This window comes from Haloferula helveola (assembly GCF_037076345.1).
GTDB classification, from domain to species: Bacteria; Verrucomicrobiota; Verrucomicrobiia; order Verrucomicrobiales; family Akkermansiaceae; genus Haloferula; species Haloferula helveola.
The window spans coordinates 2998558-3054972 of the sequence record NZ_AP024702.1 but is presented as its reverse complement, the minus strand read 5'-3'; the positions used below and the strand labels follow the sequence as shown (position 1 = coordinate 3054972).

Here is a 56415-nt window from a genome sequence, read left to right as displayed (position 1 = left end):
CATTTGAGCACCCACGCCCACACGAAGCAAAGATGGGCGAGGCAGAGGAAAACCAACGCGCGAACCCTCCACACCGGAGCGGCGGCCAGCATGAAAGTGACGATCATCCCCACCCAAGCGAGCCATCCGGGAATTGAAAGCCACGGACTGAATCGAAGTGCCCTGACGACCAGCGGGTTGGCATCCGTGGCAGCCTGAAGGTCGCCCTGCCAATACGCAGCCGGCTGCCCGAGGAGGGTCGCGATCACGTCCGCCAACGCCAGCACGGACGGAAGCACCGCCCGCCGCACCGCTTCACGAAGTCGTGCGGCATTGATACGATCCTCGAGCATGCGCGTTCCCAGGTATCAACTTCCAAAAATCGGCGTTCTGCGCCCGTCCTCCCGTCCGGATCCCAAAACCCATTTCGCGGCCTTTCGCGAGTTTCGCGGTTGCCCGCTCTAAACGATTTTCAACCGCGCGAGGTCCTGGGTATCGATGAGACCCACCGGCTTGCCGGCGGAGTCGAGCACGACGACATCGTCAATCCGGTGCGCACCGATCGTCTTCACCGCCTCGGCGGCCAGCGCATCCCCGGAAACGCTGATCGGATTACGGGTCATCAGGTCGGCCACCGGTTTGCCGCCGACGCCCGCATCCTGCTGGTAACTGCGGGCGAAGTCGCCGTGAGTGAAAATGCCGGCCAGCGCGCCGTCGGGTTTCAGCACCACACACGCGCCGGAGCGGGCGTCGGTCATCGCGACCAGAGCATCGTGCACCGTGGCGCCCTCAGCCACCGTCGCCAACCCGTCACCGGCACGCATGATGTCGGACACCCGCGTCAGCAGGGCGCGGCCGAGCGCTCCGCCGGGATGGAAGCGCGCGAATTCCTCCTCGGTGAAGCCGCGGGCCTCGAGCAAGACCATCGCCAGCGCGTCGCCCATCACCAGCATCGCGGTCGAGGACGAGGTCGGAGCCAGATTGAGCGGACAGGCCTCGCGCTCGACGGAGGTGTCGAGGGTCACCGTGGAATGTTGCGACAAGGTCGAGTCAGGCCGACCGCACATCGCGATCAACTTGACGTCGAAACGCTTGATGTGCGGCAGCAAGTCGAGGAGCTCGGCGGTCTCACCGGAGTAGGAGAGCGCGATGACCGCGTCACCATCGGAAAGGATCCCGAGGTCGCCGTGGAGTGCATTCTGGGAGTTCAGCACCACCGCGGTCGAACCGGTCGAGTTCAGCGTGGCGGCGATCTTGTGGCCGATGTTGCCGGACTTGCCGATGCCGACAACGACGATCTTCCCCCGGCGGTCGAGCACGTCCTTGAGCATGCCGACGGCCTCCGCGAAGGATTCGCCGAGACGCGCGGCGATCTGCTGGAGGGCGGTCGCCTCCATTTCGATCACCCGCCTGCCGTGGCTCACATGGTCCATGCCGGGGATCATTCCGGCTCCTCCCCGCCGGGGCAAGCTCCGGTCCGCCTACGGCGTCACGACCGCATGCTCGACGGTCTCACCTTCGCCGATTCTGGCTCCCGGCCAGACGACCGCGTCACGCAGTGCTGCTCCGGCACCCACAACCGCCCCGGGACCGACCACGGAAGCTTCGATGAGGGCCGTCTCCGAAACCTCCGCCGCCGGATGCACCGGCTCGGTCAATCCTAGCTCGCGGTGTGCTGCCAAATAGCTCTCCTGATCCCCCAGATCGAACCACACCCCGTCGTCCAGCACGACTCCGCCGAGGCGGCCTTCCTTTGCGAGCTCAAGAAAGGCGGGGATCACCGAGATCTTCTCGCCGGGAGGGATCCGATCGAGCAGTTGCGGCGAAAAGACGTAGATCCCGCTGAAAACGTGGGTGCCGGGAGTGCGGCCGAGCATTTCGCGGATATCGACGACCTGTCCGCCCTCGATCGCGATGTGCTTGGCCACGCCCTCCGAACGGAGTGCCAGGGTCACGACATTCTCCGATGCCTCGTGAGCGGAGATCAGCCGGTCCAGCGGCAGCGAGGCGTAGATGTCGCCATTGTGAACCAGCACATCGTCGTCGCCGACCCAGGCCGAGATGTTCCGGATCCCGCCCCCGGTTTCGAGCAGGTCCGGCTCGTGGAAAAGCGTCACGGGAAGCCCGTTCCAACGGGCCGACTCGGCAGCGACGGCATTCTCACCCGTCCACGGTGAGCCTCCCTCATACTCCCAATCTCCGCCAAGTTGGCGCCAGCATTCCGGCAGGTGGTGGGTGTTGATCGCGAACTCCTCGATCCCTGCCGCAGCGCAGGCATCCATCGCCCATTCGACCAGCGGCCGGTGGAACAGCGGAACCAGCGGTTTCGGGAGCCGGTCGGTGAGCGGACGCAGCCGCGTTCCGAGGCCGGCGCCGAGCAGGAATGCTTTGCGGATCACGCCGCTGGTTGTCGTTGATCCGGCCGTGGGGACAAGGCATTTTGCGCCGCCCGTATGCCATGTTTCCCGACAAAACCCCTGATTTTCCGCGTATTCAGCGGCCCACAGCGATGACTCGACGCATTCTGATCCCGATCGCCCTTTCCGGCACCGCCCTGGCCATTCCCGAAGGCTTTGAAATCCATGACTTCGCCGGCCCGCCGAACGCCGATTACCCGGCCGCGATCACCGTCGCTCCGAATGGCGACGTCTACGTTTCCTCCGACCAGAACGGCTCGCTGGGCAAGCAGAAGGACATGGGCCGGATCATCCGCTGCCGGGACACCGACGGCGACGGCAAGGCCGACGATTTCGTCCACTTCGTCCCGACCATCGACAGCCCCCGCGGCGGCCACATCGTCGGCGATACCCTTTACCTGATCCACCCGCCCTACCTCAGCAGCTTCCGGGATACCGACGGCGACGGCGTCGCGGATGAGAAGAAGCTGCTCGTCACCGGCTTCGGTGGCGGCATCGAGCACCCCCGCGGTGCCGACCACACGACCAACGGCGTGCGGATGGGCATCGACGGCTGGCTCTACGTGTCGGTCGGCGACTTCGGCATGGCCGACGCAAAGGGCGCCGACGGCAAGCGCTACACGCTCTTCGGCGGCGGCGTCGCACGCGTCCGTCCCGATGGCTCGGAACTCGAGCCGTACGCGCTGATGACCCGCAACATCTGCGACACCGCGATCTCCCCCACCCTCGATCTTTTCAGCCGCGACAACACCAACGACGGCAAGGGTTGGAACACCCGTTTCCACCACTACACCGCGCTCGGTGACCACGGTTATCCGCGGCTCTACAAGAACTTCGCGGACGAGGCCATCCAGCCGCTCGCCGACTACGGTGGCGGATCCGGAACCGGCGGCCTGTGGGTCGACGAGCCCGGCCTCCCCGGTGAGTTCGGCAACATGCTCTACTCCTGTGACTGGACGACCGGCAACGTCTACTACCACAAATCCAAGCGCGAGGGCGCGAGCTTCAGTATCGAGCAGGAGGTCTTCCACAAGACGCCGCGCGCGACGGACATCGACGTCGACGGCTTCTCGCGTCTCTACATCGCCGACTGGCGCGGCGGGAAATTCAACTTCGCCGGCAAGGGCAAGCCGGTCGGCATGATCCAGCAGGTCACCGCGACCGGCGACGGCGGCGCGAAATACGAGGACGTGACCAAGGCGGACGACGCCAAGCTCGTCACGCTGCTTGCATCCGCTTCCGGCGTGCAGCGCTTCGAGGCCCAGCGCGAGATCCTCCGCCGCGGCAAGAAGCCGGCCTTCGCCGAAGGCGTGTTCGGCATCGCCAAGGATACCAAGCAGAGCGTCGAGGCACGGGTCGCCGCGGTCTTCACCCTCAAGCAACTCTACGGCACCGAAAGCACCCGCTACATTGCCGAGCTGGTGGCCGACGACGACTTGCGCGAGTTCGCGCTGCGCGCCATGACCGACCGTCTCACGGAGCTCGAAGGAGTTCCGGTGGATGCCTACACCAAGGCCCTGACCGACCCGAATGCACGGGTCGTCCTGCAGGCCCTCGTCGGACTCCAACGCCTCGGTGCCAAGGATGCGGCGCCGGCCATTCTACAAGCTTCGACCGATTGGAGCGAGCAAGGCAGCTCTCCCCGTCTTGCTCACACCGCGGTCGCCACTCTGACATCCCTCGCGAACGTGCCGGCCCTGATCGCCGGCGCCGAGGATACCGCCCAACGCAAGATCGCGCTCGGCGCGCTGCAGCACATCCACTCGACCGAGGCGGTCGACTCGCTGCTCGCCCTGATCGGTCGCACCGGCGACGCCGAACTTCGCTTCGCCGGTCTCTCGGCTCTGGCGCGGCTGCATTACGACGAGAAGCCGTGGGACCTGAAGATGTGGTGGGGCACCCGCCCGGACGACCGCGGACCGTACTACGAAACCGTCGATTGGGAACGGACGCCGAAAATCCGTACCGCTCTGGAGCGCGGCTACACCATGGTCCCCGAGGCCCTGCGCAGCACCTACCTCGACACCCTCGCCAAGAACCGCATTCCGGTCTCCGAACTCAAGCTCGAGGGTCTGGATCCGGTGATGGCCGCGCTCGGCGCATCGAAGCCGACCGACGCGCAAATCGGACTACTGATCAACGCCGCCAAGAATCCGAAGCTCCCCTTCCCCCGCCGCGTGGAATGCTACAAGGCACTGAACCGCGGCCCTGCGCAGAGCGTGACCGTTTCGCGTCTCGCGGTGCTCGCCGAGTGGAGCCAGGAAAAAGGCCTGCCGGACGAGGTCGGGCAGCACATCGATGACTTCGTCAACGAGACCGAGCGCGGTGCCGAGGTCAACAAGCTCCGACAGCTCGCCGCCAAGCAGAGCGACGCCGTCAGCCGCATCGCGTGGAAGTCGCTGCTCACGGTGCTGAACAGCCCGTTGGCCAAAGACAAGTGGAAGGAAGAGGTGAAGAAGCACATCGACAAGAACCCGCGTGAAGTCGGCTTCTTCCTCGCGCTGGCCGACCTCAAGCTTCCGGGCTTCGAGAAGCAGATCGAAGTCGGACTTTCCTTCGACAACGACGAGCTGATCGCGGCCGCCAAGGCGGCCAAGGAGGCGACCGCGTCCGCCGCAAGCGCCGGCAAGAAGGTCGCCGAGCTGTCTCCGGAAGAAGTCACCAAGGCGGCGATGTCCGGCCACGGCGACGTCGAAACAGGCAAGCGTCTGTTCACCGCCCAAGGCTGCATCGCCTGTCATGCTGTCGACCCGCAGGCCGAGCAGAAAGGTCCTTATCTCGGCTCCGCCGGTTCGAAGTTCACCCGCGACTATCTGATCGAGTCGATACTCGATCCCAACAAGGTCGTCTCGCAGGGTTTCCAGACCAGCATGATCACGATGAAGGACGGCGCGACCCACATGGGCTTCGTGACCGCCGAGGCCGACGGGATTGTCGAGATCCGCAACATCGCCGGCCAGGTGACCAAGCTGAAGCGCGCCGACATCGCCAAGGATGATCACCTTCCGCAGTCGATGATGCCGCCCGGTCTGGCCGGCAATCTCTCGCTCGAGGAGTTCATTTCGATGATCGACTACCTCGGCTCGCTCCAAACCAAGGGCGGCTGACCCGTTCGACCCATGAAGCCCGTTATTCTCGCAGCCGCCGGTCTGGCGGCTGTCGCACCCTTGCTCGCTGCCGAGTGGTCGGTCCCGGCCGGAGGCAATACGTTCCGCACCGCACCCGCACCGGGCCCCGGCGTTTCGCGCGACGGCTCCGTCCGCTGGTCGGACAAGGAAGGCGTCTTCTCGATCTACGTCCACCTCGACCGGCCTGCCGCACTTGAGCTCTCCCTGAAGGCGAAGTCGCCCGACGGCAGCTCGAAGATCCGGACAGCGGTGCGCGATCAGTCCTTCGAAACCACCCTGACCGCCGACGGTTCCGACGAACACCCGCTCGGCAAGGTCGAGGTTCCGAAGGCAGGCTACCTGCGCATCGACCTGCAGGGAATCGAGCGGACCGGCTCAGGCTTCGCGATCGTGCGCGAACTCGGAATCTCGTCCGACACCGAGGGCCTCCAGCTCGACTTCGTGAAGTCGAACGAAGGCAACATGTTCTACTGGGGACGCCGTGGACCGTCGGTCCACCTCGGCTACCAGTTGCCGCGCGACAGGAAGATCCGTCACGCCTACAGCGAGATCACCGTGCCCGAGGGCGAGGACCCGATCGGTTCCTACTTCATGGCGAACGGATTCGGTCAGGGCTACTTCGGCATGCAGGTGAAAAGCCCGACCGAGCGCTGGGTCCTGTTCTCGGTGTGGAGTCCGTTCAAGACGAACAACCCGAAGGAGATTCCCGAAGAAGACCGCGTCATCACGCTCGGCACCGGTGAAGGCGTGCGGGCGCAGGACTTCGGACACGAAGGCTCGGGAGGACAGAGTTTCCTCACCTACCCGTGGAAGGCGGGCGTCACCTACCGCTTCCTCACGGAAGTCATTCCGGACGGCAAGGGCAACACCACCTACACCTCGTGGTTCGGCGACAAGGCGGCCGACGAGTGGCGGCTGATCGCCAGTTTCCGTCGGCCGAAAACCGACACCCACTACACCGGTTTCCATTCCTTCCTCGAGAACTTCGCGCCCGACTACGGAGCCATCGGGCGCAAGGCGCTGCACGGCAACCAGTGGGCACGCGATACCGAAGGCGAATGGCACGAACTCACCCGGGCACGCTTCACCGCCGACGGCACCGCCCGCGGCGGCCACCGGCTTGACTACGCCGGCGGCACGGAGGACGGCGTTTTCTTCATGCGCAACGGCGGCTTCTTCGACGAGCGCGTGAAGTTCGACCAGTGGTTCGAGCGCGAGTCCGCCCCCGAACTGAAGCCCGAGATCGACTTAGACAAGCTGCCGCAGCCGTAGCGCCCGGTTGACGGTGCATTCATGTGCCGCAGGCGGACCGCGCGAGCCCACTCGCGCCCCGGAGTTCCGGGTCCACATGCCACCGCAGCGGCCGCTCGAACTGAAACCGAAGCGATTCATCCGCAACGCCATCGCGCTGTTGGCTCAGGGGCGCGAGTGGGCTCGCGCGGTCCGCCTGCGGCAGCTCACGGAATCAGAACCCGGCCGGCCGCGATCCCGGTGTCGGCGCTGTCGGCCGAGGTCCTCTTGAGCTCACGCAGCACATCCGCTTCCTTCGAGGTAATCGGATAGGGTCCGGCGAACTCGATCGTGTTCGGCTGGCCGCGCCACGAACGGCAGGCATACGCCTTCTCAGGACCGAGGTAGTAGAGGATCAAATACTGGCGGTCGTCGGTTGAGGTCTCGGCGATGAAATCCGGACGTCCCTTGTTGGAAAGGAACTTCGAAAGGTCCGGGTGAGAGCCCGCCTGGAATGCCAAACGACGGTAGCCGAGCGTCGGTGGCGTTTCCCGAACCAGCATGATGCGGTCCTGGGCCGCACGCTCCGACCAATGCATCCGCTCGGCACACGAGGCCAGCAGCAGCGAGAACGCCAGAGCGGAAATCAGTCGCATCATCACGGCATGGATACGGCGGGAGCGGGTCGCCTCTTCCGGTCGCGCTCAATCACCGACATCAGCCGCCGGACATTCGGGCGGTTGGCTTCGGACTCGATGAAGAACGCCGTCTCGAGCGGCACCAGATATTCGACCGCGGAATTGATGCCGACCAGCAAGCCGTTGGCATCGACCACCGGGCCACCGCTGTCGCCGGGCTCGAGCGGAATGTCATGCTTGAAGCGGTGATTGCCGGAGAATCCGGCATCGGGAGGAATCGGCGTGATCAATTTTCCCGCCGGACTGCTGAAACCCGTGGCGATGCCCGCATGCATAACCGGCGTGCCTTGCGGCAGCCACTGCGAGGTCGGCGTCCAGCGGTAGTGGTCGGGCGTCGCTACATCCGCTTGCAGCACCGCCACGTCGCCGCCCGATCCCCGCCAGACAATCCGTGCCGGGTAGGCACGGAGCCGGCCGTCGCGGCGCAACAGGACGAAAACCTGGCGCCCGGTCGACGAGGCCAGCACGTGGTCGGCAGTGAGGAAGTAGCCGTCGGCCGTGATCGGAACCGCGGATCCCCCGTCGGCATCCTTCGGTGCCTTCTGCCTCGAAAAGCGGTCGCCGATCCAGTCGTCGATGTCCATCCGGTCGGAAACGACAACCGCGGCGAAACGGCGGGCGGCCGACTGATAGATCGACTTTCCGGGTGGGGTCGCACCGACGATCGGAGGCGGCGGCTGGGGAGCGCAGCTCATCATCACCACCCCGCACCCGACGGCGGGCAAGAACTTCAACAAGCGGCGCATCCGTGGAAATACTACGCAGAGCAATGCCGCTGGCTCACGCGATTTCTTCGGTTTCGTCCATCAATGCGGCGAGCGCCGCGCGGTCGCTCGGCGGCATCACCAGTTCGGTCACCGCCCCGATGTCGTGCCATTGCTCGCCTTCTTCGGCGGCGGTGTCAGCAGCGGCAGCATGCACATGCATGGTGACCCGGTAGCGCGTGATGCCGTACTTCCGGCGATGCAGCAAGTCGCCGCGCTCTTCCCTTTCGGGCAGCCGCCACATGCCGGAGCGCCGTCCGCCCTCCAGCTTCCGGAGCAGGATCTCGCCCTTCCTAACAGCGAAGACCACGTGCTCGTCGACGTCCGTCAGCTTCACCCTCTTCGCCTTCAGCGGGAGGTCCGCCGGCTCCGCGCAGTTGCAATATGCCGCCACCGGACAACCCAGGCAGTCGGGGACACCCGGACGGCAGAAAGTCTGCCCGAGCTCCATCAACGCCGAGTTGTGAACCCGCGGACTCCGGTCATCCAACAGATCCTCCGCCCACGACCAGAGCTGGCGTTGCCCGGCGGTGCCGTCGATCGGCTCGCGGAAGTCCATCAGGCGGGACAGCACCCGCGCGATGTTGCCATCGACGATCGGAGCCGGGCGATCGAAGGCGAACGAGCTAACCGCGCCGGCGGTGTAGCGGCCGACCCCCGGCAACGCGAGAATCGCCCCATAGTCCTCCGGAAACTCGCCGCCATGCTCACCTTCCACGGCCCGCGCGGCTTCCCGCAGCATCCGGGCACGACGGTAGTAGCCCAGCCCCTCCCAGGCCTTCAGCAGCGAGTCGTCATCGGCTTCCGCGAGCGCGGCGGTATTCGGAAAGCGCTCAAGGAAGCGATCGTAGAACCCGCGGCCGAGCACGGTCGCGATCTGCGTTTGCTGGAGCATCACCTCCGACACCAGAATCGCGTAAGGGTCGCGTGTCCGCCGCCACGGGTAGTCCCGCCCATGCGTCTCGAACCAATCGCTCAACGCTTCCCGGAACCTCTCCGGCTCCTTCAGCGGGTCGTGACGGCGCTTTGGCTTCAGCACGCCCCCACCCTGCACCGGATGCGACTCCGCACCATCCCTTTCGACGTTCGATGTTGGACGTTCGATGTTCGGTGTTCAGCATCGCGACATGCCCGCCAACTCCCACACCGCCGCCCTGACCGCCGAACAGGCGGAAAAGCTCCGCGGCGTGCTGGAGCGCGACGGGTTCGAGTTCGCCGAGAAGCCGTACACGATTTTCGCCGCCAAGAAGGGCAAGCTCAACGTGTCGGTCTACGAGAAGGGCCCGAAGGTCCTCGTGCAGGGCAAGGAGACCGAGGATTTCGTCCGTTTCACGCTGGAGCCCGAGATCCTCGGCGAGGCCCGGCTCGGCTACGAGGAAGTCCACAACCCGGAGATGTTCGAGCCGCACTTCGGAATCGATGAGAGCGGCAAGGGCGACTACTTCGGACCGCTCGTCATCGCCGGCGCCTACGTCGACGCCTCGATCTCCCGCGCGCTGCTCGATGCCGGCATCATGGACTCGAAGCGGATTTCCAGCGCCAAGCGCATCCGCGCGCTCTCCGAAACCATCCGCAACACCCCGGGCATCGCGACCGCGGTCATCTCGATCGGTCCGGAACGCTACAACGAACTCCACACCTCGTTCGGCAACGTCAACCGGCTGCTGGCGTGGGGCCACGCCCGGACGATCGGACGCTTGCTCGAGCAACGCCCGAAGTGCCCGCGGGCGCTGTCCGACCAGTTCGCCCAACCCCAGGTGCTGCAGCGCGCGCTCAAGCAGCTGAAGCTCGAAATCCAACTCGACCAACGGACCAAAGCGGAGTCCGACGTGGCGGTCGCCGCGGCATCCATTCTGGCCCGCGAAAGGTTCGTCGATTGGATGGAGAAAACTTCGGCCGCGGGGGGCATCACGCTGCCCTTGGGCGCGTCCGATGCCGTCATCGACGCCGGGAAGCAGCTCGTTGAGCGTCATGGACCTGCGATTCTCGAGCGCACCGCCAAACGCCATTTTCGCACGACGGAACGAATCCTCGAAGGATTCGACCCGGATGGCACGGAATCCGCATGATTTTCTCCGATTTTTCGCGGGACAAATGACCCCAGCTGTGGTGTCCAATCCTCCCGCCGAGTCAAACCCGGCCACCCGTCACCCATGGCAACCGTTACCAAGCGAGAGCTCGTCGTTAAAATCAGCAACGAAACCGGCCTGACCCAGCAGCAGGTCTTCGACGTCATCCAGAAAACTCTGGATTCCATCACTGATGCTCTCGCCAACGGTGACACCGTGGTCATGCGCAACTTCGGCGCGTTCCAGGTGAAGGAGACCAAGGCCAAGATCGGCCGCAATCCGAAGAATCCCGGCAAGGATGTCCCCATCCCCGCCCGCGCCGTGGTCAAGTTCAAGCCGGGCAAGGAGATGAAGGAACAGGTCGCCGGCACCCTGCCGATGATCAGGGAACGCGAGACGGACTGAGCCGCTCGACGCTCCCGATGGACCGCGCGAGCCCACTCGCGCCCCGTCGGTCCGGCAAACGCGCGACTACCCGCCTACGGAGTCAGCTGCCACGGTCGGCAGCTCCGACTTCCACCGCGCCGGCCTAACGATCCCGAGGCTCCGGGGCGCGAGTAGGCTCGCGCGGTCCACATGCCTCCCACCTCACCTCTTGATCCTTAGCTTTTCCTAAGTATCATCCCGGCGTGCGCCACCTCGCCACGCTGCTGCTTTCGGCCCTCGCCCTGCTGATGGCCTCATGCGCCCATCCGCGCGGCGGCTACAAGGGCTACATGACCCGCACCTACACCGTGCGCGGTCAGACCTACCACCCGATGAGCGTCGATCAGGCGCTCCACCACAGCGAGGTCGGCACCGCGTCGTGGTACGACGAGTCATCCTTCTTCGGCCTCAAGCGCGGCAACACGTCGATCGGCGAGAAGGTGATGCCATGGCACAACATCGCCGCCCACAAGACCCTGCCCCTGCCCTGCGTCGTCAAGGTCACCAACCTCGACAACGGCAAGTCGGTGAAGTGCCGGGTCAACGACCGCGGCCCCTTCATCGGCAACCGCATCATCGACCTCTCCCCGCGGGCGGCGAAGAAGATCGACTTCCGCGACCAAGGACTGGCCACCGTCGAGGTCGAGGTGCTCTCCGTCGGCGACGGCAAATACAAGCGGAAGAAGCGCCGGAAGTGGTTCTTCGGGCTGTTCTGACGGCACATCGCCTGAATTCCCAGAGGCACCTCAATCATTGGGATAACCCCACTCTGGAACGGGCAGGCGCTTCCGCGGAAGCAGGACGATGCTTCCGCATTCCCGACAGCTGTGCCCGGGGCGAACGGCCCCGTGACCGAGGGAAATGGTCGGCTTCTTCTCTCCAGTCGAAGTGAAGAAGAGATGGGAAAACCCGCCACCCCAGAAAAGCCAATCCCAAGTGCTCTTCCGCAGACGGAACTGTCCGGTCGTCATTTCGTTTCCGCAGTTCGGGCACACGATCGGTTTCATGGATCGAACCTAGGCATGAACGGCTTGAACCAACATTACGGTCCGAGCCGAAATTTGGAGTCCTCTTGGCCTGATCTCAACGGTCAGAACTCTTCGTGACCCGCCGATCTCTTTTCCTGGCCGGGTCGCAGGATGGCCGGCAGAAGGGCGCAGGTCGCGAAGAACGCTGCCACGATACCGTAGGCCACCGGGTGGAGCTCCCGCCCACCACTCCAGTTGCCCATGCCGAAGAAGTGCGCCAGACCGTAGCCGCCAACGAATGCCTCTCCAAGCAACGCGAGCGTACAAATCACCCGAATCCAGATCCACCTGGAGCACACCAAACCGATCAGCGGTAGCAATAGGACGGCCACCGTCAGCAGTAGGAGAATCAGGTCGATGAACATGGATGAAGCGGGAACGGATCAGCCTGCTCCGTCCGGAACTCCGGCGGGTCGAAAGGTGGAAACCCAGCATTTTCCGGATTCCATCTTCCCATTCCCCGAAGTTGGCCACGTTTTGTAAAGTTCGCTTCTGAGTCCGTCATCCCACGCCCCCGGATTCGACAAAACGGCGGATGGGTGCTACAGCCCGCGCCCCATGCTCAAGGAAGCCGTTCAGGAAGTGCGCGTTTTTGCCCCCGCCACCGTTGCCAACGTGGCCTGCGGGTACGACGTGCTCGGGTTCGCCATCGACTCGCCCGGAGACGAGGTGGTCGTGCGCCATTGTGACAAACCCGGCCTGCACATCACCGCCATCACCGGTGACGACGGCAAGCTGCCGAAGGCACCGGAAAAGAACACCGCCGGCGTCGCCGCCCTCGATCTGCTCCGCCACCTCGGGATGACCGATCGCGGGATCGAAATGGAGATCCACAAGAAGATGCCCTTCGGCTCCGGACTCGGCTCGTCCGCCGCTTCGGCCGTGGCCGGCGCCTACGCGGTCAACAAGCTGATCGGCGAGCCGCTTTCCAAGCAGCAGCTCCTGCCCTTCGCCATGGCCGGTGAGGCATCCGCCGACGGCGCCTGGCACGCCGACAACGTCGCGCCCTGCCTGCTCGGCGGCATCGTTTTCATCCGCAGCAACGACGAACTCGACGTCGCCCAGCTGCCACCACCGGCCGACCTGTGGGCGGCGGTCGTCCATCCGGACATCGAGATTCTCACCAAGGTCGCCCGCGAGATCCTGCCGAAGGACATCCCGCTGGTGAACGCGACCCAGCAGATCGGCAACCTCGGTGGCCTGCTGTGCGGCCTCATCCAGTCCGACTACGGACTGATCTCGCGCTCGATCCACGACGTCATCGCCGAGCCGCGGCGCCAGAAGCTCATCCCCGAGTTCTACAAGGCCAAGCGCGCCGCGATGTCCAGCGGCGCCCTCGGCTTCTCGATTTCCGGTGCCGGCCCGTCGGTCTTCGCGCTCTGTGAAGGTGAAACCACCGCCAACAAGGTCGGCGAAGCGATCTCGAAAGTCTTCTCCAGTGTCTCGCTGGAAAACCAGATCTACGTCTCCAAGATCAACCCCCACGGCGTGCACGTGGTGGAAGAGAAGGCGAGCAAGTAGGCCCGCGCCCTACATCGGTCGACCGAGGAAGACGCAGAGCACCTGGGCCTCGGTCTTGTGGGGATTGAAGACGCGGTGGTCGACCTCCGCGTCGAAGTAAGCGGCATCGCCGGCCTTCATGTCGTGGACCTCACCTTCGTATTCGAAGGACACCCGGCCCTTGGTCACCATCAGGAACTCCTCACCTTCGTGGGGCATCGCCTCGTCACGACCGCCACCGGCGGGAACGGTGAGGAGGAAGGGGTCCATGTTCCGGTCCGGACGCAGGTGGGCCAGTGACTGGTAGTCGATGTCCGACTGGTCCCGGTTGCGCTCGACCTCCTTGCGCTGTTCGGCCCGGACGATGCTGATCTTGGGTTTCTCGTCGAGGCCGGTGAAAAGCTCGGACAGGCTCATGCCAAGGGCCTCGCTCAGCTTGGCGAGCGTCGGCAGCGACGGCGTCACCCGGAAGTTCTCCACCTTCGACAGCAGGCCCTTACCGAGACCGGAAAGCTCCGAAACCCGTTCGAGCGTGTAGCCCTTCGCCAGCCGGGCTGACTTCAGGCGGGAGGCGAGTTCAACCATGTTCATCGTTCACAAGAGCTTCCTAAGTGCGAAAAAGCCGGTCAAGGCCCGGCCCGCACACGGCATGTACGGCAGGAAGAGCTTGCTTCCCCACCCGGATCGCGGTTCTGCCCTGATTCCCGGGTTCAAGACAGCATTGCAGGTTGCCCCTGACGGGGAAACGGGCCACCTAGGGCCAAGTCGCGATGCTCTACCACTCGACCAACAACCCGGACCACCGGGTCGACCTGAAGGAAGCGATCCTGCGCTCGCTGCCGCCGGACAACGGACTCTACATGCCGGACACCCTGCCGACCCTCGGCGAGGAATTCTGGAAAGGTTGGCGCGACCTGAGTTTCCGCGAAATCGGCCACGCCGTGGCCGGTGCGTTCTTCGGCGAAGACGTGCCTGAGGATGCGCTCAGGGAGATCGTCGACGGCACGCTCGAATTCGACGCTCCGGTCGTTTCGCTGACACCCGACGACCACATCCTCGAGCTGTTCCACGGCCCGACGCTTGCCTTCAAGGACTTCGGTGCCCGCTTCATGGCGCGGCTCATGGCATGGCTGACGCGCGACGAGGATCGCCAGCTCACCGTGCTGGTCGCCACTTCCGGCGATACCGGCGGCGCGGTCGCATCGGCCTTCCACAACGTCCCGGGCACCCGGGTCTTCATCCTCTACCCGAAGGGCAAGGTCTCGGGACTCCAGGAAAAGCAGCTCACCACCCTCGGCGGAAACATCGCCGCGCTCGAGATCGACGGCACCTTCGACGACTGCCAGCGCTTGGTGAAGTCCGCCTTCCTCGACCGCGAACTCTCCGAACGGCTCAACCTGACCTCGGCCAACTCGATCAACCTGTCGCGACTCGTCCCGCAGAGCTTCTACTACATCCATAGTGCCCGCCAGATCGACCGGACGCCCGCGTTCGTCATTCCGTCGGGCAACTTCGGCAACCTGACCGCCGGCCTGCTGGCCCGCCAGCTCGGCCTGCCGGTCGAGCGCTTTGTCGCCGCCACCAATATCAACGACGTGGTCCCCCGCTACCTCGAGAGCGGCGACTACCAGCCGCTGCCCAGCGAAGCGACGATCTCCAACGCGATGGACGTCGGCGCGCCCTCGAACTTCGCACGCATGCAGGCGCTTTTCGGGAGTTCGTGGGAGGAAATGTGCGACACGATCGACGGCCTCGCCTTCAGCGACGAGGAGACCCGCGCCGCCATCCGCGAGGTGAAGGAGACGCTCGGCTACACGATCGATCCGCACGGCGCGGTCGGCTGGCTGGCCGCCAAGGCATGGCGGACCGCCCACCCCGACACGCCGACCATCACCCTCGAGACCGCCCACCCGTCAAAGTTCCTCGACGTGATGGAAGAGGAACTCGGCAAGGGTTCGGTCGAGATCCCCGAGCGCCTCGCCGTGCTCGCCGACCGCGAGAAAGTCGCGACGTCGATGTCAGCTGACGAAGCGGAGTTCAAGGACTGGCTGAACGGCCAGTGACTTGCGAGGATCATTCGCCGGCCTCAAGCATCGCCCCGAACATCGATGCCTTCGACTCGAGCGTTTCCCGGTACTTCGTGAGCTGACCCTCATCGAGCACGCCCTCGAAACGACCGACTTGTTCGTCGATCTTCTTCTGCTGGGCCTCCCGAATCCGTTGGACGATGGCCTGCTGGTCAGGCACTTCGCCATTGCCCTCATCCATCCCCTCAAACACACCACTGAAGTCCATAAAATCGGTTTCGGAACCGAATCCGATCTCGTTCCCGAACATCGTCATCATCGAACCCTGGCCACTTTCGGCACGCCGTTCGATCCGTTCGGCAGCCTCCTTGTGCAGGATGTCGTATACCGCGTCACGCTGGTCGGGCCGCAAGTCGACGGAGCGGGTGATGCCGGCGAGATCCTTGAGGGCCGCTGCCTCGACTTCCCGACTTCTCTCCGTCGCCTTGAGTTCGTCATAGGTCTCGTGCTGATCGGGAGAAAGGAGATCGGCAAGGAAGTCATCCAGCTTGTCCTCCCGCATCGCTTCCATGCCCTTCTCGGCATCTCCCCCCGCCCACATTGCCGTGAGCGCGCGGCGCCGCTTGTCGAAGAAAGTTCGCAGTTCGGCCTCCTGTCCGGCGTCGAGCCCGAGTGCCGCAACAAGCTCGGAGATCCGCCTTTCGTCCTTCTTGCGGTGCTGTTCCTCCATCGCGGTGGCCATCCTGTCCTGAGCCTCCCGCATTTCCGGTGTCATTGACTCCGAGTCACCGCCAATCACCATCGTCCGCGTCTCCACTTTGGGCGAAGCCGGAGACTCCGCGTCGGACCCGGAATTCTCCCGACGGTCCCTTTCCACCTTCGGAGGGGTGGCACCCGCCGACGCCGGCACCTCGGAATTCGGTTTGACGGCCCAAGCTAGTGCAAAACCCAACAGTGCTGCCGGAACGAGGAGGAACGAATGAACTTTCTGCATGGCCGATGCGGGATAAGCGGCGGCCAACCGAAGCTTCGTTTGATCAGGTTCAGACACAAAACCGATGCCCCTGCCCGCGGTTCAGGACCCCGGAGGATCGGTCGGGCGGCTCGGCGGCTTGTTGATCGGTGGCGGCAGTCGGCCGGGTGGATCGCCATTCGCCTGCTGGTCGAGGATCGCACGGGCGATGGCGGAGGCCAGCCTGTCGCGGTAGCCGGCGTCGTTGCACAGGCGCGCTTCCGACGGATTGCTAAGGTATCCGCATTCGACGAGGACACTCGGAATATCCGGGTTGCGGGTCAGCCGGAGGCGGCGGCGGACCTGGCCGCGGTTGCCGCTTTCGCCCGGCACGGTTTTTTCCAACTCGCGCTGGAGACGCGTCGCGAGCCCCCAGCTGTCCACCCGCCACCAGTACATCTCGGGTCCGCGCATGGACGAGGGACCGGCATTGTAGTGGATGCTGACCAGAATCGTTCCGCCCTTGCCGCTCACGCGGTCGACGCGGTCGTCGAGATCGATGAAGTGGTCGTTCGAGCGCATCAGCTTCACCTTCACTTTGCCGCCGAGCTTGCGCTGGACGCGTTTCACGGTGTCGAGTGCGAGATCCTTCTCCTTGGCCCCGGTCGATCGCGAGACGGCCCCGGAATCATGACCGCCATGGCCGGCGTCCAGGACCACGGTGGTGAAGCCTTTCGGACCCGGACGGTGGCCCCAGTAGTCGGGCTTCCAGCTCGTGGCGCCACCGCCACCCGATGGTCCGCAGGCGGCGAGGAGAAGCGGACCGAGAACAACGCATGCCAGTTTTCTCAACATGCGGCCACTTCAGCACGCCCGTCCGCGGTGAACAGTCAAAACCGGAGAGTCCGGCCGTGACCCCGGCCCCTTCCATCGGCTAAAGACAAGCCCTGTCATGCTGGTTCTCATCCTCATTTGCCTGGTCGCTCTGCTGCTGAATCTGGTTCTCCAGCTCGGTGCGATCGCCCTTGGGATCCGGATCTCCATGCCCCTGAAACACGCTGACTCCCCGACTCTCCTCGAGGGAATCCGGATTCTGGGAGTTCTGGTGACCGTTCTGTTTTTCGGGCATCTGTTCCAGATCGCGGTCTGGGCCACCCTCTTCCTCGGGGTCGGAGCGATCGACGACTTCGCGACGGCTTTCTACCATTCAACCGTGAATTACTCGTCGCTCGGCTACGGTGACGTGGTGATGGAGCATCCGTGGCGACTCGCCGGGGCGCTCGAAGCATGCACCGGGGTCATGATGTTCGGCGTCTCCACCGCCACGCTTTTCGCCGCACTCTCGCACCTGCTCCGGGCCCGTCACGGAATAACGGAACGGGGAAAGGTCTGAACGGCTTCGCTTTCCTCGGTACCAGACCCGTCTATGCTGCCGACATGAGTGACGACGGAGCCGCCTTCATGCGGCGGGCAATCGAACTGGCGAGGCAGGGAATGCGTGCCGGGGACGGCGGACCCTTCGGCGCGGTCGTCGTCAGGAACGGCGAGATCATCGGCGAGGGATGGAACCGCGTGATCGCGACCCATGACCCGACCGCCCACGGCGAGATCGGAGCGATCCGCGACGCCTGCTCCAGGATCGGCGACTTCAGCCTCGCAGGCTGCGAAATCCACACCACCGGACAACCGTGCCCGATGTGCCTCGGCGCGATCCACTGGGCCCGCATCTCGCGCATCTACTATGGGTTTCGTATCGAAGACGCGGCCACGGCGGGATTCCATGATGCCGACTTCTTCGAAGAATTCTCCAAAGCCCCGTCGGAACGAAGAATCCCTTCCACCACCCTGCTTTCCGAGGACGCGGGAAGGCTGCTGGCGGAGTATGTGGAGCTACCCGGACGGATTTCCTACTGAGCCTCGGGCAACCGCACGCTTTGCGGATGGCGGAACCGGTCGTGGGGATCGAGGTCCCGCTTGATCTTCTGGAGGCGCGCGTAGCGATCGCCGAAGTAGGAATCCTGCCAGTTCGCGAGTCGCGGATCCGGGTAGTTGCGGTAATGCCGCGTGACTCCGGCCTCACGAAGCAGCTCCCGAACCTTCGCATGCCCTGCCGCCAACCGGTCGGGAATCTCTCCCTTGTCCCAGTAGGCCTGCAGTTCGCCCAGAAACGGAAACTCCCGATGCGGGTAGGCGCTTTCGGGGCCGTCGATGATGGCTCCTCCGAGAGTATTGACCTGGAAGATCAGGCCGGGAGTGCGGACCACCGCCTCGGCAATCGCCCCGGCAACCGATGCGATGTCCTCGAAGCCGCGATAGTAGCCCGCGGAGACATTGTCGAAGGGCAATGGGCCGGTCTGGCCTTCGTAGCTTTTCAATGCTGTCGCGAACGGCCGCTCCAGCGAACCCTTCGTGGTGAACCCGGCCGCTTTCAGAGCGCGACCGGTGCGCTGGAATACCGGACCACCGGCGGACTTGGTGGAAGTGAGCAGCACGGTCGCCTGGGTGCCATTGAGCACGAGCGCGGCAAAGATCGGACCGGGCAGGTCCGCCATGATCTCGAACCATGACTCCATGCGACGCACAAAAGAGGCCGCATCGTTGTCGCGGGACCGGAACTTCCACGAAGCGAGCCGCGCGGGAGCGGGGCGCGTGCTGAAGGACATCGAAGTGACGACGCCGAAGTTCCCGTTGCCGCCTCCGCGGCAGGCCCACAAAAGCTCCGGCTCGTCGCGCGAATCACGGACCTCGCCATTGCCGTCGACCAACCTCACCTGCTCCAAGTGATCGCAGGTAAGTCCGAATTCCCGGGAAAACAGGCCGTAGCCACCACCGAGAGTCAAACCCGCGAGCCCCACTCCTCCGCAAGAGCCCGCCGGCAGGAACCGACCTCGTTCGGTCAGCCACGCATAGCAATCCCGGAGCTTGAGGCCGGGACCGGCGGTGAACCGGTGGGACCCGGCCTCCAGCAATCGGTTTCGCAGACCCGACAGCTCGACGACCAATCCCCCGTCATTGAGGGAAAACCCGTGGAAAGCATGCCCCCCGCTCTTGACCGCGATCGGAAGATTCTCCGACACCGCGTGCCGGACCGCCGCGACCACATCGGCCTCAGTCCGGCAGGGAGCGATCAGTCCCGGCCGGAGTTGGATGACCGAGTTGAAAGGCTGGCGTGCCTCGTCGTATCCCGGCGCTCCAGGGGTGAGAAACGCACCGGCTCCCCCCGCCGCCCGCGCCATGCCGGTCAGCGCGAGGGACGAGGCGAGAAAGCGACGACGCGACCAGATTGAACCCATTGCTCCTAACCACCCCGAAAGACGGCGGGGTGACAAGACGATAGCACCGCGACTTTTGAAACTTGAATCCGCCAAGCTCACGCCGCCACCCTCCGGCATGGCACAGCCACTGGTCGGGATCATCATGGGCAGCACCTCGGATTGGCCCACCATGGAGCATGCGGCGAAAACCTTGGAGAGCCTGGAGGTGCCGTGGGAAGCCGAGGTGGTCAGCGCGCACCGCACGCCCGACAAGCTTTACTCCTACGCGGAGTCCGCCCGCGGGCGCGGCCTGAAATGCGTGATCGCCGGAGCCGGTGGGGCGGCCCACCTCCCCGGCATGACCGCCGCAATCACCGACCTGCCGGTGCTTGGCGTGCCGGTCGAGTCGAAGGCTCTCAAGGGTATGGATTCCCTGCTGTCGATCGTCCAGATGCCCGGAGGCATCCCGACCGCCACCTTCGCCATCGGCAAAGCCGGCGCGATCAATGCCGCCCTGTTCGCCGCCGCGATGCTTGGGGGTGAGGATCCAGCCCTGCTGGAGCGGCTTCAGGCATTCCGCAAGAACCAGACCGACACGGTCAAGGCCGCCGAACTTCCGCCGCTTTCATGATCCTCCCCGGAAGCACGATCGGCATCATCGGCGGTGGCCAGCTCGGCCGAATGTTCTGCATGGCCGCCCGCCGCATGGGATACCGGACCGTGGTCTGGACCGGCGGACTGGAGGCCCCCGCCGCGGTCGTCGCCGACGAGTCGATCGACTTGCCCTTCGACTCCCGCGACGCACTCGCGGACTTCGCCGGTCGAATCGATGTGGCCACGGTCGAGTTCGAGAACATCCCCCGCGAAACCCTTGAAGCGGTGGCCTCCGAGCGTCCGCTTCACCCGTCGCCCGAGGCCCTCGCCATCTGCCAGAACCGCGAGCGGGAGAAGACTTTCCTGCGCAACAACGGCATCCCCTGCGCCGACTTCGAAGTCGTCGCTTCGGCCGACGAGCTCAAGAGTGCGATCTCCAGGATCGGCACGCCATCGGTCCTCAAAACGGCGGCTTTCGGTTACGACGGCAAAGGTCAGCGCAAGCTGGAGGGCGGCGAGGATCCGGCCGAGGTGTGGGAGGAGTTCGACGGAGCTCGCGCGGTGCTGGAGGCGTTCGTGCCCTTCGAGCGCGAGATTTCTGTGATGATCGCCAGCAATGGTGAGGAAGGATACAGTGTCTACGACCCGGCCGAGAACCGGCATCGGCATCACATCCTCGATGTCTCGATTGTGCCCGCGAGGATCAGCGAGGACACCGCGAACGAAGCGGTGCAGGTCGCGCGTCGCGTAGCCGAAGCCCTCGGCTACCGCGGCATCATGGGCGTTGAGTTTTTCGTGCTCCCCGATGGCGAGTTGCTGGTCAACGAGATGGCCCCGCGCCCTCACAACAGCGGGCACCACACTCTGGATGCCTGTGCGACGTCGCAGTTCGAGCAGCAGCTCCGGGCCGTCTGCGGATTGCCCCTCGGCTCCGCCAAACTGCTCTCACCGGTCGTGATGCTGAACCTCCTCGGCGACATGTGGCCTGAGGAGGAGAAGCAGCCCGACTGGACGCCTTTGTTCGAGGATGGAGCGACCACCTTGCATCTGTATGGCAAGAAGCGGGCGGTCGGGCGCCGCAAGATGGGCCACGCGAACCTTTTGGGCGACGATCTCGAGGACTGCCTGCTGCGCGCCGAGAAGCTCAAGGCGGCTTGGCTCGAAAGGTAGGGTCCGACGCCCTCGGTTGACCGTCGGGATGGCGGGCATCTCTTTTCACTCGCGGACGACCGAGGCGGTCGTCCCTACCATAAAAAAGGCGGCCCGTAGGCCGCCTTCCCATCCAATGGCACCTGCAAGGAGCCATTCCGTTTGCTCGCTCAAAACGGGATATCGTCACCCTCGTCGTCGTAGTCCCCCTCATCGGCGGCCGAGCCACCTTGGGGCGGACTGGACGAAGCCGGCGCGGATGAGCGACTGCCGCCACCGGATCCGCCACTGCCTCCGCCCTTGCCGTCGGGAAGGAACTGGACGTTCTCTCCGACGACCTTGAGCTTGCTGCGCTTCTGGCCGCTCTGCTTGTCCTCCCACGTGTCGAGTTGCAGCCGTCCTTCGATGAACACGCCGCGTCCCTTGGTGAGGAACTTCTGTGAGTTCTCGGCCGTGCTGCCCCAGACGGTGACATCGACGAAAGTCGTCTCGTCACTCCAGTTGCCATTACCGTCGGAAACCCGGCGATTGACGGCGAGGCCGAGGTCAGCGACCGCGGTCCCTTTGGGAGTGTAGCGCAACTCGGGATCCCGGGTCAGGTTCCCGATCAGGAGGACTTTGTTCAGGTTGGCCATGGCAAAGGTCAGTCTCGCGACTGCGCGCAGGGGAGGTCAAGAGAAAAGCTGTTCGCGAGAACAGCTTCGGATCATCGGGTCTGGTAGTGCTGAAGGTGCACCGCATCATTCATCTTGAGGCGGGTCTGCACCTTGGCCAGCGACGCCGGATCCGCGGAGAAGAGGAAATTCACATAGTTGCCGCTCTCGATGTCCTTCGCGGGGTAGGCGAACTGGCGGCGACCGAGTTGGCGAACCTCTTCGAGCTTTCCGCCCTCGGCTTCGATTTCCTTGCCGATCGAGGAGATCAGATCGTCGACGGAGCCTTCAGCTCCCTTCGTGTTGAGGACGATCAGGCCTTCGTAATTCCTGCTCATGGTCGGTATTCTGAGTGGCTGGAGTAAGTGAATTGTAGCGGTTGGCAGCGGCGCCGAATCCGTCAAAGAGCGCAAGCTGAACCGCTGCCACCGCAGTGGCAAGCGCGTTTTCCAGCGCCTCGCGCTCGTCCTCACGGAACCCGCCGAGCACGTGTCCGGTCATGTTCCCCGGCGCCGAATTCCCGATCCCGAACTTGAGTCGCGGAAAGGCATCGGTGTGGAGATGCTCGATCAGCGACTTGATCCCGTTGTGCCCGCCGGCACTTCCCTTCTCCCGGAAACGGAGACGGCCGAGCGGCAGCGCGACATCGTCGTAGACCACCAGCACCGATGCCGGCTCCCACTTGTGGAATGCGGCGACCTGCCGGACACAACGTCCGCTGAGGTTCATGAAGGTCTGCGGCTTGAGCAGCAGGGTGCCATCGGGGAGCTTGGCGACATGGCCCTGCCATCGCGGACGCGACTCGAAAGCGACGCCCGCCGCCAGCGCCAGCCGGTCGAGCACCATGAACCCGACATTGTGACGGGTTCCTTCATACTGCCGGCCGGGATTGCCGAGGCCGACGACCAGTGGAAATTCGGGCACGGCCGGAGCATGCGGGAGCCCCCCGCGCGGTCACAATGACGAAACGCGGAAACAAAAAACCCCGGCCCGCGCGAAGCGGGCCGGGGTTGGGAAAGATCGGAAGCGATCAGGCTTCGGCGGGAGCTTCCTCTTCGGCCGGAGCCTCTTCGGCAGCTTCTGCAGCGGCAGCCGGAGCGGCCTCTGCGGCAGCTTCGTCAGCCGTTTCCTCGACGCGCGGCGCACCGATGTGGGCGATCACCACCTCGGCATCGTAACGCGGGGTCACACCCTTCGGGAAAGTCACGTCGCCGATGTGCAGCGAGTCACCCAAGGCCAGTTCGGAAACATCGAACTCGAGAATTTCCGGGAGATTCGTCGCCGAGCAGGTGACGTCGAGGGTGTGGAGGCCCTGCTCGAGGACACCACCTGACTTGACGCCTGCGGCCGTGCCCAGAAGGTGGACCGGCACCGAAGCCTGGAGTTCGGTCTTCTCATTGACCGCCAGGAAATCGGCGTGCAGCGCCTCGCCGGTAAGCGGGTCGTGCTGGATGGCCTGCAGGAAGGCGAGGCTCGATCCTTCACCTTCGATCTCAAGGTTGATCAGAATGTTCTCCGACTCGCTCTCGCCGAGCATCTCGCGGAACGCCTTGGCGTCGACCTTGAGGTTCTTGTTGTCGGCGTTCTTCCCGTAGAGGACGGACGGCAGCCAACCTTCGCGGCGCATTTGCTTGAGGAGACCGGACCCGGTGCGGGCGCGGGTTTCGGCTTTAACGGAGTGCTTCTTGGCCATGGCGGAAATCGGTGGATTGGAGAACCGCTGTCACCGACAGCGGGGCGCGGGCTATACCGGTGCGCGCGCGGAATGTCAAAAAATTGTTCGAGGGGCGGATCGGGCGGTTTTCAGACCTCGAACAGCGAGGTGACCGACTGACCGCCGGCAATCCGCCGGATCGCCTCGCCCATCAGCGACGCGATCCCGCAGACGTGGACCTTGTCGCCCGAGGCCTGGGGCACCGAATCGGTCGTGATGACCTCCTCGATCGCCGAGTTCCGGATCCGCTCGCGGCCCATGTCGCCGAGCACGGCGTGCGAGACCCCCGCGAAAATCCGCTTGGCTCCGTGTTTGTGGAGGATTTCCGCCGCGGCGCAGAGGGTCCCGGCGGTTTCGGTCATGTCGTCGACCAGCATCACATCCTTGCCCTTCACGTCGCCGATGACGTTCATCGCCTCGACCTTGGTCGCGCTGACCCGGTGCTTGGCGACGATCGCGAGATCCGAGCCAATCGCGTCCGCATAAGCCCGGGCCATCTTGACGCCCCCGACATCCGGTGAAACCACGGTCAGTTCGCCCGGGTCCTTGATCTTCTCGCGGATGTAGCCGATCAGCGCCGGCTTGGCGTAAAGATGGTCGACCGGAATATCGAAGAATCCCTGAATCTGGGGAGCGTGGAGATCCATCGTCAGCACCCGGTCGACTCCGGCGGAGGTCATCAGATTGGCGACGAGCTTGGCGGTGATCGGAACCCGCGGCTGGTCCTTCCGGTCCTGCCGGGCGTATCCGAAGAACGGAACCACGGCCGTGATCCGCTCGGCCGAAGCGCGGCGCGCGGCATCGACCATGATCAGCAACTCCATGATGTTGTGATTGGTCGGCGGGCAGGTCGGCTGGATGATGAAAACATCGCCACCACGGATGTTCTCATTGATTTTGACGAAGGTCTCACCGTCGGGGAATGCCGTCACCCGCACATCGGCGAGCTTGGTTCCGAGTTCGGCAACGATACGTTCGGCGAGGGCGCGGTGGGCGGTTCCACTGATGATTTTCATGGGCAACGGCGGCGGCGGGCCGATTGTTGACAGCCCCAGAGGGATCGGCAACCCTACAGGTGCCGGACCGATGGAAAGACCCTCCGAAACCCAGATTTCCAAGGCCCTGCTGTCGTCTACTCTACCGGGGGCGATTGCGGTCGGCGCGGTCGTGGCGTTCTTCTATCTCTTTGTCACGGGGTTCGGACCCGACCACGTGATGAGCCCTCTGGCGTGGCTCAAGAGTACGTGGAACCACGAGACCGATTTCGAGCACGGGTTCCTCGTGCCGCTGATCAGCATCGGCCTGATCATCTGGCAGTGGCCCCGGCTCAAACAGGCGGCGCATCAGGGGAGTTGGCTCGGTCTGGCCGTGGCCATCGTCGGCGCCGGATTCTTCGTGCTCGCCCATCGCACCGGACAGGCGCGGCTCGCCGTCGGTGGACTGCCGATGATCCTCTGGGGCTCGGCGTGGTTCCTGTGGGGCTGGCAGGTCGCCAAGCTGACCTTCTTCCCCCTGTTCGTCTTCTGGCTGGCGATTCCCGTGCCGCAGTTCCAGCAGGCGACCTCGATCCTGCAGGTACTTTCGACCAAGCTCGCCGCGATCGGCTGCGGTTGGTTCGGTGTCGCCGTCGAGAGCCGGGGTGCCTACATTTACTCTCTGAATGACAGCTGGGATCCGCTCGAGATCAACGAATACTGCGGCGGCATCCGCTCGTTGATGGCACTCGTGCTGATCGCTTCGGTGTGGGCTTACATCGCCAAGATGAGCCTGTGGAAAAAGGCGGTTCTCTGCGTTTCCGCCGTACCCCTGGCGATCATCGGAAACATGTTCCGCCTGACGTCCATTTTCGTGATCGGCGAATACGGTGACCCGAAGTTCGCCGCCGGGACATGGCACGACTGGTCAGGCCTGATCATCTTCTATCCGATCTCCCTTGCTCTGCTGCTGTTCGTTCACTCGCTGCTGGAGGGCGGGTTCAAATCGCTCAAGCGGCCGCGCATGACCCGCCGCGAGGTCGGCACCGCCCAACTCGAAGCAAAAGGCTGATCATGAGAGCGTTCGTTCCCGCCTTGCTTATCGCGGCCGTCATGTCGGCGATCTACGCGTTGCCCCCCTTCAAGGAGGTCGATAGCGCGTTACGCCTCGAACTGGAGAACCACCTCGGCGCATGGCAGCTGGACGTCCAGCCGACTCCGGAACCGGTGCGCAGGGTTCTCGCCACCGACACCGATTTCAGCCACGCCCTTTGCTCGCTGAAGAGGGTCGAGGAAATGTCCTACATCTGGGGAACAGCCCCGACGGACTTCGCCCAGCTCTCGATCATCCTTTCGGGGCATGACCTGGCGAACTCCATCCACCGCCCCGAACGCTGCCTGGTCGCCCAAGGCCACCGGGGACTGGTCGTCAACGCATCGGCCATCCAGGTGCCGGCGGGTCACACGGTCGAGTCGGTTGACTCTTCCGAACTGAATCCCGAGAGCGGGGTCACGGTCCCTGTCACGCGGATCCTATCCAGGCGGGAACTGGGCTACGGTGACAAGGACGACCGGAAGTTCATCGACCAGCACTGCGTCACCTACTACTTCTTCGTCGGCAAGGACCGCATCACGGCGGACCATACCGAACGCACGCTGATCGACATCAAGGATCGTGTCCTGAAGGGAGAGGCCCAGCGTTGGTCTTTCGTCATGTGCACGATGGTTTATCTGCCGGGTGAGGATCGCGAGATTGGCGACCCCCCAGACCTCGAAATCGCGGACACAAAAATCCGCCAGCTCCTGACGGAACTGGCGGAGGAGAACATCGACTGGAGCCGGATCAGTCGTTGAGCTCTTCCGGTGGAGGCTCGACCGCCTCGACCCTGGCTCCCTCGAGGAACGCGATCGCCTCCTCAAGCCGGACGCGCAGCTGCTTGACCCCGTCCGCATAGCCGCCTTGCTGCTCCTTCGCGTCGTCCAAGAGCTTCAGGGCTTTGCGAAATTGCCAAAGAGCTTCGCCGGCTCGGCGCTGATCCGGATCGACCCAGCGGCCGTACCACAGCGCATACAGGTGCTTGGCATAGTGGAACCGCGATCCGAAACCGTCCTCAAGGCCACCCTGCAACTCGATGGCCTTCAAGTATGCCACCTCCGCTTCCGCATTTCTGCCGAGATCCGAGAGGGTGTTCGCCAGATTGATGACCAGCCCCGGGTGATAGGGATGGTAGTCGGCCGCGGCGCGATACGACTCCGCCGCGATGCGATTCCAACGACTTCTCTCGGCAGGCTCGATTCCCGGAGCAGAAGCCGCGATACGGGCGTTGCTGGCCTTCACCTCAAGCAGTCGGTCACCCGGCCACGATTCGATGGCGGAATCGAGATTCGCCATGGCGACCGCGGGCGAGTTCAGGATCTGCGGAGGGTTCATGTAGAGAACCGGCCAGACCGCCCTCAAGGTCGATGTTCCCCGGAAACCCAGCCAAAGCAGTGGGATCATCAGAACCGCCCCGATTCCGATTCTCGCCCAGTGAGCGGAAGACCGGACTTCTTTCGAACTCTGGAGCATCGAACCCAGACCGAAAAGCAATCCCAGCAGCAGCGCCGACGGCAGCAGGTGGAACACGAAACTGACGTTCGCTTGGGCAAGCATCGCGCCACCCGCCGACAGCACCCCCGCCGCCACCGCATCCGCCTCCGCGGGATCCCTCGAGCTTCCGAGGAACAGGTTCGAGACGGCCAACCATCCCAATACTCCGATTGGCACGAGCACCAGTACCGCGCCGACCAAACCATAGTCCGTGATCGTCTGCAAAAGTTCGTTGTGGACGAAACGTTCGTTCTCCGACCCTCGCCCGAACTCTTTCACGTCCCAGTGGCGATTCCTTTCCCATGAATACGACCGGCTCCCGCCACCGGCAACCGGATGCTCGGAAGCCACCTCCAGGGCGAGATTCATCCACTCGAGGCGCGACGTGTTGTCCAGCATCTGTAGCATGCTCTGCTTCCCACGCTGCTGCTGGACCTTCTTCAGTACAGACCAACCCGCCACTGCTCCGCCGATCAGCAGGATCGGAAACAACACCAGAACAACTTTCGACCACCAAACATTCCGGCGCCAAGCGACGGCCCCAAGCGCGCCAAGCAGCAACAGTACGCCAAAGCCCAAGGCAACCGTGCCTCCCCGGGACCCTACGACCGCGACCATGGCCAATGAGCCCGCGAAGGTGACCCCATAAAGCACTTTGAGCAGGGGATGATCCTTGCTGAACAAACCACGCGACGCCAGCAGCAGCGCGACTCCGAGGGTGAAGTTCGCGAAATAGTTGTAGTGCCCGAAAAATCCGGTCGGCCCCTTCACCGGGCGGTTGGCGTATGGCCACATGAAATCCGGAGTTTCGATCTGGATCAGGGCGATCCCCAAGTTCAGAAGCGAAAGAACCGACAGTCCTCCGAACAGAATCCAAAGGGCTCGCCGATCTTCCACCAGACCCGCCACCACCACTGACGTGCCAAACACCGCGAGAACCAGCATCGCATCACCCCTTGCCGGATCCATCACCGGCGACTGGAAGCAACGGAGCAGGATCCAACCGATTGCCGGAAGCATCGCGATCCGCACCGCAATTCCATACCGTGATCCGGACGGACCGAAGCAGCCCGCTCCCACCGCGAGGCCCAAGGCAATGAACGCCGGCCCCCAGCTCCATTCGGCGGTCTGGGGTCCATAGACCAGCGCCATCAGGAACGCGAGCACCAGAAAGCCTGCGGAGAGCATCTTCATTCGAATGCCAGAAAAGAAATAACCGCTCCCCGAACAAGACCGGGATTGTCCGAGCCTATTTGGCGCCCTTCCCGAACAGCACTGCCGGGATGGTTTTCAGCAGCAACTTGATGTCGAGCCAGAGCGACCAGTTATCGATGTAGCGCAGGTCCATCTCCACCCACTGCTCGAAGCTGGTGATCGTGTTGCGCCCGCCCGCCTGCCACTCGCAGGTGATCCCTGGCTTCACACTGAGGCGGCGCCGGTGCTCCGACTTCTGGAATGCCTCGACTTCATACAGCGGCAACGGACGCGGTCCGACGAGACTCATGTCCCCCATCAGCACGTTGATCAGTTGGGGGAACTCATCGATGCTCAGCTTCCGGAGAATCGCGCCGAACTTGAAGATGCGCGGATCGTTCTCAAGCTTGAAGACCGGTCCCTCCATCTGGTTTCCGTGATCCTCCTTGATCTGCTTCAGCATCTCCTCTGCATTCGGCACCATGGTCCGGAATTTCCACATCCGGAACGGCTTGCCGTACTTCCCCGCCCTCTTCTGGAAAAAGAAGGCAGGCCCCGGACTCGCGATTCGGATGCCCACCCACGCGAACACCCACAAAGGAAAGGTGAGCAAGATCAGAACGAACGCACCGACACGGTCGAACACCGACTTGACCGCCAGTTCCCACGACAGGTCGGGCGTTGAACGCAGAACAAGCATCGGCTTGTCCCCAATCACATCAAAAGTCGGCCGCGCCACCTGAGTACGCATGAAGGAGGCGGCCACCCACGTCTCGACTCCCTGCAACTCACACGCCTCCACGCATTCCGCAACCTTGGCGAAACCGATATCGCCCGCCGAAATGATCACCCGCTCAACCGAGCTCTCCTTGAGGATGTCGTAGAGATCTCCCACCGATTGCGTGTCGAGATCGAACTCTCCGACGATGTTCATCGCCTCGACCGCCTCTGGATCCAGCTCGTCCAGAAACGCGTCGACGTCATCGGCGGATGCGGCGATCAGCACCCGCTCCTTCAGATCCTGCCGGATGCCGCGGTGCTTGAGGTGAGCCGTCACCATCCTGTCCCGGGCGAGTAGCAAGAGCAGGACGAAAAACCCGCCGAGACCGAGAATCAGGCGGCTGGTGTCGGGGAGCCGGGCGAACACCGCCAGCATCCCGAGCATAAGCGCCATGATCAAAAGACCGCGGATGAGTTGGGAAAAGGAAGAGCCGAATGTCTTGCTTCGCAAACGGCGGTAAAACCCGAGAAACTCGAGCACCAGCGGAGTGAACGGTACCGCAACATAGAGGACCCACGTCATCTCGGCCAGGTTCCCGGTCTCCACAGGCTGCTGACCGATCAACTCCCGTAGGGGATTACGGACAAAGTCAGCCAGATAGAATGATGCCCATACCAGAGCCGCATCCACAAGCTGGAGCAACTGGATCGAAAAAGCTTCTCGTCTTCCGACAGGCATAGGTGGGGAGATCGTGAGTCGCCGAGAGGCTTAGGTGACTGCCTTGACCTAGGCAAACGTCGATTTAGCAGCTTGGGTTTCTACGTAAGAGCGTCAGGGGCCGAAGTCCTTGCGACCCAGCCTTCCCGCCAGACCGTCCCGGACACCGGCAAACCAAGCGGATATCAGGCGAAACTCACCGAATCGCATTAGGGCGAGACCGTAGGCCACGGACATCGCGAGTGCTCCGGAGAGCCCGGACTGGGCACGCTTCAGCCAGACCATGTTGCGCACCTTGTAATAAAGCTTCCAGTTCGAGAGTCCGCGTTCGAGAAACAGGCTGCGCCCGAGAAAACCAAGCCGAACCAGATCCTTCGGACCCGGATGGTCGAGAACTGCGGCCCGAACCGCCTCTGAGCGGAACCCCGCCTGCTCGATTCTCCACGGATACTCCTCGTCCTCACCACGGATGAAGAGCTCGGCATTCACCGGACCGGCCACTTCACGGATCCGGCGCGAGATCAGGGCTCCTGTCCAAACACCGCGACTTCTCAGACGCTTCCCCGGCGGTAGTTCGTCCACCGAACTGGCCATCGTCACGGTTCCGTCATCATGAACCAATTGCAGCGGCCATGTGAATCGGCCGGTCGCGGGGTCCTCCTGCAAGGGATGGCGCAACACCTCGGGATCCCAATCGTCCGCCAGCATCCCTTCCAACGCGTCGCGCCGCGGCCACGAATCGTCATCGAGTATCCACACGGCATCGCAGCCCTCTTCAAAGGAATGTTCCATAGCCATCCGCACCGCCCCGGCGTTGCCGAGATTGCCTCCGGTGTCGATCACCTCCAAGCACTCCCACGCCAGCTCGCGCATGGCCTCGGCACTGCCATCTTCCGAGGCGTTGTCAGCCACCACCACACGATCGGGCTGGCGCGTCTGGGCGCGCAACCGGGCGATGCACTCCAACGCGACCTCCTTGCGATTGAAGCTCGCAAAAACGACCGCGACCTTCGTCTCAACTTTCGCGTCGTCGCTCACTGCTCACTGCTCACTGCTCACTGCTCACTGCTCACTGCTCACTGCTCACTAGTCACTTTAAGCACTCCCTTCCACAGCCTCGCCACCACCCACAACACGCCATCGAAGAGCCCGTTCAGGTACGGATCATCAAACAGGGTCACCCCGTAGACGCGCCGGATCGCGCGCGATTCGACGTGCTGGCGCTCCGCTTCAAGCACCTCATCCATCTCCTTCGAACGACCGAGATGCCGCATCGAGGCATTTCCCTCATGCAGCCGGAATTCCGCCAGGGCTCCCCGCACATGCCTGAACTTCAGACCGGCTTCATGCAGACGGATGTAGAACTCGCCATCCATCACGTAGCGGAAATCCTCCCGCAGCCTGAAGCCGCCATCGATCACGCTCTTGCGACGATAGAAGGCGGCGGTCGAACCGATGTAGCAATGGTGGTGCACGTGGACAAAGGGGGACCACCGTGGAAGGCGTACCGTCCGGATCAGGGAACCGTCCCGCTTGACGAAATCAAAGTCTCCGTAAACGACGTCCTCGTCGCAAGCCGCCAGGGTTCTCAGCATCTCCTCAAGAACACCCGGTTTCAATCGATCGTCGGCATTCAGCCACATCACCCAGTCACCCTTCGCGCGCTCGAATCCGCGATTGATGGCCTGTGACATACCGGTATCCGGCTCCTGATGCCACATCGCTTGGGGATACTCCGCAACCAACTCGGCACTGCCGTCGGTCGATCCGCCATCCATGACCAGATGCTCTAGATCGACTCCTGTCTGCGCGGCGACACTCTCAAGGCAATCGCCCAGGAACCCGCCGTAGTTCAGGCTGGGAGTAATGATTGTGAAGTGCATCGCTGTGCTTCGTTTTGGTGCCCGAACCGATTGCGGTCGATTCGCCCCGCCAATCCTGATTTTTTCACGCCGTGCGATCGACACTCTTTTCGCTCCTTACCGCGCTGCTGCTGGCCACGACGACTTGGTTTTTATGGCAGCATCGCTTTGAGCGAGATCCAACTTATCAGGACCTTGGGCTGGAAGACCTCATCGCTGCCCAACCGGATACTTTGAGTGCCGGAACGCGATGGGATGCATCGATGGGGAAACTGGTCTTGGCCAAGGGTCCGGAAGGCAGCCCGGTCGTTGAGCAACTGTTGCTTCCAGGCATCGACAGGGCTCGATCGCTTCATATGTCCTTCCAACTCGCCGCCAAAGAACTCGCGGCGGGCAAAGAGCCGCGGGAAGACGGACGGCTGACGCTGGTCTGGTTGCGGCCTGATGGCAGCAATTCAATCGAAGCCACCTATCTCGCCTCGGTCTTGCAAAACCTCCACAACCGGGTCCCATCCCTCGTATCGAGCCGCGACGGTTCTCCGGCCATTCCCGCGCTGCGGGTCGAGCACCTCGGCATTTCCGGTCAGCTGGAACTTTCCGACCTCAGGGTCAGTGTCGTTCGGGAGAGCTGGAGCTGGGCTTGCGGCAAATACGTCCTTGTCGTCTCTTGGCTGGCATGGGCCGGGGGAGTCGCAGGAGGCCTTCGGTTTCGTTCATGGAGGCCATGGTTGGTCGGCATTGCATGGGTGGTGCTTTTGATCCGGGTCGTGCTTCCCGGTCCATGGCCAAATGACCGGCCGCTTGGGGAACCGTTTCGACTCGGGTCTCCGGTCACCGACCCGGCGGGCTCCACCCCACCCGCTGTATCCCCTCAGATCGCCGAGTCTTTTGACCGAATCGACCTGACTTCGACAAAAGTCGGGGAACAGGAAAACTACGGCGGGCTGATCCTGCGTGCGAAGCTGTCGCTCCAAAAACTCCGGCCTCTGCTTCACATGCTCCTGTTCCTGGGGCCGAGTTGGCTCTTCGCGCTGCTAACCGACGATCGCCGCGCACTGGCACTGATGGCGGCAGTCGCGGTCTTTGGCGAGGCGGTCCAGATGCTCTTCGGATTCGGATTCGACTTCGAGGACCTGGGCGACCTGCTGGTTGATGCCGTCGGCATCGGCATCGGCATCGGATTGGCCCGGCTCCGGGTTTTCAAACGTTTCAGGTCGCGGCCCTCGGAGGGCTAGCCGTCGGTTGGAACCGTTTGCCAACCGGAACAAAGCTTGTCCTCGATCGGGGCTTCGATATCGCCGCCGAACCATCGGTCCGGGCAAAGAACCTGTTGCCCCGCCTTCTTTCCGAGCCATGCGCCCCACCACGAGTAGCTGCTGTTCGAGATGACATGGTGCCTCGCGAGACTCATCAGGTAGAGGTCGTGCAACGGGTCGCTCCCGGTCCCCGGAATATGGGCAATCTCGACATCGCCTCCGGCGAGATTCCCCGCACACCACGCCGGATCATCGGAGAAAAGATGGAAACGAAGACCCTCGCTTGCCGCCCTGAGCCGGTTCATCGCGCGACGATAGTAGCTCGCTCCGCAAACATCGAACTCGCGCCGGCCGACGAAATCCGTCCGTCGCACGTGAACCGCCACCGAGTTCCCGCATGACATCCTGTCGGCGAGCAAACGGGTTGCGTCCGACCATTCGAGATCTGACATCTCCAAGTCCTCCCGTAGCTCGGTTTCAAGTCCTTCGAAATACTTCGGTGATTGGAAGTAGCCCATCAGCACGCACGACGATGGAGCATCGAGGAAAGCTTGATCAAAACGGCTGACCCCAACGGGTTCCTTGAGGACCGGCACCTCATCCCACTCCCAAGGATGCTTTCCGGTCCACCGGTTCAGCGCGCGGCTTGTCACAGAAAATCTTCTCCGCAGCGTCACCTTAAGGGGCAGACGTTTCAGACACGAGACATTCCGCCACCCCGCGCGATTGAACCATGACCCGTCCATCACCAGCGGGACACGGTGCCGCTTCGCGAGGACCCTTCCGAGGGCATACTGGAACAGGCTGTTCCCGGTTCGCCCGAGCATGACCACCCGAATCATTGCGCAAGGCCGGCGTGGGGTTCTCCGAACAGGTCCAAAATCCGCCGCGCCACATTGGGAGCGTGGAGACGTGCCGACCAACGGGACGAGATATCGGCCGGCTGGCGCCGCCCTACCCGCCAGTCAACGAGCTCTGCCTTCAGCGCGGCCAGATGGCCGGCCGCATCGTTCGTCTCGGCCTGGCGTCCGTCGCCATCGGAGACGAACCACTCGAAGCTGGCCAACGAAACCGAACGTCCGGCAACCACGGTGCAGCCACAACAAAGCGCCTCGGCACTTGCAATGTGGAACGACTCGAAAGCCGAAGGGCAGTAGGAAATCCGGGCCGGGCGCAGCAACGCCGCGATTTCATCGGAAGTTTTCCGGCCGTGCAGAACCACCCGCTCCTTCAGGGAGGCACCCAGCCCCCGATGCCATTCGGTGAGAGCCGGTCCTCGCGAACCGACAAGGTCGATCTCCACTTCCAGATCCTGAACCAGCAGCCGATCCATTACCTCAATGAGCATCGACGTCCGCTTCTGCCTCTCGTCGTCCCACCTCCCGATCGCAACGATCCGCTCCTGCTTTCCGCTATCGTCATCCGTAAACCGCGGGTCCACCGGATGCGGGACGAACACCACCCGCTCCTCAAGTCCGTTGCCAAATCGCCCGCAGTAGGCCCGATACCTCTCCGCCGCCAGCGGTGAGACCGCTGCGATCCAGTCGCCTTGGGCGAGATGGGTGGCGCGCAACCGGTCGCTGACAAAGAAACCAACCGTGAACTCTTTAGTGAGCTGCTTCACCAACCGCGGGGTGCCGCCAGCCACCCGTCCGATTCCCGACACGATGCACTGCTCCTTCCACCAATCCACAAACCCGGCCCGCGGACTCACCAACCCACCGCTGTCCTGATTCAGCACCAGGCGGATTCCGGCACTACGAACCGCCTCCGCCACCTTGCGGAACTTCGGTCGGCCCCACGCGTAAAGGACGAGTCCGTCGATCTTCCGGCTTGCCCACCAATCCGCGGATTCCAGATTTCCGAAATCCGTGCGAATCAGATCCGGCTCATCGTCGTCCCGGACCGGTCCAGGCATCACCGCCCGGCTTTCGACGCCGAGGCTCCGGAAGCCGCGCGAAAGCAGCCCGCTGTCCCTGGCGAAGAAATCGGGTCCCCCTCCAAACTCGACGGGGGTGCATGTGAACCATCGACTCATCCTGCTATGACCCGACGCGCCAAGACGGACTAACCGCGCCGGGACCTTGAACTCGGGGACTACAGGGATGACACTCCGCCCGCCGAGCCATGCGAAACCCACTTCGGATCCTTCATGAACACTTGCGCTCGCCGGTGATTCAGTTCGGCCCGCCGCGCACGGGCAGCACGGTCGTCTGGAACGCACTGCGCGCGATACTGCCCGGCCAGGACATCCCGAAGCGGCATGACCTCAGCTTTCTCCATCTCAGCCCGTTTTGCCGGTCGAGGATCGTCTGCACGGTCCGCAACCCGCTCGACATCATCGTGTCGATGCTCGGCGTGTCCGAACTCGAACCGACCCCCGAAGCCGTCACCGGGAAGATTCTCGAGTTGGAGCACCACGGTCTCGGAAACGTGCTTTCGATCCGGCAGCGGCCGGGCACTTTGTTTCTTCGCTACGAAGACTTCTACGGCAACTTCGACTACCTCTTCGACGAACTGACCCGGTTTCTGAAGGTCGAGATCGGTGATGAGGAACGGAACCGCTTCAATGAGGAATTCCATGTCGAGTCGGTTCGGAAGAGAGCCGAAAATCTTGGTGACTTCGGTAACTTTGATCCCGGCGACCACATTCACGGCCGGCACATCTCGCGATACTCCGGCAGACCCGGCTACCACTCGGAAGTGCTGGATCGGGATTCCGCTATCCGCATCCGCGAGCGATTCGCTTCGTTCATGGCCGCGTTCGACTACCTGCCGGACGCCGGACGATCCGAGTGAGCCCCTCCCCCGCCTCCCGCCACTTCGCCGAAAACCTCCATCATCCGTTCGACGACCCGCTTCGAACTGTATGCGTCCCGTAGCGCCAGGCCGGTCCGGCGCACTTCGTCGGGAGGCAATGCCATGACTTCCTCGAGTACCGGCCACAGGCTCGAAGCATCGTCCAAGGAGAACCCCCCCTTGTCTGTCGCGACCCCCAACACCTCCTCGACCGAGGTTCCCCGGTGGTAACAAACCGGCGTGCCGAGGTAATAGGCTTCGATCGCCGGCAACCCGAAGCCCTCCACTTCAGAAGGAAACACCAAGGCCTTCGCGGCAGTGAACTGGGAAACAAGCGCCTGATCCTCCAGAAACGGCAGATAGACGATCGACGCGCTGGACCTGACCGATTCAGTCACCTCATCCGGCAGGGCCCCGACGACGTGTAGCTTCGGGAGTGAAGGATCGGATCCCACTCGCTCCCTCTCACCCTTCAGCCACTGCCGGACCAGCCATGCGGTCCGCTTGTGGGGTTCCTTCGACCCGAGATGAAGCACGTAGTCGGCCTTGGCGGGATCTTCGGGTTGGGGGATCGACTCGTAGAGGCAGGGTTCGTAGGTGACGTAGATCTTCTTCTCGGGCAGCTTGTGCCGGCGGACAAACTCCTCGATCTGACGCTTCGCGTTCTCGGAGACCGTCATCACTGCAGAGGCATTCCTGAGCGTATTCCGAAGCATTCCCGCCCAGTAGCTGTATTCGAGTTCAAGCCTCCACTTCGGGTAGTGGTCCTGGTAGTACTGGATGATCGTGTCGTGGATTGTTGCCACCGCCGGCTGGCAGGCCAGATGGAAACGGGGCATGAAGCCCTTGGGGAAGTACCAGACGTCCGCCCTCCGCCGCGGCAGCATCACAACGGGGTGCAGATGATCGGTCAGGATGCGAAGCGGCTTCGGTCGGGTGCTCCACGGCAGAGTGACCATGCCGGCCGACGCATCCGGCGCCCTGACTGACGACCGGGATACGACCCCCGTCAACGCGACGTCGGGTTGTTTCGCGATGGTGCCCAGCACCACCTCGGTCATGCGGGAGATTCCGAGACTTCGTCCGAGCTTGGGATTCTGATCGGCAAGATAGGCGTAGATCGCAATCTCGTCGTGACCCCGCTTACCCTGCTGCCGATCCTCCGCCACAAACGAGAGGCTGGCCACGATGGAGCTACCGAAGCGCTCGAAACGGAAACACTCTTCAAACCTTGCCCGGAGTTCCTCGGATAGCGGACGAATGCTTCCGTCCAGCACCGCTCGGGCTGCAGCGGAAAGACGCTCCGCCAACCCCTCCGGGTCGGCGATCTCGGACAGATACGGATATCCTTCCGGCAAAACCCCGCTGACCCCGTCAGACGCAGTTGCCACAACGGGCACGCCGAATGCCATCGACTCGGCGACAGTCAGACCGAAACTTTCCCAGCGGCTGGGCGCAAGGAACAGGTCAGCGTCAAGAAAGGCAGCCCGCTTCGCCTCTCCATCGATGAAGCCCGTTTCCGCCACTTGCAAGCGGCCACTCCAGGACTCCTCGACTTGCCGAATCCACACGTCCACCTCATCGCGAATCTCGGGTGCGACTCCACCGGCGAGTGTCAGTTCCATGCCGGTTTCCCGTGGCAGGGAGGTGTCCTGCCCGAGCAGGACCAGGGCCTCAAGGAGGTCGGGCAAACCCTTCGCAGCAGTGCCATGGGAAAGAAACAGGAGACGGATCGGACCCGTGTGGCGTTCGCGCTTCCGGTCCTCCGGACCGTCGGCAGGATCCTGAATCCCGTTCCATACAACCTTGACCTCGCGTGACCCGATCACATCGGCATCCATTCGCGAATTCTCGGAGACCACGATTGAGAGATCGGGCTTCGCGAGCAGCAACCGGCTGATGCGTCTCCCCAAAGACTCAAGCCAACGCGGACCCGGCAGACGCTGTCGATCCGACCCGTGAGCCCACTCTCCTTGGCCGATCGCATGCCAGTGAAAAACAATCCTGCTGAATGCGAACCGCAGGACCACAAGAAGCAGCCAGTCCCGCCCGACCGCGCTCCACTTAACGGGTCCCGGAACGTAATAAAGCACCGGATCTTCAAGTCGGAACCTCACCCGGAGCGCCTCCCAGAGGTAGCGGAAGCACAGCATCACCTTGACGACCGATCCTTCTCCGATTTCGGTGAGCGACTTCGAAAAGCGGGCATCGATGTGCGTGAAGCAGGGCGCGTCCGGGTCCGCCTCCAGCGCCTCGATCATCGCCGCCACCATGCGGCTCTGCCCGTGCTCGGGTGGCGGCACCTGCGCGAAAATGACAACAGGGCGCGACTTCATCGAATTCGGTGATGCACCAACAGACGCTTGAGAATCCTGCGAGCCTGGAAGATCCGTCTGCCGGCGCGAAGCGCGAACTTCGAGCCAAACCATCGCGGCAGTCCCCGGTTCGCGATGTGATCCCGCTGGGCCCGGAGACCCTCCGAAACCATCCGAGCCCAATGGCGCTGGGTTGTGCTTTCCTCGTGCCAGCGGAAGTCCGCAAGCAGTTCCGGAAGATAGGAAAACTCATACCCCGAACGGATCAGGCGAAGGTAATACTCCCAGTCCATGCAGTTTCGATAGCCGACATCCAACAACTCCCCGGACTGGATGATTCGGCGATTGTAAAACGTGGAGGTTGAAGGATTGCAGCATCCGACAAAAAGAAAATCCCACTCGTCCACCGGGGTGTCATATTTGCGGCGCATCGGGTCACCGTCCGCATCGACAAACCGGCAGTCACCGTGAATCACGTCGGCGTCCGGGTGAACCGCGGCGTGGGCGGCGACCTTCGCGAGGGCATCGGGGAGCAACCGGTCATCGCAGTTGAGCCACATCATCCAGTCGCCCGTGGCTTGCAGGAACCCCTTGTTGATCCCGTCGCTCATGCCCTTGTCGGGCTCGCTCTTCCACGTCAGATGCGGATAGCGACGCAGCACCTCGAGCGTGTCGTCCGTCGAACCGGCATCGGTCACGATGTGCTCGAACTCGACGCCCTTCTGCGCAAGGACGCTTTCCACACACTCCGGCAGAAAGCGTCCCTGGTTGAGGCTCGGGGTGATGATGGAAAACTTCATTGGCCCTCGGCGAATCGACGTGCGGCCCGTTCGCGGATCGGCCCCATCGATGCCTGGTCGAAATGCGCGCGCACCGGGCCAAGGAACGGGCGCATCGGGCGCGCGAGCTTCATGGCAAGCTCGAGCCTCGATACCTGCTTCGGATCCAGGCGCGCCCGCTTTTCCGGATCACGGTTCTCGAATTCACGCGTGACCTCCGACATCCACGAGCAGGCCTCGGAGGCCATCTCGAGGCTCGACCTGTGCCCATCCCACAGCCCGGCATTCTCGACGCCGATGAACTCGAGAACGCGGGGGATCACACCCGGAAGATCATCATACCCGAGTTCGAAAACCCGCTCACGCGGCAATCTGGCGAAGGCATGCTCATAGCTCTCGCGGAATACCGCGAAGCGGAACGGATTGCGATTATTCTCGCCGAACTCCACCCGGAACTGGGATTCGAATACGTTCTGGGGATGCCGGCGCAGCACGATGAACTTCCCCGATGTCGCAAGAGGTGCCGTGTGCATCCCGACGGTGCGGGGCGTCTTCCACACGATTGCCTTCACTTCGTCAGGGTTGCGCCCGAGCTTCACCGCGACCGCCTTGCCCAGTGCGACCAGAATCTCCTCATCACTGCCCTCCATGCATGCCTCCGCATCATCGAGAGAGAGCGGAGTGGGAGGGAACGTCGCGCCGAGATAAAGTGCCGCCAACCGCCGGGGATCGGCCCGTTCCTCGGGCGTCGCAACTCCAAGCACCTGGGGAAATGAGGATTCCGGAGGCGAAACCACGCCACGTTGCTTGTCGAGCATCGCGCTCAACACGGTACTACCGCTTCGAGGCAGGGAAAGAATGTAGGCAAGCTTCATGGATACCCGGTCATCGAAGGATCATCCGTCGCGCAACAACTTCCGCAAGAAGTGGATGACCCGGCCCAGCAAGGGCGAGTCGGAAACCTTGACCTGCAACCGCATCCGCCACAGCTCGGCGCGCGACAATGGCACTGGTTTCTCCCAACGGACTTCCACCGGCCCACGTCCGGCCTGCGATGCCAACTCCGACATCTGGTCAAGGTGGTCACGCCACATTCCCCCTGGGAAATGCAACGCCGCGGCCGCGTCGTTCGCGATGTCGTAGCGGACCGATCTACGGCTACGCTTCAGGTCCTCGGGGTGGTAGAGCACCATCTTCGGATAGAGGAAGGCCATGATCTCCTGATCCGTGTTGTAGCGGCGGGTCGGGTCGAAGAGGCCTCTCTCAAGCATGTCTTCCATGCGCTCGAAGGGGAACGGCTCACCCAGAAAATGGAAACCGGAGTTGACCCGCCGAGGCACCCGCTCCCGGATCCATTCCCCGTCGTGAGCGACTCCGTTGTACCACGTCCACGACTCGGTGGAGAACGCGTTGGGCGCATCCTCCGGCTCGAGATTCGAAACCGGACGCAACCACACAATGTCGGAGTCGAAGTAGAAGTAGGGCGGCTCGACCACCATCGGCAACTCGAGCTTCGCGTTGTAACCGACCCCGTCAAGCAACGCACGGGTCCGGGGGTAGTCGCGCAGCCTCTCCTCGAGAATGGCTTCCCGATCCACCGGTCGGACAATGCGCGCCTCCATCCCTTCCGCAGCGGTCAAGAGCCGGAGCTCGTCCGACTCGTCCGGCGAGCCGTCCGTATGGATATCCAAGCGGTAGCGGTCGGCAAAATGGCGCGCGAAAGAATGGACCGCGGGGACCGCGATCTCCATCGCCGCTTTGTGAACCAGGGTAATGGCAGACGACTTCATCAACGCGATGCCGAAGCGATTCGATAGGCTTCCTCAACCGTCCGGTCGTAGGACGTCGATGAGAACTGGTCCGCAACTTTGGCACCGGCTTCATTGGCAAGCTCAAGCAGTTCTCCACGGTGCTCGGCACACCAGACGACCGCGTCCGCCAAACCTTGGATCAATTGCTGCACCGACTCGACGGGCACCGCCGAACCTCCGACCAGACGGACGATCTCGCCCTGTGCACTGGTGTCGGCCACGACGGGGTAGCACCCCGAAAGAACCGCCTCCAGCAGGGTAACAGGAGTGCTTTCCCGGAAGCTCGGTAGAAAATAGACATCGCTGCGATGGAGAGCACCGATGTAGGCGTCGCCCCGGTAGCCTTCGTGAAACTCGACGCGCTCACCCAGTTCAAGCGTCTCAGCAAGTGCCTTCATCGCTGGAATCTCGGGACCGCCACCGGCGATCGTGTAGCGGAAGTCCACTCCCCTTTCCGCCACCTTCGCCAGGGCCTTGAGGGCGAGACTGAGGCCTTTTCTTCCTTCCATGTTGCCTCCGGCGAAAAGCCTGAGCGGTCCATCCTCAACTGTCGCAGGTTCCCGGCGGCGAAACCGTTCCGCCTTCTCTTCCGACACCGAGGCGATCGGCAGACGGAACATCGGCCGGTCCTCCCGGTAAGGTTTCAGCAGGACTTCGGTCTCCTCGTTCGCGGCGAAAACCACCGCCGTCTCCCGGATGCATGCCCTGAATGCTCTGGAACGCAGGGCCAACGCGGATTGCCAATCGCGCACCCGCTCGAACTGCCGGGATGCCGGACTCAACATCGGACGGAAGACGGGCGGGATGTAGCCGGCGCCGCCGATCGGTCCCCAGACGAAGGGGATCGGCAGTCGCCACAGCGGAGACGGCATCCGCCAGGCTGCGATGGTGACCTGATGGCAGAGATCGAACCCGACCTCCCGATGCCACTCGTTCGCCGCCGCAAGGACCTGCGTGTTGAACGAGCGATAGTTGAGCCAGCTCTGCAAATGGGCGACGAAACGGTTCTTCGAACAGGCGCTCCGGTCGCGCAGGAAGCGAACCCGGATATTGTCCGGGACCTGTCCTTCCTCGCGTCCCTGTTCCCAGCCTTCCTTGTTATGAATGTCGGTCAGCACCCATACGTCATGGGTGCGCGCGATTCTGCAGACCGCTGCCCACCCGACACCGGGCTCGGAGCCTCCGCACGGACTGCACGCGTAACCGACGACAAGGACTTTCATTGTGTTGAACCCAGGGTGACGGGGTGACCGACGCCGTCAGCGCCCAGCCAAAATTTCCGCCATGTAGCTGGCGACGGCTTCCTCGGAGCAAACCTCGTCCCACCAGCGCGTGGTCGCCCGGTGGATCGCTTCAAGGGCGTCCGGCTGCGCAAGCAGATCGGCCACCAGCGGCAGGAGTGCGGACCAGTCGCGGATCTGGATGATCGGGCTGCCACGATAAAAGCGGTTGTTCGGCAGCGGTCCTGAAATGATCACGCAGCCCAGACGCATCGCTTCCCAGTGGCGGATCGTTTCATGACTTTCGAAACCGGGCGGGCAGAGGGCGATCTTCGAGTTGGCAAGAACGCGGGCATACTCCTCGGGTGGCAGACCCTTGGCGAACCACTCGGTGAAACCGATTTTCGCGTCCGCCCACACATCATTGAAGGAACGTTGGCGGTAGAACTTGGAAACCATGCGCCTGATCGCCTCCTTCGGATACTTGCCCTTGAGATTTCTCCGCGGGAGCCATCCGATCTGACAGAACTGCTTGAACAGGTCGACGCGGTTCCGGTTCATGTAGCCGGAGAAGAACACCGATGTCTCGCGCTCGCCGAAAGGCACCGGTTCGGCCTCACCGGCGGCATTGAAGTAGCTTACGGGAAAGCTGTGGACATTCGGTGCGAGCAGGTCGTGGAAGCCGTAGGCCCGGAATACCGCGCGGTAGGAAAGGTAGTCGTCGACCGGAAACACTTCGCGCTCGTCCGAGATCACGATCAGCACCTTGTCATCGTCTCCCTGCCCCAGCGGGATCGGCTTGCCCTTGAATTCCCCGAAGGCCCGCCGATGGATGACAAACGTCGTGCGGGCGAACGCCTCGCCCATCCGGCGCTCCAGCGCCGCGAAAAGCCGCGAGAAGAACAGGCCCTCACGTTCGCTGTCGAATGGCTGGCCTCTGCCATTCACAATGTTCGCTGGGAGGGTAGGCCCATTCATAACCTGAAGAATATCCCGTCCACCTCATAGATCCTCAATGTCCGGGGGTCGCGCAATCCCGGCAGAATCCTCCAAAGCGAAAAGCCAAGCTCGCGCATGAGCCCGAGTATCTCTTCGATCCTTGGCTGACCTTCATAGAGCGCCTCTACAGACAACTCGAGTTGCCATCCGACCACATCCGACGTTCGGGAGCCAAATCCGTTGATCACCTGACGCTCGAACCCTTGGGTATCGATCTTGACGAAAGGCCTCGAGTGGCTGCCGAGAACGGCGTCGAATACGCTGTCCATCCTCGCCATTTCAACACTCACCGTCTTGCCGGCCGAGGTCTCTTTCTCTGTCTTTGTCAGGAAGGAGCTGAGCACATCCATCTCGTGAATGTTCATCTCGAAGGTTCCATTCTCTTCACCCAGAGCCAACTCCCGACCTTTCCAATTCGGATTACCTGCAAACCTCTCCTGCAAACGTGAGAATGCCGCCGGCTGGGGTTCGAACGAAACCACCGACCCTTCCCAGCCGTCTTCACGGAGCGCCTGCACGTAACCTCCATCATTCGCGCCTATGTCGACCACCACGTCCACCCTGTTGATCGAAAGCAACTCGCCCAGTCCGATGTGCCTGACGAGGTCAAATCCGTTTCTCCGAACGATCTTCTTCACCAGTCTCCCGATCGTGTCTTTCCTCATCATCTCTGGAGAACGTTGGCGGTTGGGTCGGGCAAGTTCAAACCCGAGCGGATGGAATTCACTGTCCGCACTGCGGTGCCGCCATCCATGTGCACGCCATCCGTCAGTTGGACCAGCCCGGGATCCACGTCGGTGCCGAGATCCCACCACTCGGCACCCGACTCCGAGATCGTGCGGCGCAACCATGGCGGCGGTTCCCCACCCTCCATCCTGGCTGGCGGTAGCAGCACGACGATGACTCGCGAGCCGGCCTGCTCGACCCTCCGGATCACGTCCACCAGCTCATCGGAGTAGCGCCGCGCGAGAGCGTCGATTTCCGAGATGTCCCATCTCCAGGCTGGAGTGGACGGGGCGGACCCGAGGCCCAGATCATCGCGGTGGGCGTCGCCGAATCCCCCCGTCCGGGTCGCCAGAAGACGGGAGTAGGCGAACGCTGCAGGCCGGGCGTAGGAGCTGACGGCCGGCACTTCCACTCCGACGCGGAACCAAGGGCGATGGATGGCCTGGCCGACCTCGCTCGTGCCACCCGGCATGGCGAGGTGAAGCGAATTGGCTTCCACGAGCAGAACCGGAGCGGCGGGCAACAAACCCTGGTCGATCGCCCTCAAGGTGTCGGCCGCGCTACCGCCATCACACCCCAAATTCGCGAGCCCGTTGAATCCCTGCGCCCGGTCGGGCAGCCGACCGGTGATCGACGACCCCAGCATCATCACGCGGGGTTCGCCACGGACTCCCGCCTGGATCCGACCCAGAGACGAGAAATAGTTCGACTCGCTCTTGATCGTTCGTCCGCCGACAAGACGCAGCGCAACGCCCTGGACCGTGAAGCAGAGGACGAGCCCCAGAGCCCATGTGACCGCGTATCTCATCGTTCCGTCGGCACAAGCGCCGAGTTGTGTCCCGCGCTCCGGTCGAGCCGATCTAGAATGGCTCCCGTAGTATCGCACAGGGTGCCGACGCGATAACCTTCGGGCGTCATCGCCCGGACCTGTTCGTCGGACAATTCGATGTGCTCGAAGAAAACCAGCGGCCGGTATTCGGCGACCAGTCGCCGCATACCGCCCATGACCTCGACCTCGTGACCCTCGGTGTCGATCTTGATTACCGACGGCGGAGCCAAGCCACGTTCGTATACGAGAAGGTCTCCCGACACGGTCTCCACCTCGACCCTGATCGCTTCGCCGCGGCAGTTGCCCTCCAGCGAGCCGAACGCGCTCAGGTTGACCGGTATGAACAGGGTCGCGGTGCCCTCGGAACTCGACACCGCGACCGGATGCCCGCGGGCCTGCGGCAGGTGCGAGAGAGCCGCCTCGGCCCACGGGTAGATACGCGGGTTCGGCTCGAAATAATGATGTTCTCCGATCGCGGTCCTGCGAGCGATCTCCGCGCTCAGGATTCCAGCATTCGCACCGATATCCCAGAACACGCTGTCCCCGGAGAGATGGGCAGCGATTGCTTCGATCAACGGTGTCTCCTGATTGTCATCGCCCAGCATCGTGTTGAGCCATCCGAAGGCTGACAGCTCCCGGAAATCGACTTCGGCAATATGTCCGTTCGGAAGCCGCAGCGGGTAGCATTGGAGCCCGGAAAGCCGTGGCGACAGGTGGTTGATCAGCCGGCCCGCTCCCCGGAGTCCGAGAGTCCCGTGCCACAGCCTGTAAAAGCCGACCACGCCGCGGGCGAGCGCGAGCGAAGCGAAACCGGGAGGCACGGATTGGGCCGGGGCGGTGCTCATTGGGTCAGAATTGGAAGTAGATGAAGCCCCGTGGAGCCCCCGGATTGGTGACTACCAGGAAGACCATCAGCGAGTGGCATAAGGGTTCCAGCGGCGATCGCGCGAGCTTGCGAGCCAGAACGTCGCGATGCTCCGACAGCCAGCCCCACGCGTGGTAGGCGACGACCGTGGTTCCGTAGAAGGCCAGCGCAAAAACCGGCGGGCCCGAGAAACCGAAGCGCAGCGAACCGGCCGCATGGAAAAACGCCCCGATGCTCTCCAAGTCAGGCATCATGAAAGTCAGCCACAGCAGCGTGACCAGATGGAAGGTGAGGAACCACTTCGAACAAGCAAAGAGCTTGGAGAACAGTGAACGGAGTCGAGAACTCTTCCTCGGATTCAATCTCTGTTCTCCGCTCTTTGCTCCACGCTGGACCAATCGCTCGGCCGCCAGAAAAACGCCATGGAGCGAACCCCAAAGGGCGAATTTCCACGCGGCACCGTGCCAAAGGCCCCCAAGAAACATGACCAGGAACAGGTTGAAGTAGGTTCGACCGCCGCCTTTGCGATTTCCGCCCAACGGAATGTAAAGGTAGTCGCGAAGCCACGAGGATAGCGACAGATGCCAGCGCCTCCAGAACTCCGTGATGCTTGTCGAGAGATACGGGAAGTTGAAGTTCGGCGGCAGCTTGTAGCCGAACAACGCCCCGAGCCCGATCGCGATGAGCGAGTAGCCGGCGAAGTCAGCGAAGATCTGCAACGAGTATCCATACAGCAATGACATGCTCACCACGGTGCTCATGCCCTCCACCTTGTCCGCACCGAGAGCCAGCACCCCGGTCTGCTCGGCGAGGTTGTCCGCGACGAAGATCTTCAGGAAGTAGCCGGTGACCAGACCCCGCCGCACCGTGATCCAGTCGATGTCTCCCCACCGTTTGGCGCCGATCTGGTCGAGGAAATCATGAGCCTTGACGATCGGACCGGCGACCAGTTGGGGGAAAAAGCTGATGTAGAAGGAGAGGTCCCGGATCGAAGCCGGACGATCGCGACCTCGCCTTCTGATCATGGCCATCGAGTGCGGACTGATGTCCCGCCTCCATGTGTCGACGACTAGGCTGATGCCCTGAAAGGTGTAGAACGAGATGCCGACCGGCAACGGGATGCCGCGCAGCCATTCGAGCATCGACTTGCCCATCCATCCTTCAGGCAACCAACCGGCGATGAAACCGGCGTACTTGAAGAATGCCAGCAGCCCCAAGTTCGCGGCAACGGTCCCCACCAGCCACCGACGGGCCCGGTGCTCAAGGTGGCGCTCCCTCGCCGAGGGAGCATCTTGCTCCAGCGCGTCCGCCTCCTTCTCCGTGCCCTCTCGGCGAGAGGACGCTACCTTGGACTTCCAGAACAGGATACGTTCGACGGCCACCGCGTTGATCACGCAGGACACGCCGAGCAGGAGCAGCAGCTTCGGATTTTCCCACGCGTAGAAAACGGCGCTCGCGATCAGCAGCAGCGAGACCTGCCACACCCGACGCCTGCCGCAGACGACCGGCAGGTAATATGCCACCGCGGTGGCAACCAGCAGGATCAGGAACTCCCAAGAATGGAAAAACATGGCCGGAATTCCTGATCAGTCGGGCCGGGTGGCCGAAGGCAGCCGCTCGAACCACTCGCCCAGGTCCGTCATCGCGGACGGACGGTCGAGAATCGAGAATGCGTAGTCGAGTTCTCCATGGAACGCGATCTGTTCATAGCACCCGTTGAGGTAGGACGACTGGAAAAGCTCAAGCACCGGTGTCCCGGGCCGCGCCCAGATCAGATTGCTCATCGCCGCACCGTGAATCCCGGCGATCGCGGTCGCCCCGCTCGCCAGTAGGATCTGCTCACGCACGCTCAGCTTTCCGCAATCCACGACCTTGAAACCTTCTGCCTCGAACGATTTCTCGATCCGTTCAAGGTCGGCCGGAACCCGGTTCGTCCCGCGCCGCGTCAGGAACACGCGCCCACCACTCCCGGGACCGGAAAAGAACGTCGAGAACCGCTCCTTCAACCATCCGAAGCCCGAAGGATTCCAAACCCCGGTCATCGCCGTCGGGGAGCAGAAGTAATATCGCTCCGGACGAACCGTGCGGACCGACGGGCTCGCCGCAAGGTCGGACAGACCCAGCATTTCGAGGGTTTCGGAAATATACGGAGCAGTTGAAACCGGAATCAGGATCTTCGTCTCCTCAGGCAAAGATTCCCGCACCTGAAGACGCGTCAGACTGTCGAAAATCCAGTGGAAGTAGTTCCTGCCGTCCCCCCAGTTTGAAGCGATCGAAGTCCACGCACCCGGAAGCGTGATGGGCCTCCCGGGAAACCACTGCACGCCGATTCCGTCCTCGCCGAGACGACGGCGCTCGGTCAGTCCGAAGACTCCTTCCCGGCAGATCCGGTCGTCGGGATCGCGCCAGTGCCACATGGATCCCACCAGCCGGGCATCCTCGCAGCGGGTCCAGAATGCGGACCAAGGTTGGAAGTCGTGCTGCCCGAGTCCACATCTCTCGGTAACCGAGCCCTCGGGACAATGACCGATTGGCTGACAGCGTTCGAGGACCGCACCGTCGTAGCGCCCGCCATCAAGGCGTTCCATGGCGGAGAAACTTCCTTTCAAAGGCTGAAAGGCTCTGAGCGAAGGCAGATGGCCGAAGATCCGGTCAACCGCCTTGACCCCCCGGAAGCCGGCGGTTTTCAGCATTCGCGACCTCCTCCGGTCGACGCGACCTCGTGGTAGATTGACGCCAGCCTGGCCGCGGTGAGATCCGGATCGAAATCCGCCCGGTCCTCCTCGTGCCGCCCTTTCCCGAGAGCCTCGGCCCGCGCGAAGGAGCCCATCACATCATCGAGCGCCCGAACCAGGTGCTCCTCATCGAGGGGGTCGACCGTGAGCCCGTTGACCCCGCTCCGCACATAATCCCTCAGGCCCCCATTGACCGTTCCGATCACAGGCACGCCCACCACCCGGGCTTCCTTCACCACCGTGGGCCCGGTGTCGGCCCGTGTCGGAACGACGACGCACCACGCCTTCGACAGCGCTTCGGTCAGACGGTCCCAGGCGAGCATGCCGAGATACTCGCAACCCGGCGCACCGGATCGCTCGACCTCAAGCCGAAGCGCCTCGTCCCCCGCGAAGCACATCCTCCAGTTCCTCGGCCCCATGCGGGCGAGCGCGCCGTAAAGCACGTCCGTCCCCTTCCGATGTCCGCCGCCACCGACATACAGCGCGTACGGATCATCGGGATCCGGACGCCACGGGGTGTCGAAAAACCTACGATGCACGCCGTACTCGACCACACGGCAATCAGCCGCCGGGTCAAGCTCCATGATCCGCTCGCGCGCCCACGGAGACTCCGCGGTGACCACCGTCGCGGCTTTCACGAACCCCGCCTCGCTGGAAACCATAGTACGCCAGCGCCAGTCGTCGGGGAGCCCGCCGATCTTCCGGTAGTGGTTCAGCGCGCCATTCAGCGAGAACACCCCCGGGCCGTTGAAATCCTGAAGCGCGGCCGGGTAGATCTGTTCGGCACCCCACGCATGAATGACATCCGGGCGAATCCTGCCCAGCACGCGCCTGAACGACCAGCGGGCCGGCAGGTAGCGAAGCGCCAGATTCGCGGAGAACGGAAGCGAGGGGACTCGGTGGAAATGCTGGCCCAGCGCTTCGACCGACCGATGGCGGCGGCTGGTCCGGTCGAGCACCAGCCAGTGGACGTCGAGATCCGGCCGGGCTTCGAACGCGGACGCCAGTTGAGGCAGCCAGGTCGATGCCTGCCCGCCGCCCCGTCCGCTCGCTCCTTCGAGCGCCTTTAGCGGAAAATCCGCGAGGATTGCTACGCGATGCTTTTTCACCGATTCGGATCGGATTTGCCCACCGGACGCGCCGGGTTCCCCGCCACCGTGGTGTGCGGCGGGACATTCCGGACCACCACCGAGCCGGCACCGACAACCGCGCCGTCGCCGATCGTCACCCCCTTCAGAATGATGCACCGCGCCCCGACGAAGACCCCCTTGCCAATGCGGATCGGAGCCGCCGACACCGGCTTGCCGGAACCCAGCGGCACCTCATGCATGTCGGAATCGCAGAGCAGGCAGCCGGCTCCCAGCATCGAGTCTTCGCCGATATCGATCTCGACGTTGGCGATGATCTGTGACGAGGAAACTCCGGCGCCCCTCCTGATACGGAGCACAGCTCCGTCCTCGACACTCAGAATCATCGCTCCCGGCGTCCCCAGCCAGTTGGCCCAGCGAGCCGCGTTCACCGTTACGTGGTCACCGAGAATGACCCGGCCCGAACCCTTTCGACGTACGTACGGCAAGCCTTGGCCCAATACTCCAATTCCAACTTCACATCCCCTGCACTGCAGCCATGTGCGGCATCCAGCCCGGATCAATCCTAAAACCACTCGCTTCATCACGGCGCGATTACCTCTTTCACCGATTCCACGCGATGCAGGGACTCGAGCCCTTTGATCATGTCCAGTATCCTTTTGGCGTATGCATCGGGTGACAACCTTGACTGGAGATCGACCACCGCCGGGCGGTAGCCTTCCCGGATCCTCTCCCACCACCCCAGGGCTGAGTCCACCATGGACTCGACGTCCCGGATAGGATGTACTGAGCCGGTCACGCCCGGGGTGACAAGATCGCAGGCCCCCGTATTTTCAGAAACGATCACAGGCAGGCCGCAGGACATGGCCTCGGTCACGACCCGAGCGAAACCGTCTTCCAGCGACGGAAGCACGAGTAGGTCCGCTTGCCTGAAACGTTGGGCCATTTCCTCATGCCGCATGTAGTTCATCCACTCGATCGGAAGCTCCGAATACTCCTTGAGCAGCCGCTCGATTTCCGGGTGAAGGTCGTCGCTTCGAGTGACTTGGAATCGAGCACGAGGAATCTGCCGGTGGATCCGCCGAAACATCTCCAACAAGTAAGGAGTACCCTTCCGGAAGGAGAGTCCCGAGGTGTTGATGAGGGTAAACGGGCGATTGGCGGGCCTTACGTCCTCGGCAGGGTGAAACAGGGACAGATTCACCGGGTAGAACGACGGAAGGATCTGCTCCGACGTAAATCCGTTATCTAGGAACGACCGTGTGACGAATGAACTCGGGGAGACCACAAAGTCGGTGTCCTCCATCATCGCTAGCGATCGCTCGTAATGGAATTGGGAGATGGGATCCTCGGCTACTCCCCACCTCTCGTTCTCCTCACTCAGGACGCCCCAAAGCAAACGGGGATGCGAGTTGCCGCCGTCGACAAAAGTGTTCCCGCCCAGCTCCTTCGTACGGCGGAAGCTGGTATTCGCATATCCGTAGCTGGAGTAGATACTGTCTCCGTCCCTCAAGTGGGAGCTCATCCACTTGTCAAAGAACGGATACATCCGAAACCGGAGCCGCTCGGCCGCGAGTTTGTTCCCGTAGCAGGCTGTCAGATAGGCAATTCCCCCAAGGATCGGAAGCCGTCGAGTCTTTTCCAAGGGAATTCCGGGATATCCCCGCCTCGTCCACAAACAGGCAAGCCGGAGCTTGTCTGAACTCTCCAGCGCACGCGCGAAGTGCCCATAGTGATCGGTCCGATACGGCATTCCCATGACCCACTTTTCTGAGGGTCGGCGGATCGAAGAGCTGGCTGACAAAACGGACATCTGGAGGAAGCGGAAAACGGGGTTGTGCGACGTGCTTGGAAATCAAGCTGAGAGAGCGACGGAGGCCCATCCGGAGCAACAGTTTCAGGGGAGCTTATCGGACCGCATGGTGCGGGTTTCGGGAAAGTGGCGGTACCACCATGCGCTGATGGATTTCCCGAGTCGGATGCTCGGCACTTCGATCCAGCGCCAGCTCGCCGCTGCGGCCACCAAGGCCACCGGCACCACGCACAGAAGAACGATTCCCAGTGGAAACTCTTCGGCAGCTAGGGTTACGAGTGCCTTAAGTATCACCGCATGAAACAAGTATAGGCTGTATGATATGGCTCCGAGGAATACCAGCGGCCTCGCTCGCAAGACTCGGGAAATCACTCCGGGCATGATGGCAAGGAGCATGAAAACTGCCACACCGCCGGCGGTGATCCACTCATGGAACCATCGCTTGGCAAACAATGCGTTGATCCATCCGGGCCCAGGGACGTCGATATAGGGAAACCAGAATGGGTTCGTGTACGCTAGAACGGCCGCGGAAAGCAGTGCCAACTTGCCGGAGCGGGAAGCTGCCGACAGGACCCTAACTAGGCCCTTGCGATACTTGGCCAAAAGCGATCCCAGAATGAAGAAGCCACTGTAGTGAAGGGTTGCGAAGTAGTCGTGATCGAACGACATAATCCCTCGGAAATTCAGCGAACCTGCCAGCCAGTAAATCGTCGTGAACAGGATCGGGAGAGCAACCACGATCTTCTGATGCCGAACAAGTCCGAGCGCAATCAGTGGAAACACGATCGAAATTCGCATCTCATGGACGAGCGACCATAACACCGGATTGAACTCGGAGTTATTGAACGAACCGATCATCAGAAGATGCTGGCCGATCGCTTCCGGAGTCGCGGACACCTTCCACGACTGGTTGAACCAGCCGGAAACGCCACCTACGTCCCCCTTGTATAGCACCTCCCTTAATCCCATGGCCACTAGCGCAGCCACAATATATGGGCTGTAGATTCTCAAGATGCGTTTCGCCAAATACAGCGGATAGGGAACGGCCGGCTTCGTGCCGAAGAACGGTAAAGCCAGCACGAACCCGCTGAGCACGAAGAAAAACATCACGGCTTCGTGTCCTGCCCAAAAGATTCGCAACGGGCTAAACATGAACATTTGCAGATACCACGGGTGCCCTCGGGGGTGCGCCGTGCCCCAGACCAGAGGCAGGACCAGAAAAAGGTGACTAAAAAGAACCGACAAGGCCGCCAGACCTCGCAAGGCATCAAGTTCGTGCAATCGCTTGTCCACCGTCCTAATCGGTTTTACAGATCTCTTGCTCTAATAATACCGCGGGTCGAAATCACGGCACGCCGAGAATCTCGCGGTAGAGCCTGTCATAGGTGCCGATCATCCGCTGTACGGTCATTCCCTTTTCAACCACCGATAAACGTGCCCGCGATCCCAATTGGGCCCTCTCTGCGGAGTTGATGCAGAGGGATTCGAGCAGTTCTGCCAGCTGCGCAGTATCACCCGCCTGAAACACGCGCCCCACGGACGGATGATCAAGCAATTCCGGGATCCCGCCTACCTCCGTGCCAACGCAGGCACAGCCATAAAACATTGCCTCCTGCAAGGAAAGCCCCAGCCCTTCACGCAAGCTAGGTTGCACGTAGATGGCCGCCGCCCTGAAATCGCTACTTGGATCGGTCTTGGCACCCGCAATTCGGACCCTGGCGACAAGTCCGCGCTCCGTTATCGCAGTAAGGAGTTGGTCGCCATATGCTCTGTCGGCGATTCTCCCCACAAACTCCAAGTTCCACGTTGGGACTCGTTCCGCGATCTTCGAAAATGCGTCGAGCAACACGTGCTGGCCTTTGTGACGGACGATGGTGGCTACGCACAGAATCGTATCCTGACGGCAGCCGTATTCGGGCTGCGACTCATCATCGAGTCGCGAGTGATAGATGAGGCGCATCTGACGGCGCGCCGGGAAATACATTCGACGAGCGCGACTTAAGTCGCTTTGCGAGACATAAGCTTCCCAACAAATGGCCTTCAGATTTCTCACCTTCGCGGGCCACGATCTCACTCTTGCGGCAACCTGGCGCACTGCCTCGAGCGGGCTGCTGCCGGAATTCACCAAGGGTAGCGAGGAATGGCAGGTCGAAACCACCGGAATCCCGGCGGCCGAAATCATTGTCAACGGGCATGCATCGAACCGGCTGGTTCGCCAATCGAGCGTCCCACCCAAGTGAAAATGGAAAACATCGATCTTCGACTCAAGCGCCCATGCGAGCACCCGCTCGGAGTCCTCTCCGTTGAGAAGGCGCTTCGGCAGTTCCAGATGGTCCTCGACACAGTCCCCCAAATCGCTCGCAGCCACTGCTTCACCGGAATCGACCGATGTCAGATAAATCGCCCACTTCGTCGAAAGTCTCCGGACCATTTCTCGGGCCAGCACTTCGACACCCCCTTGGTCGAAGATCGGCATCCGAAGCGCGACACCCAGGCGGGGCTGACTCGTCCCGGCCCTACTCATTCGCTACAAGGATTGGCTTTCATCTCTGGCGGAGGCGCTTCCACATTTTCCTGATAGGGCGTAGACAACGGTGATAAGCAAACCGTCCTTCGAGTTCCACCGGAGCGGACGCACGACACTCGGCGGCCCAGACGATCTCCGCCCCCGACCCATGCTCTTCCACCATCGTCACCCAGCGGCGCGCCATCGCTTCCGCACTGTAATTCTCCCGTACCCGTTTGGCGGCCCTCCCCGACATCTCCCTAACACGTTCTGGGTCAATCGCCAATCCGAGTATGGCGGCCACGAACGCGTCCTCGTCTCCGGGATCCACTCGGATTCCATTCCCATCGTCCACCACCTCGGAAATCCCACTCGCCAAGTTGCTCACCACAGGAACCAGCCCTGCCCCCATCGATTCGAGTAGCGATAGCGGCAACCCCTCAAAGTCGGAGCATAAGAAGTAGACATCGTTTTCCGTCACCACTTCGGCAACCCGATCATAGGGCAGGGCCCCGGTAAACGCGACGCGCGGAACGCCGTCGAATTCGCGCCGCATTCTCCCGAGATCCGACCCATCGCCTGCGATGGTCCAGCGGAGGTCCGGATCGGCCTCAAGGGTCCGCTTCATGATCCTCGCCATTCGGTTGACGCGCTTCTGATCCTCGCTGACCCGTCCCAAGTAAAGGATCCGTAACCCCGACTGCTTGGGCTTCGACCCCGCCGTGCCTACCATGCCGACTCCATAGGGTTGCTGGATGATTGTCGTGGAAAGGTCGCCAAGTCTCAGCCTCATCTTGCGGCAGATCTCGGCGGAAACCCCAACAATAATATCCAACCATGGAAGATGCTTCTCCACAAGCCGGTAGACGCATTCGTCGTCACTTTGAATCATACCGATCCTCAAGCAGCCCTCCGGCACATAACGAAGAAAGTCGAACGCCCCTCCGCCTAGGGAAGCGACCACGACTTGTGGCGACCACACGGAGAGACCGCGAAACAGGTCCTCGACCCGTTCTTCATGAAGTACCGAGTCCAACTCCGGGCCGACAAGGTCATACCCAGCACCAATGATCTGGGAACCGACCTCACCTACGCTCCGAAGGGCACCAACCTTGATGGACCAATTCGGCGAATGCTCCATCCCCCGGCAGAGATTGAGCACAAAGCTAGATGTGCCTCCCAACGGAAGGATTTCGGAGATTACTGCAATGGAATGAACGTCGTTCATGGTCGCGAACGCTTGTGGTCAGCTTCTCTCCTTTTCGGCAAGCACGGTCCATCCAACTGTCATGCGGGGCGTGTTCGAAAAACGGTCAAGGGCGAGGATCAAACGATTCCATAGTATGCGCGTCCAAGCGAAGCGGAATAAGGGCTGCCAAACATGTAACGTAACCTGACCCCAAAAGGCGATTGGACCACCCCTTGGGATGAGGGCAAGTAGCGCAAATCCGGATTCGGATGCCAAGCGGCGGAGCCCATGCTCCGGATAGCGGTAAAAGTCATAAGGAAGTTCGTGGGGTGGCCAATACTGGGGCGTCGTCAGCAACACCCTCCCACCGGGACGAAGGATCCTGTGAAACTCATTCCAAACCGCCATCGGATCAGGGACATGCTCAAGCACTTCGGTACATAGAACTGAGTCGACCGATTCATCGGGCAATGGAATGGCGTCAGCCGGACAGGAAAAATCAACATTCCCCCGCGCGGCGTCATAATCACATGCCATGTGCTTGGAACTGTGCCCGAAGTACGTAGCATACGGCTGCTGCCCGCAACCCACATCAAGAAGCTCCCCGGTTAGCTGAGCTGCGAGAAGTGCGACGCTTCGCTCGATCAGATGGATCGAAATGAAGGCGTGATCGGCGCGATCGGTAAACGCCCGCGGCACGAACTCGCGATCGGTGTAGAGTTCTCGTAATCCGGCTTTGGCAATCGGGGCATTTCGCATACAGACCTTGATATTTCGCGGAGGAGTTGCACAGGAATATCCACTCATGCGTCAGTATTATCTGGCTTTAAGAATACCGCATGGAGTGACAGGCCATGGCACGGACCCATATATTTCAGGCCGAAGTATCTATAGGCATCCGAACCCAGCTTGATTAGTGGATCCCAAGCGAGGCTTGTCGCTAATCCCAATCCGGCACGCAACTTACGGCGTAGATCCCAAGCCCAAGGGATAGCCGATCCAGTTAACTGATCCGCTCGACTAGCGACCAGTTTCAATCCGCAGGCATCCCCAAGACGCTGCAAATCGACTATCCTCCATCTTGACATGTGGTGGGGCGGCCAGTCGGCAGGATCATGATGCAGAAGCCCGATCATCCTTCGAACGCTTGGGACAGCAACGCAGAGATAACCATCAGGGCGCACCAAGGATGCGGCAGTCTTCATAAAACCCACGGGATCTGTCACGTGCTCGATCACCTGAAAAAGAGAAAGAAAATCCACAGCCCCTCCAATCTCGTCTAGCCCTATTTCCTCAAGAGGCTTGGTGAACATTCGGTGCCCCTTCCCTGCAGCAACCGCGGCAGCTTCTCGATTCAGCTCCACACCTGTAGTTTCGAATCCGGCTTCGCGGGCCATATCTAGAAACGCCCCCTCACCGCCGCCAACATCCATCAGGGTTCTCAGATTATTCTTCAGGCAGAACTCGATCGCGCTTTTAAACTCACTGCTCATTGCCGGGTACGACTTCCTCTTCATCAATTCCTGGTAAAACTCAGCCGTACCAACGAACTTCGGATCGAAGAACCGGAATCCACACGCTAGGCAATGGAAAAGATGAACTTCCGCCAAGGGCGTCAAAAGACCATAGGCTTCTTCACGGATTTCGTTGTTGCATGCGTTCCATAGAGCCCGGATCTGCCGTCCGGTAAGTGTATCGGAGATGGCCACGGCGGAGCCCTGGCACAACAAACAATCTGGCAAGGAATTTTCTAACATTACGTATAAAAGAAGATCTCTTGAAATCACGGATCATCGCCGCGCAAGGACGCCGGCCATCATTCCACGGAGCTGAGACTTTGAATCT

58 protein-coding genes (2 of these 58 cut by a window edge) are annotated in these 56415 nt (G+C 62.4%); 15 read left to right on the top strand and 43 right to left on the bottom strand.

The features are described from left to right. From HAHE_RS11345 to HAHE_RS11335, 3 genes are all read right to left on the bottom strand, one after another. Positions 1-332, bottom strand: partial view of a hypothetical protein gene (locus HAHE_RS11345; RefSeq protein ID WP_338684515.1) — the 5' portion only. It extends 85 nt beyond the left edge of the window; only the first 332 of its 417 coding nucleotides appear in the window; its start codon is at positions 330-332; its stop codon lies off the left edge, out of view. A 108-nt stretch (positions 333-440) separates the two neighbouring features. Then, entirely contained in the window at positions 441-1412 is a 972-nt protein-coding gene (locus HAHE_RS11340) for a KpsF/GutQ family sugar-phosphate isomerase (protein WP_338684513.1), read from the bottom strand. Positions 1413-1460: 48 nt separating this feature from the next. Continuing rightward, positions 1461-2378: a nucleotidyltransferase family protein gene (locus tag HAHE_RS11335; RefSeq protein WP_338684512.1), complete on the bottom strand. Its 918-nt coding sequence runs from the start codon at positions 2376-2378 to the stop codon at positions 1461-1463. Positions 2379-2488: 110 nt separating this feature from the next. On the opposite strand from HAHE_RS11335, the gene HAHE_RS11330 reads away from it, so the two are divergent. Both HAHE_RS11330 and HAHE_RS11325 read left to right on the top strand, forming a co-directional pair. After that, positions 2489-5503, top strand: coding sequence for a DUF7133 domain-containing protein (locus HAHE_RS11330; protein WP_338684511.1), 3015 nt, complete (start codon positions 2489-2491; stop codon positions 5501-5503). Between the two features lie 12 nt (positions 5504-5515). Then, positions 5516-6796 carry a DUF3472 domain-containing protein gene (locus HAHE_RS11325; RefSeq protein WP_338684510.1) on the top strand — a complete coding sequence of 427 codons (1281 nt, stop codon included), beginning with the start codon at positions 5516-5518 and terminating at the stop codon, positions 6794-6796. Positions 6797-6981: 185 nt separating this feature from the next. Here the strand turns inward: HAHE_RS11325 and HAHE_RS11320 are convergent, their stop codons facing one another. The 3 genes from HAHE_RS11320 to HAHE_RS11310 are packed head-to-tail and all read right to left on the bottom strand — an operon-like array spanning position 6982 to position 9255. Continuing rightward, a complete protein-coding gene (locus HAHE_RS11320; protein ID WP_338684509.1) occupies positions 6982-7413 on the bottom strand; it encodes a hypothetical protein in 432 nt (143 codons plus the stop codon). Then, positions 7413-8198, bottom strand: coding sequence for a serine protease (locus tag HAHE_RS11315; protein ID WP_338684508.1), 786 nt, complete (start codon positions 8196-8198; stop codon positions 7413-7415). The genes HAHE_RS11320 and HAHE_RS11315 overlap by 1 nt, the downstream gene beginning before the upstream one ends. Positions 8199-8232: 34 nt before the next feature. Continuing rightward, positions 8233-9255, bottom strand: a complete 1023-nt coding sequence (locus HAHE_RS11310) for an A/G-specific adenine glycosylase (RefSeq protein ID WP_338684507.1) — start codon at positions 9253-9255, stop codon at positions 8233-8235. Positions 9256-9343: 88 nt separating this feature from the next. Between HAHE_RS11310 and rnhC the strand changes: the two genes are divergently transcribed. From rnhC to HAHE_RS11295, 3 genes are all read left to right on the top strand, one after another. Further along, positions 9344-10285 (top strand): ribonuclease HIII, encoded by a 942-nt coding sequence (gene rnhC / locus HAHE_RS11305; protein WP_338684506.1) that lies wholly within the window; start codon positions 9344-9346, stop codon positions 10283-10285. Positions 10286-10369: 84 nt separating this feature from the next. Next, positions 10370-10690, top strand: a complete 321-nt coding sequence (locus HAHE_RS11300) for an HU family DNA-binding protein (protein ID WP_338684504.1) — start codon at positions 10370-10372, stop codon at positions 10688-10690. 224 nt (positions 10691-10914) lie between these two features. Next, positions 10915-11427 carry a septal ring lytic transglycosylase RlpA family protein gene (locus HAHE_RS11295; RefSeq protein WP_338684503.1) on the top strand — a complete coding sequence of 171 codons (513 nt, stop codon included), beginning with the start codon at positions 10915-10917 and terminating at the stop codon, positions 11425-11427. Positions 11428-11457: 30 nt separating this feature from the next. Here HAHE_RS11295 and HAHE_RS11290 read toward each other — a convergent pair whose 3' ends face one another. After that, positions 11458-11718 (bottom strand): PF20097 family protein, encoded by a 261-nt coding sequence (locus HAHE_RS11290; protein ID WP_338684502.1) that lies wholly within the window; start codon positions 11716-11718, stop codon positions 11458-11460. A gap of 83 nt (positions 11719-11801) precedes the next feature. Continuing rightward, a complete protein-coding gene (locus tag HAHE_RS11285) occupies positions 11802-12104 on the bottom strand; it encodes a hypothetical protein (RefSeq protein WP_338684501.1) in 303 nt (100 codons plus the stop codon). Between the two features lie 193 nt (positions 12105-12297). Between HAHE_RS11285 and HAHE_RS11280 the strand changes: the two genes are divergently transcribed. Next, positions 12298-13260 carry a homoserine kinase gene (locus HAHE_RS11280; protein ID WP_338684500.1) on the top strand — a complete coding sequence of 321 codons (963 nt, stop codon included), beginning with the start codon at positions 12298-12300 and terminating at the stop codon, positions 13258-13260. 9 nt (positions 13261-13269) lie between these two features. Here HAHE_RS11280 and HAHE_RS11275 read toward each other — a convergent pair whose 3' ends face one another. Continuing rightward, positions 13270-13830, bottom strand: coding sequence for a cupin domain-containing protein (locus HAHE_RS11275; RefSeq protein WP_338684499.1), 561 nt, complete (start codon positions 13828-13830; stop codon positions 13270-13272). A 179-nt stretch (positions 13831-14009) separates the two neighbouring features. Between HAHE_RS11275 and thrC the strand changes: the two genes are divergently transcribed. Continuing rightward, complete coding sequence (thrC, locus tag HAHE_RS11270; RefSeq protein ID WP_338684498.1) at positions 14010-15302, top strand: threonine synthase; 1293 nt, start codon at positions 14010-14012, stop codon at positions 15300-15302. Positions 15303-15312: 10 nt separating this feature from the next. Here the strand turns inward: thrC and HAHE_RS11265 are convergent, their stop codons facing one another. Further along, complete coding sequence (locus tag HAHE_RS11265) at positions 15313-16260, bottom strand: hypothetical protein (RefSeq protein WP_338684497.1); 948 nt, start codon at positions 16258-16260, stop codon at positions 15313-15315. Between the two features lie 81 nt (positions 16261-16341). Further along, positions 16342-17073 carry an N-acetylmuramoyl-L-alanine amidase gene (locus HAHE_RS11260; RefSeq protein ID WP_338684495.1) on the bottom strand — a complete coding sequence of 244 codons (732 nt, stop codon included), beginning with the start codon at positions 17071-17073 and terminating at the stop codon, positions 16342-16344. Positions 17074-17170: 97 nt separating this feature from the next. Between HAHE_RS11260 and HAHE_RS11255 the strand changes: the two genes are divergently transcribed. Together HAHE_RS11255 and HAHE_RS11250 are read left to right on the top strand one after the other, a co-directional pair. Continuing rightward, positions 17171-17611: an ion channel gene (locus tag HAHE_RS11255; RefSeq protein WP_338684494.1), complete on the top strand. Its 441-nt coding sequence runs from the start codon at positions 17171-17173 to the stop codon at positions 17609-17611. A 44-nt stretch (positions 17612-17655) separates the two neighbouring features. Further along, the gene (locus HAHE_RS11250; protein WP_338684493.1) at positions 17656-18132 is read left to right on the top strand and encodes a nucleoside deaminase; all 477 of its coding nucleotides are present in this window, start codon (positions 17656-17658) and stop codon (positions 18130-18132) included. Here the strand turns inward: HAHE_RS11250 and HAHE_RS11245 are convergent. Next, positions 18126-19511, bottom strand: coding sequence for an FAD-binding oxidoreductase (locus tag HAHE_RS11245; RefSeq protein ID WP_338684492.1), 1386 nt, complete (start codon positions 19509-19511; stop codon positions 18126-18128). The two genes, HAHE_RS11250 and HAHE_RS11245, sit on opposite strands and share 7 nt — an antisense overlap. Before the next feature lie 97 nt (positions 19512-19608). Here HAHE_RS11245 and purE point away from each other — a divergent pair, with 97 nt between their 5' ends. Together purE and HAHE_RS11235 are read left to right on the top strand one after the other, a co-directional pair. Further along, positions 19609-20103 carry a 5-(carboxyamino)imidazole ribonucleotide mutase gene (purE, locus tag HAHE_RS11240; protein ID WP_343218211.1) on the top strand — a complete coding sequence of 165 codons (495 nt, stop codon included), beginning with the start codon at positions 19609-19611 and terminating at the stop codon, positions 20101-20103. Beyond that, positions 20100-21236 carry a 5-(carboxyamino)imidazole ribonucleotide synthase gene (locus tag HAHE_RS11235; RefSeq protein WP_338684490.1) on the top strand — a complete coding sequence of 379 codons (1137 nt, stop codon included), beginning with the start codon at positions 20100-20102 and terminating at the stop codon, positions 21234-21236. The genes purE and HAHE_RS11235 overlap by 4 nt, the downstream gene beginning before the upstream one ends. Before the next feature lie 149 nt (positions 21237-21385). On the opposite strand, the gene HAHE_RS11230 is transcribed toward HAHE_RS11235, so the two are convergent. From HAHE_RS11230 to HAHE_RS11210, 5 genes are all read right to left on the bottom strand, one after another. Continuing rightward, positions 21386-21850 (bottom strand): single-stranded DNA-binding protein, encoded by a 465-nt coding sequence (locus HAHE_RS11230; protein WP_338684489.1) that lies wholly within the window; start codon positions 21848-21850, stop codon positions 21386-21388. Between the two features lie 71 nt (positions 21851-21921). Then, positions 21922-22206, bottom strand: coding sequence for a 30S ribosomal protein S6 (gene rpsF / locus HAHE_RS11225; protein ID WP_338684488.1), 285 nt, complete (start codon positions 22204-22206; stop codon positions 21922-21924). Further along, positions 22157-22792, bottom strand: a complete 636-nt coding sequence (pth, locus tag HAHE_RS11220) for an aminoacyl-tRNA hydrolase (RefSeq protein WP_338684487.1) — start codon at positions 22790-22792, stop codon at positions 22157-22159. The genes rpsF and pth overlap by 50 nt, the downstream gene beginning before the upstream one ends. Before the next feature lie 106 nt (positions 22793-22898). Further along, positions 22899-23561, bottom strand: a complete 663-nt coding sequence (locus HAHE_RS11215) for a 50S ribosomal protein L25 (RefSeq protein WP_338684486.1) — start codon at positions 23559-23561, stop codon at positions 22899-22901. 110 nt (positions 23562-23671) lie between these two features. Further along, a complete protein-coding gene (locus tag HAHE_RS11210; RefSeq protein ID WP_338684484.1) occupies positions 23672-24598 on the bottom strand; it encodes a ribose-phosphate pyrophosphokinase in 927 nt (308 codons plus the stop codon). Positions 24599-24668: 70 nt separating this feature from the next. Here HAHE_RS11210 and HAHE_RS11205 point away from each other — a divergent pair, with 70 nt between their 5' ends. Together HAHE_RS11205 and HAHE_RS11200 are read left to right on the top strand one after the other, a co-directional pair. Further along, a complete protein-coding gene (locus tag HAHE_RS11205) occupies positions 24669-25628 on the top strand; it encodes an exosortase/archaeosortase family protein (RefSeq protein ID WP_338684483.1) in 960 nt (319 codons plus the stop codon). Positions 25629-25630: 2 nt separating this feature from the next. Then, complete coding sequence (locus HAHE_RS11200) at positions 25631-26410, top strand: hypothetical protein (protein ID WP_338684481.1); 780 nt, start codon at positions 25631-25633, stop codon at positions 26408-26410. On the opposite strand, the gene HAHE_RS11195 is transcribed toward HAHE_RS11200, so the two are convergent. The 4 genes from HAHE_RS11195 to HAHE_RS11180 form a co-directional block, all read right to left on the bottom strand. Continuing rightward, a complete protein-coding gene (locus HAHE_RS11195; protein ID WP_338684479.1) occupies positions 26400-28340 on the bottom strand; it encodes an O-antigen ligase family protein in 1941 nt (646 codons plus the stop codon). The two genes, HAHE_RS11200 and HAHE_RS11195, sit on opposite strands and share 11 nt — an antisense overlap. 55 nt (positions 28341-28395) lie before the next feature. Continuing rightward, entirely contained in the window at positions 28396-29799 is a 1404-nt protein-coding gene (locus HAHE_RS11190; protein ID WP_338684478.1) for a sugar transferase, read from the bottom strand. A 93-nt stretch (positions 29800-29892) separates the two neighbouring features. After that, entirely contained in the window at positions 29893-30816 is a 924-nt protein-coding gene (locus HAHE_RS11185) for a glycosyltransferase (protein ID WP_338684475.1), read from the bottom strand. Between the two features lie 38 nt (positions 30817-30854). After that, positions 30855-31661 (bottom strand): glycosyltransferase family 2 protein, encoded by an 807-nt coding sequence (locus tag HAHE_RS11180; protein ID WP_338684473.1) that lies wholly within the window; start codon positions 31659-31661, stop codon positions 30855-30857. 71 nt (positions 31662-31732) lie between these two features. Here HAHE_RS11180 and HAHE_RS11175 point away from each other — a divergent pair, with 71 nt between their 5' ends. Next, complete coding sequence (locus HAHE_RS11175) at positions 31733-32875, top strand: hypothetical protein (RefSeq protein WP_338684470.1); 1143 nt, start codon at positions 31733-31735, stop codon at positions 32873-32875. On the opposite strand, the gene HAHE_RS11170 is transcribed toward HAHE_RS11175, so the two are convergent. Together HAHE_RS11170 and HAHE_RS11165 are read right to left on the bottom strand one after the other, a co-directional pair. After that, positions 32872-33723: an alpha-1,2-fucosyltransferase gene (locus tag HAHE_RS11170; protein WP_338684468.1), complete on the bottom strand. Its 852-nt coding sequence runs from the start codon at positions 33721-33723 to the stop codon at positions 32872-32874. The genes HAHE_RS11175 and HAHE_RS11170 overlap by 4 nt on opposite strands. An 11-nt stretch (positions 33724-33734) precedes the next feature. After that, positions 33735-34934, bottom strand: coding sequence for a glycosyltransferase family 4 protein (locus HAHE_RS11165; protein WP_338684466.1), 1200 nt, complete (start codon positions 34932-34934; stop codon positions 33735-33737). 89 nt (positions 34935-35023) lie between these two features. Between HAHE_RS11165 and HAHE_RS11160 the strand changes: the two genes are divergently transcribed. After that, on the top strand, positions 35024-35695 hold the full coding sequence (locus HAHE_RS11160) for a sulfotransferase domain-containing protein (protein ID WP_338684465.1): 672 nt from the start codon (positions 35024-35026) through the stop codon (positions 35693-35695). Here the strand turns inward: HAHE_RS11160 and HAHE_RS11155 are convergent. From HAHE_RS11155 to HAHE_RS11060, 20 genes are all read right to left on the bottom strand, one after another. Further along, a complete protein-coding gene (locus HAHE_RS11155; RefSeq protein ID WP_338684463.1) occupies positions 35665-38031 on the bottom strand; it encodes a glycosyltransferase in 2367 nt (788 codons plus the stop codon). The two genes, HAHE_RS11160 and HAHE_RS11155, sit on opposite strands and share 31 nt — an antisense overlap. Continuing rightward, complete coding sequence (locus HAHE_RS11150) at positions 38028-38810, bottom strand: glycosyltransferase family 2 protein (RefSeq protein ID WP_338684462.1); 783 nt, start codon at positions 38808-38810, stop codon at positions 38028-38030. The genes HAHE_RS11155 and HAHE_RS11150 overlap by 4 nt, the downstream gene beginning before the upstream one ends. Next, the gene (locus HAHE_RS11145; protein ID WP_338684460.1) at positions 38807-39664 is read right to left on the bottom strand and encodes a sulfotransferase; all 858 of its coding nucleotides are present in this window, start codon (positions 39662-39664) and stop codon (positions 38807-38809) included. The genes HAHE_RS11150 and HAHE_RS11145 overlap by 4 nt, the downstream gene beginning before the upstream one ends. A 21-nt stretch (positions 39665-39685) precedes the next feature. Beyond that, positions 39686-40579 carry a hypothetical protein gene (locus HAHE_RS11140; RefSeq protein ID WP_338684458.1) on the bottom strand — a complete coding sequence of 298 codons (894 nt, stop codon included), beginning with the start codon at positions 40577-40579 and terminating at the stop codon, positions 39686-39688. Then, positions 40579-41823: a glycosyltransferase family 4 protein gene (locus HAHE_RS11135; RefSeq protein WP_338684456.1), complete on the bottom strand. Its 1245-nt coding sequence runs from the start codon at positions 41821-41823 to the stop codon at positions 40579-40581. Before HAHE_RS11135 ends, HAHE_RS11140 begins: the two co-directional genes overlap by 1 nt. A gap of 36 nt (positions 41824-41859) precedes the next feature. Further along, the gene (locus HAHE_RS11130; RefSeq protein WP_338684454.1) at positions 41860-42768 is read right to left on the bottom strand and encodes a hypothetical protein; all 909 of its coding nucleotides are present in this window, start codon (positions 42766-42768) and stop codon (positions 41860-41862) included. A gap of 26 nt (positions 42769-42794) precedes the next feature. Continuing rightward, complete coding sequence (locus HAHE_RS11125) at positions 42795-43487, bottom strand: FkbM family methyltransferase (RefSeq protein ID WP_338684451.1); 693 nt, start codon at positions 43485-43487, stop codon at positions 42795-42797. Next, on the bottom strand, positions 43484-44353 hold the full coding sequence (locus tag HAHE_RS11120) for a hypothetical protein (RefSeq protein ID WP_338684449.1): 870 nt from the start codon (positions 44351-44353) through the stop codon (positions 43484-43486). Before HAHE_RS11120 ends, HAHE_RS11125 begins: the two co-directional genes overlap by 4 nt. Next, positions 44350-45219, bottom strand: coding sequence for an FkbM family methyltransferase (locus tag HAHE_RS11115; RefSeq protein ID WP_338684447.1), 870 nt, complete (start codon positions 45217-45219; stop codon positions 44350-44352). The genes HAHE_RS11120 and HAHE_RS11115 overlap by 4 nt, the downstream gene beginning before the upstream one ends. Positions 45220-45223: 4 nt before the next feature. Continuing rightward, positions 45224-46810: an MBOAT family O-acyltransferase gene (locus HAHE_RS11110; protein WP_338684446.1), complete on the bottom strand. Its 1587-nt coding sequence runs from the start codon at positions 46808-46810 to the stop codon at positions 45224-45226. Positions 46811-46825: 15 nt separating this feature from the next. Then, positions 46826-47827: a glycosyltransferase family 61 protein gene (locus tag HAHE_RS11105; RefSeq protein ID WP_338684445.1), complete on the bottom strand. Its 1002-nt coding sequence runs from the start codon at positions 47825-47827 to the stop codon at positions 46826-46828. A gap of 98 nt (positions 47828-47925) precedes the next feature. Further along, positions 47926-49083, bottom strand: coding sequence for a glycosyltransferase (locus HAHE_RS11100; protein WP_338684444.1), 1158 nt, complete (start codon positions 49081-49083; stop codon positions 47926-47928). Next, complete coding sequence (locus HAHE_RS11095; protein WP_338684442.1) at positions 49080-49550, bottom strand: acyltransferase; 471 nt, start codon at positions 49548-49550, stop codon at positions 49080-49082. Before HAHE_RS11095 ends, HAHE_RS11100 begins: the two co-directional genes overlap by 4 nt. Before the next feature lie 95 nt (positions 49551-49645). Beyond that, positions 49646-50707: a glycosyltransferase family 4 protein gene (locus tag HAHE_RS11090; RefSeq protein WP_338684440.1), complete on the bottom strand. Its 1062-nt coding sequence runs from the start codon at positions 50705-50707 to the stop codon at positions 49646-49648. Positions 50708-50959: 252 nt separating this feature from the next. Further along, positions 50960-52168 carry an acyltransferase gene (locus HAHE_RS11085; RefSeq protein WP_338684438.1) on the bottom strand — a complete coding sequence of 403 codons (1209 nt, stop codon included), beginning with the start codon at positions 52166-52168 and terminating at the stop codon, positions 50960-50962. A gap of 52 nt (positions 52169-52220) precedes the next feature. Beyond that, positions 52221-53351: a glycosyltransferase family 4 protein gene (locus tag HAHE_RS11080; protein ID WP_338684436.1), complete on the bottom strand. Its 1131-nt coding sequence runs from the start codon at positions 53349-53351 to the stop codon at positions 52221-52223. Positions 53352-53418: 67 nt separating this feature from the next. Next, positions 53419-54609: a glycosyltransferase family 4 protein gene (locus HAHE_RS11075; protein ID WP_338684434.1), complete on the bottom strand. Its 1191-nt coding sequence runs from the start codon at positions 54607-54609 to the stop codon at positions 53419-53421. Between the two features lie 18 nt (positions 54610-54627). Further along, positions 54628-55329 carry a class I SAM-dependent methyltransferase gene (locus HAHE_RS11070; RefSeq protein ID WP_338684432.1) on the bottom strand — a complete coding sequence of 234 codons (702 nt, stop codon included), beginning with the start codon at positions 55327-55329 and terminating at the stop codon, positions 54628-54630. Positions 55330-55373: 44 nt separating this feature from the next. Then, positions 55374-56279, bottom strand: coding sequence for a class I SAM-dependent methyltransferase (locus HAHE_RS11065; protein WP_338684431.1), 906 nt, complete (start codon positions 56277-56279; stop codon positions 55374-55376). 81 nt (positions 56280-56360) lie between these two features. After that, positions 56361-56415: the final stretch of a lipopolysaccharide biosynthesis protein gene (locus HAHE_RS11060; RefSeq protein WP_338684430.1), read on the bottom strand. Its footprint extends 1457 nt past the window's final position; the window shows 55 of its 1512 coding nt (coding positions 1458-1512); its start codon lies beyond the right edge, outside the window; its stop codon occupies positions 56361-56363.

Coding starts and splice junctions, on each gene's coding strand:
- HAHE_RS11340 (WP_338684513.1), bottom strand. CDS start 1,412: ATGGACCATGTGAGCCACGGCAGGCGGGTGATCGAAATGGAGGCGACC.
- HAHE_RS11330 (WP_338684511.1), top strand. CDS start 2,489: ATGACTCGACGCATTCTGATCCCGATCGCCCTTTCCGGCACCGCCCTG.
- HAHE_RS11325 (WP_338684510.1), top strand. CDS start 5,516: ATGAAGCCCGTTATTCTCGCAGCCGCCGGTCTGGCGGCTGTCGCACCC.
- HAHE_RS11320 (WP_338684509.1), bottom strand. CDS start 7,413: ATGATGCGACTGATTTCCGCTCTGGCGTTCTCGCTGCTGCTGGCCTCG.
- HAHE_RS11315 (WP_338684508.1), bottom strand. CDS start 8,198: ATGCGCCGCTTGTTGAAGTTCTTGCCCGCCGTCGGGTGCGGGGTGGTG.
- rnhC (WP_338684506.1), top strand. CDS start 9,344: ATGCCCGCCAACTCCCACACCGCCGCCCTGACCGCCGAACAGGCGGAA.
- HAHE_RS11300 (WP_338684504.1), top strand. CDS start 10,370: ATGGCAACCGTTACCAAGCGAGAGCTCGTCGTTAAAATCAGCAACGAA.
- HAHE_RS11290 (WP_338684502.1), bottom strand. CDS start 11,718: ATGAAACCGATCGTGTGCCCGAACTGCGGAAACGAAATGACGACCGGA.
- HAHE_RS11285 (WP_338684501.1), bottom strand. CDS start 12,104: ATGTTCATCGACCTGATTCTCCTACTGCTGACGGTGGCCGTCCTATTG.
- HAHE_RS11280 (WP_338684500.1), top strand. CDS start 12,298: ATGCTCAAGGAAGCCGTTCAGGAAGTGCGCGTTTTTGCCCCCGCCACC.
- HAHE_RS11275 (WP_338684499.1), bottom strand. CDS start 13,830: ATGAACATGGTTGAACTCGCCTCCCGCCTGAAGTCAGCCCGGCTGGCG.
- thrC (WP_338684498.1), top strand. CDS start 14,010: ATGCTCTACCACTCGACCAACAACCCGGACCACCGGGTCGACCTGAAG.
- HAHE_RS11265 (WP_338684497.1), bottom strand. CDS start 16,260: ATGCAGAAAGTTCATTCGTTCCTCCTCGTTCCGGCAGCACTGTTGGGT.
- HAHE_RS11260 (WP_338684495.1), bottom strand. CDS start 17,073: ATGTTGAGAAAACTGGCATGCGTTGTTCTCGGTCCGCTTCTCCTCGCC.
- HAHE_RS11255 (WP_338684494.1), top strand. CDS start 17,171: ATGCTGGTTCTCATCCTCATTTGCCTGGTCGCTCTGCTGCTGAATCTG.
- HAHE_RS11250 (WP_338684493.1), top strand. CDS start 17,656: ATGAGTGACGACGGAGCCGCCTTCATGCGGCGGGCAATCGAACTGGCG.
- HAHE_RS11245 (WP_338684492.1), bottom strand. CDS start 19,511: ATGGGTTCAATCTGGTCGCGTCGTCGCTTTCTCGCCTCGTCCCTCGCG.
- purE (WP_343218211.1), top strand. CDS start 19,609: ATGGCACAGCCACTGGTCGGGATCATCATGGGCAGCACCTCGGATTGG.
- HAHE_RS11235 (WP_338684490.1), top strand. CDS start 20,100: ATGATCCTCCCCGGAAGCACGATCGGCATCATCGGCGGTGGCCAGCTC.
- HAHE_RS11230 (WP_338684489.1), bottom strand. CDS start 21,850: ATGGCCAACCTGAACAAAGTCCTCCTGATCGGGAACCTGACCCGGGAT.
- rpsF (WP_338684488.1), bottom strand. CDS start 22,206: ATGAGCAGGAATTACGAAGGCCTGATCGTCCTCAACACGAAGGGAGCT.
- HAHE_RS11215 (WP_338684486.1), bottom strand. CDS start 23,561: ATGGCCAAGAAGCACTCCGTTAAAGCCGAAACCCGCGCCCGCACCGGG.
- HAHE_RS11210 (WP_338684484.1), bottom strand. CDS start 24,598: ATGAAAATCATCAGTGGAACCGCCCACCGCGCCCTCGCCGAACGTATC.
- HAHE_RS11205 (WP_338684483.1), top strand. CDS start 24,669: ATGGAAAGACCCTCCGAAACCCAGATTTCCAAGGCCCTGCTGTCGTCT.
- HAHE_RS11200 (WP_338684481.1), top strand. CDS start 25,631: ATGAGAGCGTTCGTTCCCGCCTTGCTTATCGCGGCCGTCATGTCGGCG.
- HAHE_RS11195 (WP_338684479.1), bottom strand. CDS start 28,340: ATGAAGATGCTCTCCGCAGGCTTTCTGGTGCTCGCGTTCCTGATGGCG.
- HAHE_RS11190 (WP_338684478.1), bottom strand. CDS start 29,799: ATGCCTGTCGGAAGACGAGAAGCTTTTTCGATCCAGTTGCTCCAGCTT.
- HAHE_RS11180 (WP_338684473.1), bottom strand. CDS start 31,661: ATGCACTTCACAATCATTACTCCCAGCCTGAACTACGGCGGGTTCCTG.
- HAHE_RS11170 (WP_338684468.1), bottom strand. CDS start 33,723: ATGCTCGGGCGAACCGGGAACAGCCTGTTCCAGTATGCCCTCGGAAGG.
- HAHE_RS11165 (WP_338684466.1), bottom strand. CDS start 34,934: ATGAGTCGATGGTTCACATGCACCCCCGTCGAGTTTGGAGGGGGACCC.
- HAHE_RS11160 (WP_338684465.1), top strand. CDS start 35,024: ATGCGAAACCCACTTCGGATCCTTCATGAACACTTGCGCTCGCCGGTG.
- HAHE_RS11155 (WP_338684463.1), bottom strand. CDS start 38,031: ATGAAGTCGCGCCCTGTTGTCATTTTCGCGCAGGTGCCGCCACCCGAG.
- HAHE_RS11150 (WP_338684462.1), bottom strand. CDS start 38,810: ATGAAGTTTTCCATCATCACCCCGAGCCTCAACCAGGGACGCTTTCTG.
- HAHE_RS11145 (WP_338684460.1), bottom strand. CDS start 39,664: ATGAAGCTTGCCTACATTCTTTCCCTGCCTCGAAGCGGTAGTACCGTG.
- HAHE_RS11140 (WP_338684458.1), bottom strand. CDS start 40,579: ATGAAGTCGTCTGCCATTACCCTGGTTCACAAAGCGGCGATGGAGATC.
- HAHE_RS11135 (WP_338684456.1), bottom strand. CDS start 41,823: ATGAAAGTCCTTGTCGTCGGTTACGCGTGCAGTCCGTGCGGAGGCTCC.
- HAHE_RS11125 (WP_338684451.1), bottom strand. CDS start 43,487: ATGATGAGGAAAGACACGATCGGGAGACTGGTGAAGAAGATCGTTCGG.
- HAHE_RS11120 (WP_338684449.1), bottom strand. CDS start 44,353: ATGAGATACGCGGTCACATGGGCTCTGGGGCTCGTCCTCTGCTTCACG.
- HAHE_RS11115 (WP_338684447.1), bottom strand. CDS start 45,219: ATGAGCACCGCCCCGGCCCAATCCGTGCCTCCCGGTTTCGCTTCGCTC.
- HAHE_RS11110 (WP_338684446.1), bottom strand. CDS start 46,810: ATGTTTTTCCATTCTTGGGAGTTCCTGATCCTGCTGGTTGCCACCGCG.
- HAHE_RS11105 (WP_338684445.1), bottom strand. CDS start 47,827: ATGGAACGCCTTGATGGCGGGCGCTACGACGGTGCGGTCCTCGAACGC.
- HAHE_RS11080 (WP_338684436.1), bottom strand. CDS start 53,351: ATGCCGATCTTCGACCAAGGGGGTGTCGAAGTGCTGGCCCGAGAAATG.
- HAHE_RS11075 (WP_338684434.1), bottom strand. CDS start 54,609: ATGAACGACGTTCATTCCATTGCAGTAATCTCCGAAATCCTTCCGTTG.
- HAHE_RS11070 (WP_338684432.1), bottom strand. CDS start 55,329: ATGCGAAATGCCCCGATTGCCAAAGCCGGATTACGAGAACTCTACACC.